Below are 57,671 nucleotides of genomic sequence, written 5' to 3' on the forward strand. Positions count from 1 at the left end.
TTATTTTTTCAATGGCGATATTAAACCAGTCTTTCCAACTTAATCTTTTTTCTTAGACGTTTGCTCTAAAAGGCCTTCGATATTTATGTTGCTGTATAATGAGACTTGATTGCGACCATGATTTTTAGAGTAATACAATGCTTTATCCGCAGCATCAATTAGATCGTTAGGGTTATTGCCATCCACTGGAAAGGCAGAAATTCCAATGGAAATTGTGATTGGCCCTATGATTTGAGCGCCATATTTAATTTGCAGTTGTGACACTTCTTTGCGAATTGCCTCGGCACGTACTCGAGTGCTTTCTAGGTCTATGTCATAAAATATAATCACAAACTCTTCACCGCCAAATCGTGCAGCAATATCCCCATCACGAACGGAATTTTCTATAATTTGCCCCACTTCTTTTAAAACGGCATCACCAGCATCATGCCCAAAGGTGTCATTAATTTTTTTGAAGTGATCTAAATCGAGCATCATGACTGATATTGGCGATTCTGTTCTTTGAGATTGATTAATAAGCTTACACAAAAAGTCATCTAAATAACGGCGATTATATAAGCCGGTTAAGGGATCACGAACCGATTGATGGCGTAGATTTTCTCTAAGTCTTACATTGGCTAATGCGAGGGCGATAAGTTCTGAAAAGGCGATAATTAAGAGCCTTTGATTTTCATCCTCAAATAAGGTGTCTTGTTCTGACTCAAGATAGAATAAACCGTAAATATCATTTTGTGCCATTAAGGGGATACAGAGCATAGAGTTATTTTTTTCTTTATCTTCGATGTGCTCGCAAACTAACGTGTGATGAGATTTATCAACTTGATGAATGCGACCTAATCGAATTCCCCAGCATTCTTGGGGTGTAAAGGTTATTTCTTGAGCGATAGGGGCCCCCCAGCTCAAGATTTTTTCTAAAAAATTCCTGGACGGATGCATGATATAAAGATATCCACTGGCAAATTGCATAAGTTTCTTTGAATAAGTTTCTACAACATGAGCTAATTCCTGTTGTGTGCCACAGGCTAACATGATGTCACTCATTTCAACTAATAAGGTTATTTGTTGATTTTTATTTTCTAATATCTTCATTCCGAGCGTAAGTTGTTTATAGGATGCTTGTAATTCCGCATGTTCTTGTAAGCGCTTGGTGATATCTCTTAGGGTGTGAATGGTGCTGCCATTTTCAGGATCATGGTCTTTTATATGAGCAGAGGATAGCTCATAAACGCGTTTCTCATCTTGAACCATACACTCGATAGTTTTTTCATTTATTTCATTTTGCAATGAATTCTCTAAATCCTTTGCAAATTCAAATTGATTTGCTGGAACATTGCTTAAAGCATCTTGCAAGGTCATGCCTACTTCAATTTTTTTGCCAAATAAGCGTTTAAACTCCATAAAATAATTGTCGTTAAACATGATGAATCGATCTTGTTTATCAAATGCGGCAATCATATCAGTCGAACTTTCAATAATTTTGCGTAGCTGCACTTCGGCTTGATGATGCTTTCGTTCCGTTTCTCGACGTCTAATTATTTCAAAATTTACCAATAAAAATGCAAATAGCAGAAAAGCGACACTTATCACAGAGCCTAGCAATAAAATATGACTCGTTTGTTCGGCATTTTGGGTTTTGGCTTCATTTCGTTCTTTTAACAATACATATTCAACGGATCTGATTTCCTGACCGAGCCCTTTTACGCGACTAGACATTTCTTGACTGCGATTTAATAAATTCGTTCCTTCTTCAGTAAAGAGTTTGTTGCCATGCTTTAGTAAAACGACTCGACTTAAAATATCAATTCGTTCTTCCACTAAAATAATAAACGCTTGTACTCGTTTATTTTGCTCTTTGTTCTCAGCAGTGAGTTGGTCTAGTTGGTTTAATTCTTGTTTGAGATCCTGGACATCTTCAGCGAAATCTTCTAAAAAATGTTCTTGACCTGAAATGAGGTAACCTCGTTGTTGGGATTCTAACTCAACTGTTCGATAAAGGGCAGAATTGATGTGATCAATTACTTTATACGTATGAACAACCGACTGACTCGCGTCAGCTAAGATTTGAATTTGTTTATAGGATACAAAACTAAAGAGAATCGCTGATAAAAGAGCAACAATGAATATAATATTAAGCGTTGTTTGACTAAGCTTCTTGTCCTTCATGAGTTTAATCAATGATGGGTGTTTTGAAGGTTCATTCATAGATTCGTCCTGACCCTGATACTCGATTAATCGTTAGCCACGTTCGTTAAAGGGTGTTATCTAGATAATCGTACAAAATTACCCATTTCTCAAATTGGCTAATTGAAAAATCATTTAATTTGGTCTTAGTTAAAGGTTGCCTGACTAGAATCCAATACACTTTTACAGTATATTTCATGCTAGTCTTAATCCCGACTTCCAACATACCATGGCATCGAACATCTCTGAACAAGATATTAAAGCGGGTCAAGCAGTCTACACCTCATTGATGTTAAAACTGTACAATCTTTGGGTTTTAGATATTTCCAATCGCTGGATTTGGTGCTGCTCTAAAAAAAAGCAATTAAAACAATTTAATCAGTGCGTGAGCTCTAATCATTTAGATATAGGCGTAGGTACTGGGTACTATCTGAAGCACTGCAACTGGCCTCCTAATAGTACGTTAAGCCTGATGGATTTAAATCCAACTTGCTTAGAAGTGGCTCGAAAAGCCATACAAGGAATTGAGACAAAAACGTATTTAGCGGATATCTATAAACCACAATCTGCCTTATCGAATACGTTTAACTCAATCTCCTTAAATTATCTTCTTCATTGCTTACCAGGAAATATGCATACAAAAAGCGATGCAATAAGTAACGCCGTAGATATGCTTAAACCAGGTGGTGTGCTCTTTGGTGCAACCATTTTGGCCGATGAAGCGCTCCATACCAAGGTAAGCCGTAAATTAGCGGATTTTTACAATCGAAAAAAGATATTTTCTTATCAAGAAGATACGCTCGATGCTTTACAAGCGATGCTTTCATCCTATTTAGACTCGGTTGAGATCACCGTTTGCGGTTGCGTAGCCCTATTTAAGGGAAAAAAGAAAAATGAATTAGATGTATGATGACGGAGCTTGTGATAGATTCAGGGCAAACGCATGGCTGCACAAAAATAACAATTTCATAGTATAAATATAATATCTATTATATCTTTCAACGTCCTGCGGCTTGACCGCAGGATCCATGCTAGGAGCCTCAAAACCAAAGCGTACGGCACATGAATACATTCGTCGGCTTAAGATGAATTGGTACTCACTCATGATTTTGCCCTGAAGATAGGTTAAACTCACATTAACAAATTAGGGAAGATAAATATGGTTAAAAATATTCTTGTGGTTTGTACGGGAAACATTTGTAGAAGCCCTATGGCAGAGGCCTTGTTAAAACATCACTTAAAAAAGCAAGGTGCTGATAGGGTAGTTTCCTCCGCAGGCATTCAAGCCCTAGAAGGTCGACCGGCTGATTCTATCGCACAAGAATTAATGACTCAAAAAGGAATTGAAATTTCCCATCATCGAGCTCGGCAGTTAAACGCAGAAATGGTGCATGCATCTGATCTGATTCTTGTCATGTCGAGAGATCAAAAAAAACAAGTCGAGCAGGGTTTTCCCAATAGCCAAGGTAAAGTATTTCGCCTCGGGGAGCAAGAAGGATTCGATGTAATTGACCCTTACAAACGAATGAGAGCAATCTTTGAGCAGTCTTTAGCGCAAATCGAGTATGGATTGGAGCATTGGTATCAAGTCCTTTCCCCAAAATCTGAGCGTGAGGCGTCTTAACACAAAGATATTTTTAAAACTAATTTGCAAAAATGATTTTTTTTATTTACAAAGCACGTGATTTAAGTAAGAATTTTTAAGGTTTTGCTGAGGTGACAGCCATTTCCTAGGTTCCTAAGCCTTGCGCCAGATTTCATCCCAGATCAACCGCAGGGACTAGAGATCTAAGTAATAGCTAGAATCTACTCAATAAGTTGAGCAAAGGTCATTACGAGAGAAATAACTCGCTTTGTCCGATATTAAATGACTAAAAAATTATTGCCGTGCTTAGAGATAAGTGATTATTCGTTTTTATCTGTATAGGATGTATAGAATTAGCATGAGGAAAGTGATCAGTATTGTTGGAACCAGTATTCTCTTTAGCGGCTGTAGCATTATGCCTGGCATGCAAAATCTGGATAACGTTCAAATGCGTAAAATGGTTATCCCAGAAAAAATCGAAGTCCACCCAACCTTAATTCCCATAACTCCCACTTTAATCGCGGATCAAAAAGTAAGTGTTTATCACTATCATGTGGCTCCCGCGGATGTCTTGAGTATTAACGTCTGGCAACATCCTGAATTCGATTTTCTTGAAAGACCAAGTGCTAATCTAGCCACCACAGCAGGTATTCAAGGGGCAGCTGGGCAACCTGGATATTTGGTTAATGCGGACGGTTTGATTTATTTTCCTCTTGTTGGTTATGTAAAAGTAGCCGGTAAAACGGTCGATGAAATCCGAGGTGTAATTACCGCTCGGTTAAAAAAATACGTGCCGAATCCTCAAGTCAATGTTCGAGTGGCAGACTATCGCGGTCAAAAAGTTTATGTTTTAGGTGAAGTGAATAAACCGGGGTTTTTACCTCTCAATGATCAGCCTTTAACCATTGCCGATGCGTTAACTCTTTCTGGATGGATTAATCCTGATGCTGCCGCACCAGGTTATACCTATGTAATTCGAGGCAATTATAAAGAGCCTTTAATTTTTTGGCTAGATGCTAAAACCCCCGATAAGATGTTACTCGCTGAACGATTCAGTTTAAGACCTGGTGATATTTTATACGTTTCTTCCGCGCCGGCCACCCGCTGGAACCGTGTGTTAAATCAATTATTACCAACCATCCAAACGGTTTGGTATACCCAGGCTATTGTTAATAACAGTTAATCGACTTAGGAAGTCTAATGAGTACGAATGCGAAAGGAACAGTCTACAACCACGATGAAGACGAAATAGATTTATCAGCTATCTTTTCTCAGTTATGGGCTAATAAATGGCTGATTGTGGCTGTTGTTTTATTGTGTTTGCTGATAGGAGGGCTATATTCTGCTAGACAAGTTCCTCAATATAAGAGCGATGTCTTAATCCAAGTTGATGAAAAAAATAACAGCTCGTTTATGGGTGGCGATGCGCTAAGTAGTTTTGGCTTTTCGAATCAAAACAATGCCTCGGCCATTATCTCTGCATTAATTAAATCACGTTTCATTTTAACTCCTGTGATTCAGTCTTTAGGCTTAAATATTTCAATTAGCCCAGAGCGTTCTTTCTGGCAAAAATTAGTTTCTAAAGGAGAAGCAAAAGCTGAAATCACTTTGTTTAATGTTCCTAAAGACCAACTTAGTGAGCCTTTTAAGCTAGTATATGAAGGCAACAATACAATTGCTCTTTTTAACGCGCAAAAAAAACCAATCTTGCAAGGTAAAATAGGTGAGGTAATCACAAGTAGAACTCAACCCATTCGATTAAAGGTTAAATCACTTGAAGCACCCCGAGGCACCTATTTTATCTTGAAAAAATTTTCTAGCTCAAAAATTGTTAGCCAATTAACGGAACAATTAAAAATCGAAGGGCTCGGAGAAAATAAAAAGGACACGGGACTTTTAGCAGTTTCTTTAAAGGGTTCTAATCCAGCTGTGCTTACCAAAATTTTGAATGAAATAGCACATACAGCGAAGCTAAAAAATGCCGAAAAAAAATCCCTTGAAGCCTCTCAAACACTTAACTTCTTACGCCATCAGCTGCCACTGGCTAAAGAATCTTTAGCCAGCGCTGAATTTGAATTGAATCAATATCGTGCTAAAAGCGGGAAAATCGATATTAAAATGCAAGCTTCTTTATTGCTTGATCAATTAGCTGAACTCGACAAGCAATTGGCAACGCTTAGAATCAACGAAATTGAGATGGGGCAAAAGTACACCGACGCACATCCTTCATTAGTCGGTTTAAAGCGACAAGTTAATGAAATAGAGCATGAAAAGCAGCAGTTAGAACAAAAAATTAAAAAGTTACCAGAATCGGATCAAATCGCACTTGGGTTAATGCGCGAAGTAGAAGTAAAAAGTGCTTTGTACACAAGCTTACTAAATCGCATTCAAGAGCTTGAAGTAGTTAAAGCGGGCATGGTTAGTGATGTGCAAATTTTATCTTTAGCCAAATTGCCAGATGAACCTTTACCTAGCAAAACCAAATTAATTTATTTGGCAAGCTTATTTCTTGGGTTGATGATAAGTGTTGCAATTATTTTAGGCCGTAAGATTATTTTCCCTAAAGTACAAGACCCTCATTGGACGGAGCGGCATTTTAATATTGCCAATTTAGCGATTATCCCTTTTTCTAAGGAGCAACAAGAATTAATAAAAAACCTTAAAACCATGCCTAAGGGTCAATCAAAGCTTCTTGCAGAAATCAATCCCAAAAATTTATCTATTGAGTCTTTACGCAGCTTACGCACTAGCTTACAAATTAGCCTGACATGCGCCAACAATAACATCATGACGATTCTAGGTATTTCGCCAGGGGTTGGAAAAACATTTGTCTCAACTAACCTTGCGCATCTCCTCGCAACGACTGGGAAACGCGTGTTATTCATTGATGCTGACTTACGGCGAGGAACTGCACATAAATATTTTAATTTAGACCTATCTCCTGGTTTTTCAGAACTGATTCAAAATAAAACCACGCGCGATGAAGCATTAAGAGCAACAGGGCATAAAAACTTAACCATTCTCTCATGCGGACAGTATCCAGATGATCCAGCTGAATTACTAACCAGCAATGAGTGTAAAACATTAATTGATACCTTTTCAAAGGAATATGACATTGTTTTGGTGGATACGCCTCCCGTTTTATTGGTTACTGATGCTGTTTTAATTAGTTCGAAAGCTTCTTTAAATTATTTAGTCATTGGAGCGAATATGCATCGGCAGGAAGATATTGAAATGACGATAAAACGTTTGCAAGCGGCAGGAGTTCCTATAACTGGCACAATTTTTAACTGTCAAAGTGCAGTAGCTCAAACTAACATTAACCAATATTATTCTTACAGCTATTATTATGATGATAACAGCACCCCTAACACAGGAGTTGTGTGTAAAATAAAGAAATTCGCAAAAAGTGCATAGATGCCACCTCTTACTTATGCGAGGTTTCCAGTAACCAGGCTCATTTAGTTATAAAACAAGGAACATTTATTTATATAAGAGCTAGAAATATTAATAAAAAACTTTATAATGCTTTTAAGTTATTCTTAAAAAAGAATAACATGAGGAGTACATAGGAGTTGTAGTTGTAATGATTCAGGATGTATTTAAGGAAAACAAATGGTACTTGGTGCAATGTAAGCCAAGGCAAACGTTTCGTGCAGAACTCCACTTAACCAATCAAGGGTATCATTGTTTTCATCCCACATACCCTGTTAAAAAGAAAGTTAGAACCAACGGCACTATCGCTATCCAAACCACAATAGAACCTCTTTTTCCACATTACCTTTTTGTATCCCTCTCCAATCTAGATAGCTGGTATACAATTCGCTCAACTCGGGGCGTTAAATCCATCGTGACCTTTAATGGCATACCTGGCTCGGTATCCCATTCTATCCTTGAAGGCATACGATACCATTGCAATGTATTGAATGGTTTAGAACCAGAGCCCATGTTTAAAGAAGGCCAACGGGTACGTATTACAGAAGGTTGTTTTAAAGAATTAGAAGCGATTGTTGCCGCAAATACTGGCGAAGAGCGAGTAATATTACTTCTTAATTTGTTTAACCGCGAGCAGCAGATTGAGCTACCCATTACCTCAATCGCAGCTTTCGGTTAAGAAAAACGTAACTACTCCTCCACCGACTCCCCGCGGCTTGACCGCGGGATCCAGGAACATGGACCAAGGGGTAGAAGCAAAAGAATTTTATTAGGTCGCAGACATAATCCTAATGTCTACATCCCACGGCTTGTCCGGGGAACTATATACCCGTGATGCTTTTTTGGAAAAGAGCTAAAATCCAAGGGCGGTAGCGTGTTAAATCTTACATGTGAGCAATAACGTAAGTTTATAAATAACCTTATCCAATGATTATAAAGATTTTATTAATAAAAGAACGTGGAAAATTACGTGTATAAAAAGTTTGCTGACATAGTTGTACAACGAGCAATAGAATTATCTCAGTTTGAGAGTTTAATACAAAACCTTCCCGAATGAATAGAGTCATGAGTTGGCGAAAGAGGAGTTAGAATTATCTATGTTTAACAACAAATCTATACTCATTACAGGTGGAAGTGGGTCGTTTGGCCAACAATATATAAAAACAATTTTAAACGATTATGAGCCTAAAAGACTGATTGTTTATTCGCGAGATGAGTTAAAGCAATATGAAATGGCACAAGTTTTCCCTACCAGTCAATATGATTGCATGCGTTATTTTATAGGTGACGTTCGTGATCAAGAGCGTCTAAAAATGGCTATGCGTGGTGTGGATTATGTTATTCATGCTGCAGCATTAAAACAAGTTCCAGCTGCAGAATATAACCCAATCGAGTGCATTAAAACTAATATTCACGGAGCAGAAAATGTGGTGCAAGCTGCGTTAGAAGCCGACGTGGACAAGGTTATTGCCTTATCTACGGATAAAGCTGCAAATCCTATAAATTTATATGGAGCAACTAAGCTTGCTTCGGATAAATTGTTTGTGGCTGCTAATAATATATCTGGCGGTCATCGAACACGTTTTTCAGTTGTGCGCTATGGTAATGTAGTTGGATCCAGGGGATCTGTAGTTCCATTTTTCAAAAAATTGATTGAAACAGGTTCAGATTCCCTTCCGATCACGGATGAAAGAATGACAAGATTTTGGATTACTTTACAACAGGGAGTTGATTTTGTTCTTAAAAATTTCCAGAGGATGAATGGTGGAGAGATATTTGTCCCTAAAATTCCTTCCGTTCGTATTATTGATTTAGCAACCGCAATGGCACCCCAGCTTGAGAAAAAAATTATAGGCATTCGGCCTGGGGAAAAAATTCATGAAGTCATGTGCCCAGCTGATGATTCCCATTTAACACTGGAATTTAAGGATCATTATGTAATACAGCCATCAATATCGTTTGTTGATAAATTTCATGATTTTTCAACAAACTACTTACATGAAATTAGTAATCCAGTTGAGCAGGGGTTTGAATATAATTCTGGTGCGAATGAACATTTTTTATCTATAGAAGAAATTTGCAAATTTAATCAATTGGCAGAAAGTGAATGATTCCTTATGGTAAGCAAGAAATCAATGCTGCTGATATTTCTGCAGTATTGGAAGTTCTTAAATCTGATTGGTTGACTCAAGGGCCAGTTATACCGAAATTCGAAGAAGCTATTGCTAATAAAGTAAACGCTAACTATGGGGTGGCAACTAATTCGGCTACTAGCGCGCTACATATTGCATGCCTATCTCTCGGTCTTGGGCAAGGAGATTTGGTTTGGACATCACCAATTTCTTTTGTTGCTTCAGCAAATTGTGCTTTATATTGTGGAGCAGATGTTGATTTCGTAGATATTGATTCAAACACATTAAACATGAGTATTGAGGCTTTATCGGTTAAGCTTAAGGAAGCGGATCGTTTAGGAAAACTACCTAAAATTGTTATTCCGGTACACTTTGCGGGCCAATCCTGCGATATGGAATCAATTTATCAACTTTCACAACAATATGGTTTTAGAATCATTGAGGATGCCTCTCATGCGATTGGGGGCGCTTATAAAAATACGAGCGTAGGAAGCTGTACTTATAGTGATATCTCTGTCTTTAGTTTTCATCCTGTTAAGATTATTACCTCAGGTGAAGGCGGTATTGCGCTGACAAATGATAAAAAACTAGCAGAGAAAATGAGGCGACTTAGAAGCCATGGGATTACAAAAAATCAAGATGATATGGTGGAGCTACCAGAAGGAGCATGGAAATATGAGCAGTTGGAATTGGGCTTTAACTACCGAATCACGGATATTCACGCTGCTCTTGGTTTAAGCCAATTAGCGAGATTGGATCAAATCATTGAAAGGCGAAATTTTTTAGCCTCTATTTATAATCATGCCTTTTCTTCTTCTGAGATATTATTTCAGATATTAATAAAAGATGTCGTTTCTGCCTGGCACCTTTATGTAATTCGCGTACCAGAAAGTAAAAGATCGGAGCTGTTTAATAAACTTCAAGATGAAGGCGTAGGAGTAAATGTTCATTACATTCCGATTCATACACAGCCGTATTATAAGAAGCTCGGTTTTGTGAAGGGACAGTACCCAATTGCTGAACAATATTATCGAGAAGCTATTACGTTACCCTTATTTCCACAACTTACAGAAGAACAACAAAACTTTATTATTAAAACTACAAAATCAGTTTTCAATTAATAAAATGCAGCTAGCGATATTATGAAATTAGCATTAGGAACCGCGCAGTTTGGGATGAATTATGGTATTACTAATTCGACAGGCAGGGTTAGTTTACCTGAAATAAAATCCATTTTAGACCTTAGTAGAAGCTATGGTATCAATACACTTGATACAGCTTATGTTTATGGAAATGCAGAGGAAAGTCTGGGATTTATTATTGAGAAAGATTTATTTCAAATTATTACAAAAACCAAACCTGTAACACAAAGTTCTATAACGAATTCAGTTATAAATCAAATAAAGAAAGGTATTCAATTATCTTTTAATCGCTTACAGCAGCAAAAAATTTATGGCCTGTTAGTTCATCATGGTGAGGAGCTTTTGTTAAAAAATGGCGAACGCTTATTTGATCTGCTAAAAACATACAAGGAGAAAGAGCAGATATCGAAAATTGGCGTATCGGTATATACGGTTGAAGCTGCGATGAAAATAGTAGAGAAATACCCAATTGATCTGATTCAAGTTCCTTTAAATATGCTTGATCAACGTATGTCTAATTCTGGGATGTTAAAAATATTAAAAGAAAAAGATATTGAAATTCATGTTCGATCGGCCTTTTTGCAAGGCGTGTTATTAGAAAACAAAAAGAATTTATCGAAAAATTTTGATCGAATTCATGAGCAATTAGCTAATCTTGAACAACTCTCATCCGAAACAGGGGTGTCAAAACTTGCTATTGCATTAAGTTATTTAAAGAGTATTTCCGAGATTGATAAAATAATCATTGGTGTATTAAATACTATTCAATTAGAAGAGTGTGTTTCAGCATTTAATACAGATATTCCTCAAAAGATTAATTATCAGATATTTGAATGTAAAGATAATATGATTATCAATCCAAGCAATTGGGAAAAATTAAATTGAATCGAAAAGTTAGTAAAACGATTCAATTAGGAATCATTGGTTTTAGTGAAGGAAATGGCCATCCATATTCTTGGGCCGCTATTTGCAACGGTTATGATTCATTGATGATGAGCCAATGCCCATTTCCAGTTATTCTAGAATATCTTGCAAAACAATCATTTCCTGAAGATGCAATATCATACGCCAAGGTTACTCATATTTGGACCCAGGATAAAAATTTATCAAGGCATATCGCTCAATCCTCAAATATTCCCCATATAGTTGAACACTATGAAGATATGATTGGAGTTGTTGATGCTGTTTTACTTGCAAGAGACGACCCAGAATCTCATCTGCCGATGAGCTTGCCTTTTATAAATGCAGGAGTCCCAATCTATATTGATAAACCCATTGCAACGGATATAAAAACGCTTGAATCTATACTTGAGCATGAAAAATACCCTGGCCAAATTTTTTCTTGCTCGGCTTTAAGATATGCAAAGGAATTTAATTTAACGGAAATTGAGCTGAATGAGCTAGGAACTATTGAATATATTGAAGCCAGTATAAATAAAAGCTGGGAAAAATATGGTGTTCATATTATTGAGCCTGTTTTAAATTTATTCGACTTATCAAGTGAAAAAGCTAAGATCGCAGCCATAAAACAAAATGATATCCAAAGTGTTTTTGCACATTGGCCAGACCTCCTTATTAAGTTTTCCACACTTGGTCGTTTGCCAACTCCAATTGTTATCCGATTGTATGGAACAAAAGGATTTAAGGAGATTCAGTTCGAAAACACTTTTGCTGCTTTTAAAATGGCAATAGAAATGTTTATAGAAGGTTTTATAAGCAAAAAATATATGATTACCCATAACCAAATGAAAAATATAGTCACACTTATAGAGAAAGGAAATAGTTGCATATGATGGAGCATCCAACGGTTTTTTTGACTGGCGCAACTGGAAAGCTTGGAAAGAATATTGCACTTGGATTTGCATCATTAGGTTGTCAACTAATTTTGCCTATTCGATCTGAGCAAACCGGCTATGAATTGGCAATGAAATGTAAACAGGCGGGATCTAAAGAAGTGCATTTGATACAAGTTGATCTGACTGAGGATAATTCTGCGGATAAGATTCAAACATGGCTTAATGACCATGAGATTTTTCCAAACATTTTAGTAAATAATGCTAGAAATTTAAATTATTTAAGAAATGACAAAGGGATAGTCAGTCGAGAAAATTGGAAGGGTGAGATGCTACTTGATGTAATAATACCCTATGAGCTAACAATGCTGCTAGCTCAATTACCCGGTTCAACATTAAAAAAAGTAATTAATATATCATCAATTTATGGTATCACCGTACCCAATCTTAAGCTATATGATAACCCCGACTCTGATTCCTCTATTAATTATGGGGTTGCTAAAGCAGCACTTATTCATTTAACAAAAGAGTTAGCCGTAAGACTTGCTTCCAAAGAAATAGAAGTGAATTCTATTTCTTTCGGGGGTGTTGAAGGTAGAGTAAAAGAGGATTTTTTAACAAAATATAAAAATCTTTGTCCAGCAGAAAAAATGTTATCCGAAGATCAAATTTTTGGAACGGTTAAATTTTTAGCTTTTAATGACTCTAATGGTATGACTGGTCATAATTTAGTAATGGATGGCGGTTGGACAGTATGGTGATGCGCAGATTAGCAGTTATTCCAGCTCGTGGTGGTTCAAAACGCTTAGAGAAAAAAAATATTCTCAATTTTCATGGCAAGCCTCTTATTTATTGGACAATTATATCTGCGTTAAATAGTAAATTATTTGATGATGTTATTGTAAGTACAGACGATGAGGAAATCGCCAAAATTTCAGTTGAATCCGGAGCATCAGTTCCATTTCTTCGCAAGGCCCATGCTGATGATTTTTCACCAGTAAGTCTGGTTACTATAAATGTTCTTGAACACTTCAAATCTATGAAGAATGTTACCTATGATCTTGTCGTTCAGCTAATGCCAAATTGCCCGTTACGTAATGACAAAAATATTAATGATGCTGTTAATTATTTTGAGAGTCGCAATATACCCTCCCAAATTAGTTGTTTTCGATATGGTTGGATGAATCCTTGGTGGGCTGTTGAACTAGATAAGAATAATAATCCGAGTCCTCTTTTTAAGGAAGCGCTCACAAAACGCTCTCAAGACTTACCTAATCTCTTTTGCCCGAGTGGAGCTATTTGGATTGCTAAACCTGAATTTTTAATAAAAGCAAAAACTTTTTATTGTCGTGGCCATATTTTTTGGGAAATGCCATGGAAAGCTGCCATAGATATTGATGATGAAGCGGATCTTTTTATGGCAAAATCTTTATTCATGGCTTAAGAAGCTCTATTAGCAATTAAAATAATAAATTATTTAAAAATTATGAGAAAAAAAGTACTAATTTGTGCAGCTCATCCTGATGATGAAGTTCTTGGTTGCGGGGGAACAATCGCTAAATTTTCAGATGAAGGAGCAGATGTACATATCTTATTTCTTGCAGATGGAGTTTCGTCTCGAGATCCGAAAGAATCGAACAAGCTTATTAATTCCTCTGAAGCCAGAAGGCAAAGTGCATATATAGCCGCTGATATTTTAGGAGTAAAGTCTCTGATGTTTGGAGACTTTCCCGATAATAGAATGGACTCTATTGGTTTGTTAGAAATAGTAAAATTTATAGAAAATAAAATAAATGAATTTCAGCCTCAAATTCTTTTGACACATTATAGTAGTGATTTAAATATAGATCACAGAATAGTCAATCAAGCTGTGATTACAGCATGTCGTCCACAGCCCGACTTTTTTGTTGAAACGCTCCTTTTTTTTGAAGTTTGCTCTAGTACAGAATGGCAAATTCCTACTACATTTTCTCCTAATTGGTTTGTAGATATTGCAAAATATCTCGAGCTTCGCTCAAAAGCATTGGAAGCATATTCAGCGGAGCTTCGAGCTTGGCCCCATAGCCGTTCTTTAAAAGCAATTAATCATTTAGCTAATTGGCGAGGTGCTAGTATTGGTGTTGAAGCTGCTGAAGCATTTATGCTTGGGCGAAGAGTTATCAAGGATTGATGATGCGCTTCTTATTTCGAACTGATAGTAGTTTGAATATTGGCAGCGGACATATAATGCGTTGTCTAACCTTAGCCAATGAATTAAAAAAATATGGCGCAGATATTTCATTTGTTTGTCGAAATCATAAAGGAAATTTAATAAACAAAGTTGAAACAGCAGGATATCGCGTTTATCGTTTGAAATCGTATACTAGTGAAAATTATAGTGGAAATGATTATTCTCTCTGGCTAGGGGTTACACAGGAAGAAGATGCTCATGAAATTTTATCAGTAATAGGTAAGAAATATTTTGATTGGGTTATTGTTGACCATTACGCTATAGATGAAATCTGGGAAAGAATGATTCGTCAAAGAGCAAGAAAAATAATGGTCATTGACGATTTAGCTAATCGTAAACATGATTGTGACTTTCTACTAGATCAAAATTATTTTGGGGCAAAAACCCCTAAACGATATAATCATCTAGTCTCACCAACTTGTCATAAATTACTTGGTCCAAGATATGCATTGCTTCAACCAGAATATAAATATTTTCGAAAACGGTTAAATCCACATAACGGCACTGTTAAAACCATACTGATTTTTTTTGGTGGAAGTGATAAAAAAAATCTCACGGAAATCGTGTTAAATGCTTTAAATTGTGATGAACTAAAAGAAATAAAAGTTAATGTTGTTATAGGAAGTAATTATTGTTACCCCGAAAAGATCAGGAGGCTAGTATCTACACGAGCAAATACTTTTTTGTTTCGCAATTTATCTACTCTTGCACATTTAATTAAGAGCTCTGATTTAATGATAGGTGCTGGAGGAGCAACCACTTGGGAACGAATGTGTTTAGGAATACCTACGGTAGCATCAATCATATCTGAAAATCAAAAAGAAATGACTTTAGCATTAAGTAATGAGACTTTACAAATATCTGTTAATGATCCATTTGATATGAGTGTGAATGATTGGAAAGAATTAATAGGGGGTATGATAAGACAACCCTTTTTGATTCAAACTTTTTCTAATCAATCAAAGAAATATGTAGATGGACATGGTGTTGAAAGGGTTATAAGTTTTATTTATAAAAATGCACCAAAGTCAATTAATATTAGAAAGGCAAATGAACAGGATGAGGGATTGTTGCTTTCCTGGGTTAATGATTCGACAGTTAGGCGGCATAGTTTTTCAAAAAAGAGTATTGCAAAAGAAGAACATTCAGCTTGGTTTCAATCTAAAATCAATGATCCGTATTGTTATGTTTTTATTGGCGAAGATGAGCAAGGACTTCCCATTGGGCAAGTCCGTTTTGAAGTTGATATAGATAAGCTCGAAGCATCAATAGATATTAGTATCGATCCTTGTTTTCGAGGGAGTGGTTTATCAAAACAACTATTAACATTAGCCTTGTCTAATTTTCGTTGTATTATGCCAAATTTAAAAATTATAGCCGAAGTCCTCTTAGAAAATAGCAAAAGCCACTGTCTTTTTTTAAGTCTAAACTTTCGTGAGATTTCCTCAAGACGTGCTAATTCAAAGACATATGAGTTAGTAATATAACTTTCAGTTTAAGAAAATATTTATGAGTCGCCCTTTTATTATTGCTTCACAAAAAATCTGGAACTTAGAGCTTGCCAAGCGATTGAATAAGCAATTAGGACGAAATTTTATTCTTATTCAATATCAAGAAGAGCTTACTCTTTCAAATATAAAGAAAATCAATCCTGAAATCATATTTTTTCCCCATTGGTCTAGCAAAATTCCTAAAGAGATTTGGGAAAATTATGAGTCTATAGTCTTTCATATGACTAATCTACCTTATGGTCGAGGGGGAAGCCCTCTACAAAATCTAATTGCTAATGGTCATCAAAATACGAAAATTTCTGCTTTACAATGTATAGATAAACTTGATGCAGGTCCAATATATCTTAAAAAAGATCTAAATTTGACAGGAACAGCACAACAAATTTATGAACGTGCAGATAAAATTATTGAGAAGATGATTATTGAAATAATTAATACACATCCCACGCCTCAACCTCAAGTTGGTGAGGCTGTCTATTTTAAACGACGCAAGCCGGAGGATAGTAATTTAAAAAACTCAAATTCTCTTGAAAATGTATTCGATATGATTCGAATGCTAGATGCAAAAGGATATCCTCAAGCATTTCTTAGTACAGAATATATAAAGTATGAATTTACAAAGGTAAAAAAGATATCGGGACAGCTGGAAGCAAAGGTTGTAATAAGTGAAATAAATACAAAGGATGAATCATGAGTTTTTCCATCGGAAATTTTCCTATAGGTACTAAAAACCCTCCTTTTATAATTGCTGAAATGTCTGGGAATCATAACCAATCGCTTGAAAGAGCATTGGAAATCGTTGATGCCATTGCTGACAGTGGCGCTCATGCAATAAAATTACAAACCTATAAACCTGAGACAATGACTCTGGATCTTAATGAAGGTGAATTTTTTATTAGTGACGCGTACAGTCCTTGGAAGGGAAATAGTCTCTATAATTTGTATAGAGTAGCCCATACTCCTTGGGAATGGCATGAAGCCATTTTTGAAAGAGCTAAAAAGCGCAATTTAATTGCTTTTAGCACACCTTTCGATTTAACAGCGGTAGATTTTCTCGAAAGCCTTGATGTCCCTGCTTATAAAATTGCATCATTTGAAAATACAGATCTTGGGTTAATTCAACGCGTTGCAAGTACAGGAAAGCCAATTATTATTTCAACAGGAATGGCAACCTTAGCTGAAATAGATGAGTCTGTCCGAGCTGCAAGAGAAGCAGGATGTAGGGAGCTAATCTTATTAAAATGTACTAGCAGTTATCCTGCGAATCCAGCTCATTCAAACTTAGCAACAATTCCTTATTTAAGAACATTGTTTAATTGTGAAGTAGGATTATCTGATCATACTTTAGGAATTGGAGCTGCTATTGCGAGTGTGGCTATGGGTGCTACGGTTATTGAAAAACATTTTACTTTATCTCGTGATGAAGGGGGGGTTGATGCAGCGTTTTCATTAGAGCCAGCTGAGTTTAAGTTATTGGTCTCTGAAGCTAGAACAGCATACCAGGCTATTGGACAAATTAGGATAGGTGAAATTACAGAAGAAGAAGAAAAATCAAAAATATTTAGAAGAACATTATATGTATGTGAGGATGTTGTAGAAGGGGAGGTTTTAAATAAAAATAACTTGCGCGCAATTAGGCCTGGCTATGGTCTTCCAGCAAAGTATCTAAAAAATCTTTTAGGAAAACGAGTTACAAAAGACTTAAAACGTGGCACACCCATGTCATGGGATTTTATTTGATGTGAAAAGATAAGATTTTAAGGAGATTTAATTGATATTGAAAAAGCTGGGAATGAATATAGGGGGCATAGCAATTGGAAGCCTGAGAGTGCTTAGTGAAAAACTAAATTAAGACATTGCCTTATCAATCGAATATCTACGAAAAGCTTATCGCATTAGAAAAAAGAAAAAATGTTAACTTAAACCCCTTGTCCGTTTTCAGATGAACACTATTCGATTGTGAAACGCAATTTTTTGATGGAAATGAAAGAAATTTAAGTTTAGAAATTTTAACGGCTTTGTTTTATCAATTAAAGAAAAGGAAGATGTTAAGTTTGATCTGAATCATTAGTAGATTAGTCGACCGTTTTAAAAAGGATCGGCGCAGACGACGTTGAATTGCACTTTACAGTTACCTCAGCCATTAACTTGTCTTAGGATAAAAGATTGCTAATAAATCAATATAACCCTAATACTTTAATTGTCTACAAATCAAGTGTTAGAACTATTAAGAATAATGTACAAACAATATGAAAAACCAGCCAACAATATGGATAAATTTGGGTGCGCTATGGCAACATATAAGCCGTAAAAGACGTTTTCAACTGGTTTGTTTGCTTGCGTTAATGATTACTTCTGCATTTGCTGAAATGTTAAGTATAGGTGCATTGTTCCCATTTTTGGGGATGCTAACGTCGCCTGAAAGTGTTTTTAATAATGACAAAATACAAAAAATCACTGAGCTTGTGGGCATTAGATCAGCTGAAGAATTACTAATGCCATTAACAGCTCTGTTTTCTTTAGCAATATTGCTCGCATGTGTATTAAGAGTTTTGTCTCTTTGGGTAAGTATACGATTAAGTTTTGCCACTGGTGCAGATTTAAGTATAAAAATTTATAACCATACACTTTTTCAACCTTATTCAATACATGTTAATAATAATAGCAGTAAAGTTATTAGTGGCATATCAAGCAAAACAACAGCGGTTATTTATGGAGTAATTTTGCCCTTACTTACTTTAGTTAGCTCAACGTTCATGCTGTTAGCTATATTACTTGCACTTTTGTCTGTTAATCCATTAATAGCTATTACGGCGCTTATTGGCTTTGGGGCTATTTATACAGCAATTGTTGTACGAACGAGACAGAAATTACTAAAAGCGAGTGAGTCAATAGCGTACGAGTCATCCGCTGTGATAAAGGCTATGCAGGAAGGTTTGGGGGGCATTAGAGATATCCTACTCGATGGTAGTCAAGCAACCTATAGCAACATTTACCGTAAAGCAGATTTAATTATGCGACATGAGCAAGGTAATAAACAATTTATAAGTGATAGCCCTAAATATGTCATGGAAGCTTTGGGAATGTTGCTTATTACAGGATTGGCTTATGTTCTTATAGTACGTGGAGATGGAAATATGAGTGCTATTCCAACTCTTGGAGCGATAGCCTTTGGTGCCCAGAGGCTACTCCCAGTTTTACAGCAAGCTTACTCATCATGGGCAAACATTTTAGGGTCTTCAGCATCAATGGAAGATGCGCTTGAACTTTTGAGTCAGCCTTTACCTGATTACCTCATGCATACATCAAATAAATCATTAGCCTTTTGCAAGGAAATAGATATTAGAAATGTATTTTTTAGATATGGGGAGTTTTCACCTTGGGTATTAAAAAATATTAACATAAAAATTAAAAAAGGCAGTCGAATCGGCATAATTGGAAAAACGGGTAGTGGAAAAAGTACACTATTAGATATTGTAATGGGATTGTTGATGCCATCTAGAGGGAATTTGTTTATAGATGGCATTCCTGTAAATGTTCAAAATCTAAGAGCTTGGCAAGGTCATATTGCTCACGTACCGCAAAATATTTTCCTTGCAGATGCGTCCATAGCAGAAAATATTGCATTTGGTATACCTCGTGAAAAAATTGATGAAGAAAAAGTTAGAATTGCTGCAGAAAAGGCGCAGCTTTCTTCAACAATAGAGACCTGGGAAGAAGGCTATGAAACTCTAGTTGGTGAACGTGGGGTTAAATTATCTGGTGGGCAGAGGCAACGAATTGGAATTGCGCGTGCATTATACAAAAAAGCAGATGTCATTATATTTGATGAGGCTACTAGCGCTTTAGATAATGAAACAGAAGAGGCTGTGATGCATGCTATAGAATGTCTCAGTAGCGAGGTAACCATATTTATAATTGCTCATCGAAAAAGCACATTAAAAAATTGTACAAAGGTAATTGAGATTGATGCAGGAGAATTAAGATGCTTTAGTTCCAATAGCGAGGCGTTACAACTTTAGTATTGTTTGCTATTTCACATTAATTAGCACAACAGAATTAAATTATATTGGGAGATTGAAATCTTATTTCTAGATTGCTTAGTGGAGATCAAATGCAGAAGAGTTCGCTGAATACTGTTCTTGTTTATTTAGGTTCAAATGCTAATGATCATATTGAACAGGCGTTACTTGATTTGGATTTAGATATCAAATTTATTGAGAGTACTATTTTCTCAGAACGAATAATTACTAAAAAAAAACCAAATTATAAAGACATAGATAATAAAGTAATTTATTTTGATAGTAATGCAAATATATTACTTGGAAAAATTAACTTTGAACCAATAAAAGGAAATGATCAGCTTCAAATTATAGAAAAGATAATTTCTGATAAGTATCTATCTCTATTATGGAGCCGATTTGGCTTAAAAACTAGAGTACGAAACTTGGATGAAGTACGGCGATATGAAGTGAATTACTCTTTAATTAAAGCAGCAATAAAAACTTGCTCTGAAGTAAAACCCAAATTAATTGTATTTAGTTATGAACCACACTCCCTTCCTATGTACATTTTTAAAAAAGTTTCGCAAGCGTTAAATATAATGACAGTAACAATGACTATATCTCCTTTTACATGGAGAATGTTTGCTGAAATTGAAAATAAAAAAGTTATAAAATTAAAAAAGTCGAGTACTTCAAAAAAACAGTTGGAATATTCAATAAATCAATTTATACAAGAAAAAAAAGGAAGCTACATAGCAGCGAAGCCCTTTTATGAAAAAAGAGAGACAAATTTTCTTATAAGAAATTTAAATAAATTCAGGGCTAATGCTTGGATGCCGCATAAATTTTTTATGAGTTATGCGACGTTATTTTATTATCAAAATATTGTAGTAAATAGAAAACTATTAGAAGAAAAAAAATATATTTGTGTTTTTCTTCAATTTCAACCTGAGCAGACTACTCTACCTGATGGGGGATTATTTACTCATCAGTTATTTGCTATTCAAATGCTTTATTTTGCGGCAGAAAAAATGGGAATATCAATTGTAATCAGAGAGCATCCTGCCACATTTCAGGTTTCATATAATCGCAAGTGGCGCTCTTTTGATTATTACTCCAAAGTAAAAAAGATAGGTCAAAATATATATTTCGATAGTATTTCATCAGACCCTTATTGGTTGATCAAGAACTCTTTAGCAGTTGCTTCTATAACGGGAACTGTGTTGTTAGAGAGTATGCTTCAAGGTATACCCGCTATAGCTTTTGGTAATCATCCACTGAAAGGGTTTAAATCGAAGGCTTTCGTAGAAGGCTTTTGTGATCATATTCAATTAAAAAATAAATTAGCGGAAGCGATGTCTCAACCTCTTGAGGTGATAACTTCTGATATAGAAAACTATCTAGAAGAAATTTACCCAGCAACATTTGGGCCTAATGAATATGTTGGTAATTTAAATATGACGCTAGATACGTTGAGAGAAACTAGAGTAAATGCATTGATTCAAGTTTTAAATTTGATAGGAAAAAATGAGCAGTACGAATTTGTTAATTAATATTTAACAAGGATAAATGTAGGATGAATAAACAGTCCGCTAAATTAGATGCATATGATGGATTTTTGGGAATAAACTTAGCTTGTGGCGGTAAATTATGTAATGCAAGGGGTTGGATTAATGCTGATCATAATCCTTCTAATAAAAGTGTTCAGAGAATAGATTTAAGAAAACGCATTCCATATCAAGATAACACCTTTGATGTGGTGTATCACTCCCAGTTTATTGAGCATCTTCCCTACGAGAAAGGACTAGAGTTTTTAAAGGAATGCTTTCGAATATTAAAGCCTAACGGCGTTATCAGAGTTGTAACCCCAGATCTTCAAAATCAAACAAAAGAATATTTGGAGAATTTGCAGGCACTATTAGCTAACCCGAGGGATGAAGTGATTAGCGAAAAGTATTACTGGATTCGACTGGAAATGCTTGATCAGCTAACAAGACATACACCTGGCGGTGAAATGATTAAATTTCTTAATAGCCCCTCCGTTAAATTACATGATTATTTGCGAGAAAGGTTAGGAAGAAGTGCAGAAATGATGCTAGGTGCTCAACCTATTAATGAAGTAAATAAATTAAAGAGGAATCTAAAGCTGTATAAAGGAAAAACAAGAAGAACTATTTCCAGACTCATCCCAAGAGCATTTAGCGTTGGTAAATTTAGGTTAAGTGGAGAGACACATTTATGCATTTATGATAGATTTTTATTATCTAAAGCACTCTGCTATTCCGGCTTTAGCGATATTACCCATGTATCTGCTAATGAAAGTCGAATTCCAAATTGGGAGAAAACCTTGTTAGATTCGGATATAAATGGCTCTCCAGACTGTCAAAAATCTTTATTCATGGAAGCAACAAAACAATAAAAGTGCATTTGAGCTTGGTAAAGAAAGATGTACAACATTTTTCCTTGAGCATTCAAAAAAGGTAAATCGGTACAATCAACACATAATCATTTATAGAAATAATAATGACTTTTATACATTTTACAACGGAACTTAGTGGTGGTGCGGGTGAGTTTGTCAGAAATATACATTTAGCAATGCAAGCCCAGTCTATACCCTCACTTGTTATTACTCGGGACCGGAGTAACTTGAATAATATAATTACAATAAAAAGGCCATCAAGGTTGGCTCGATTATTCAGAAATAAGCTTCTTCACTTACTGAATAAATTAAATATGCTTGATAGCAGCTATGCTATGTTTGGATTAGAAAGAGCTCCGGTTAAAGCCAGAGCAATTAATAGCGCTCTCAAACACTACTCTCCTAAAGCTTTCATTTTTTATTGGATTTCATATTTTATAAACTACAAGTCCATTTCTGAGCTCAAACAATTATACCCAGATACTCTTATTGTGTTCATATGTCTTGATGAAGCATTCATAGCAGGTGGATGCCACTATACTTCTGGTTGTCTTGGATATCAAAACAGCTGTCAATACTGCCCGTCAACCCAGCTCCCCCTAATAAGAAAAATGGTTTCACGTGCTTTTTTGCAACGTCAACATTTTATAACACTAATAAACCCGATTGTATTTTATCCATCAAAAAGACTGCTGGAGATGGGGGGAAAATCTAATATCTTGAAGGGATTAACATCAAAAGCTATTCCACTAGGGGCTATTTCTTTGGAAAATAAAAAGAAAATTGGTAATAAACGTTTGAATTATTTAATGAATAAAAGTCAAAAAACCTCGTTGACATTGCTAATTAGATCAAGCAGAGAGCATCGTAAGGGGTGTGATCTGTTTTTAAATGCGCTCAAAATATTACATGATAAATTTCCTAAATTAAGACAGCACTTGCGAGTCATTTCAATCGGAGACAATTTTATAAATCTCGCAAATATTGATAGATTTGTTAACCATCAATACAAAGGATATGTGGATAGAAAAACATTAATGTGTATTTATTCTGAAGTTGATGCGCTCCTTGTTACATCAAGGGAAGATGCTGGTCCAATCATGATAAATGAGAGTATAGCATTGGGTGTTTTTGTTATATCCACGCCTGTTGGGGTTTCTGAAGACTTAATAGTAACTAACCACAATGGAATAGTTACTGAAGATATAAGTGCTGAAGCAATAAGTGAGGCTTTATTTTTATTATTGCAAATGTATGCTGAAGAAACTTGGAAACAACATGCTGTACAGTTGGTAAAGAAAGATAAAATGCAGCTGACGTTTGAAGGATATATTGAGAGCTTGGTGACTTTGATTTGAATAATCTTCAAATTATGGTCTTATTTTGCATGGTAAGTATGGCTAATAAACCTAATTAAATGAAAAAGGGTTGTAAATTGATTGTACAAGTTAGGAAAAAAAAAGCATTTCTCATCAGCCAATTTTTGGGCGTGTTATTGATATTATCGATCATTTTTATTCAAGAGGGATTTTCATATTATTTTTCTTTTCAGACTCTAGCTCTGATCCTCTTGTTAGGTATTAGTATTTATTATTTACAGTCTATAAAAATTAAACGTTATTTTTTTATAGTGTTTCCAACTTTTATTTTTTTTATAGTGATATCTGCTAATTTATCATCAGAAGTTATATCTCGTGGGTCTTCGAATATATTCTTAACCTCGATGGGAATTTTGTTTTATGCTGCAATTATGATGATACTTCCTCAATTAAAACTACGAAAAGAACCGGCTGTATTGTATATGATAAAGTCCGTATCATCTAAAACAATTTGGTTGATATTTGGTTCTTTGGTTGTATCGGAAACAGGTTTATTTGCCGCATTTAATCGAGAGGCATTTTTTGAAAAAAATTATAGATTGATTACCAACTATACTAATGCTGAAGCAATTGCAACTCATGAAAGGCTTAATTTTTTACTTGGAGAATCCCCAAGAGTTTGTTTGTTCTATGGAGAACCTAGTTTTTTAGCCATTGTAATATTTGCATGTGTGGGTAGCTATCTAGTTGCATCTAAAACTCAGTATCTACTAAGAGATTTAGGAACATACAAAAAATTGGAATCCATTTTAAATGTTCAAAAAATAATTTTAATAATAAGTATATTCTGTTTGTTATATATAAAATCGTTAAGTTCAATTCTTTACGCCTTTGTAATTATTTATTATTGCTTTTTTAAAGGGATACTCGCCAATATTAAATTATGGAAATCAATTTTATTTTTATCCTTTATTGTTGTTATCTTTATTATGTTTAGTTATGAGTATCTTTTCCACCGCCTCACTTTAGAGGAGGATCTGAGTTTAATCCAACGGTTTGGCTTTCTTTATGATGTAAGTTTTAGTGATTTGATGTTTGGTATAAAAAATGTAAGTAAAATTCCAGTTGTAGGTATACAAAATGGATTATTTTATATTGTAGCAATATCTGGATTTGGGGGGATACTTTTTCTTATTTCATTTTTTAGTCCAGCTTTAAAACTAGCCTCTAAAATACAGCTATCTGGGTTTATTACTTTATTAATGTTGGCAATTATTATGCAAAATGGTGGGGTTTTTTCTCCTAACAAGTTAGTCCTATTTATGTTAGTTCTACTACCACTAGCCTGCACGCGAGCTATAGCCTCTAACAATCATAACGTTGCGGATATGGGGCGTTACTAATGCCAGATAACAATAAATTTCTTTGGTTAGAAGGTATCTTTAATGAGGCCACAGTTAGACGCTTTAAATCGATTAGTCCAGCTTCTAATTTTTGGCAAACAGGGTTTGTTCAGGCCCTTTGTAAGCTCGACAATCAAGTAAATATTTTAGGATTTCCTTATGAGCGCGTATGGCCTTTTGGGAAGTTTCTGGTGCGTAATAGACAAGCCGAGTTGCAAAATAATTTTGTTGGTGAAGTGGTTGGTTATATTAATTTACCCTTTATAAAAGTCGAGCTTCAATACCAAAATTTGAAAAAAAGAGCTAAAAAGATTTTAACAATAGACAAGGAATGGCCGGACTATTTAATAGTTTTTTCATGCTTAGAGAAAAGCACAGATGAAACTCCAGCGATAAGACTGGCAAAAAAAATTCGAGAAAGTCTTGGGATACCTTGGATATGTATTATTGCAGATGGAGCGGTTCCTCCAGGTGCTGATGGATATGTTATCCTTCCATGGTCGGTGTATAACAATTCAAATTTTTCTGTTCCGACATTGCATTTGGATGGAGGGATTTCTGATGAGCTATATACTACATATAATCAGGCATTATCTAATAAAGCTCCAACACAGAATAAGGTACTAATGTATATGGGGTCGTTAATGGAGCATAGTGGGGCCTTACAATTAGCTCAAGCATTTCAAAAAATAAATGACAGCGAAGCTAAATTATGTATCTGTGGAAGAGGTAATAATAAAGAGCTCACCCAAATAGCTCAACAGGATAAACGAATATTGTTAAAAGGGTTTGTTGAGGAAAACCAACTAAATAAATTGGCGCATGAAGCATATGCTTTTATAAATCCTCGCCCATTATCATTTCAGCCGAATCAGTTTAATTATCCCTCGAAATTATTGCATTATCTTTCTTATGGTAAGCCGGTGATTTCTACCTTAACAGCGGGAGTTAGTCCTGAGTATTCAAATATTATAATTAATGTGCCTGATGAGTCAGGTGAGAGTTTGAGGAGGGGAATAGAAAGATTACTGACCATGGAAAGTATTGAATACAGTCAGATGGTTGAAAAGATTAACATATTTAATCAGACACACACATGGTCGTATCAAATAAATCGATTTATTTCTTGGCTAAATACTAATTTTCACTAATTATTTACCATGTCAGTATTAAGCTTTGATGTTAAGGGCAGTTGGTTAGAATTTACTTCCACTTATTGTATTTTTCGAATACAAGTTTGAATGTGATTTTTTTTACGGTATCTAATTGTAAATTTTTTTTTGATATGGATGCAAATATGTTGAAGCTTAATAGAATTCGGTGGGCATTAAGGAAGTTTAACTTACCTATAGATAAAAATAGTTTAGTCCTTGATGTGGGATCAGGTGCTACTCCTTATCCTCGTGCAGATGTTTTGCTTGATAGATTAACTGGTGCAGAACACCGGTGTGGGGAGCCAATGATGATTGATAGGCCAGCAGTATTTGGGAATGCATCAAAGATGCCGTTTAGAGATAAGGCTTTCGATTTTGTTATTGCTTCACACGTGCTTGAGCATATGTCAAAACCAGAGGAATTTATCAAAGAGTTACAAAGAGTTGCTAAAGCAGGATATATTGAAACCCCAAATGCTATATTTGAACGATTTTATCCGTATGATATTCATTGCTTAGAGATCCTTGATAAAGATGGGGTGCTTTATATACACAAAAAGAAAGGGCCTGTAGAAGATAGTTTTCTAGGAACCAAGAAGATGCTTGAAGGGAAAACAAAATGGGCCAAATATATGTATGATTCTCCGCATATGTTTCATACTCGCTACTATTGGAATGATGAAATCAAGTATAAGATTTCTAATCCTGAAGTATCTTCTGATTGGATTGAGCAAATAAATATTCAAAGTAAGGAAGGTGATATAAAAAAAAGTCACATTTCAACCATTCTAAGTTGGCGAACGTTAGGGTTAGAAATATTAAAAAAATATTATAATATTTCTCGCTCAAAGAGATTAAAAGAGTTTAATCTCTTATCTATATTAGTTTGCCCAGAATGCCATGGTAACTTAACCGATGAAAATCAACGTTTAGACTGTAAGCAATGTGATATTAGCTTTTCTCACATTAATGGCATACCAAATTTTTCTTGAACGATGAAAATACCTTTTAATAAACCCTATCTAACTGGTAGAGAAATTCATTACATTGCAGATGCGCATAGCCGGGGTCAGTTAGCTGGCGATGGGCACTATACTAAAATGTGTAATCACTGGCTTGAAAAAAATACCAACTGTAAAAAGGCGCTGTTAACACATTCCTGTACAGCTGCTTTAGAGATGTGCGCCATATTGGTTGATTTAAAGCCAGGAGATGAGGTTATTATGCCATCTTATACATTTGTCTCCACCGCTAATGCATTTGTCATGAGAGGCGCTGTACCGGTCTTTGTTGATATCCGACCAGATACATTAAATATTAATGAAAAATTAATTGAAAATGCTATCACCCATAAAACGAAAGCTATAGTACCTGTCCACTATGCAGGTGTTGCTTGTGAAATGGATACAATAATGGCTATAGCTGATAAGTATAACTTGTTGGTAATTGAGGATGCAGCGCAGGGTGTGATGTCCAGTTATAAAGGGCGTCCCTTGGGAAGTATCGGGCATCTTGGTTGCTATTCATTTCATGAAACCAAAAATATTATTTCTGGTGAGGGAGGTGCATTAATAATTAATGATCTTTCTTTATCGGAACGAGCCGAGGTGATACGAGAAAAAGGAACTAACCGTAGCAAATTTTTTCGTGGACAAGTCGATAAATATACTTGGGTTGATATTGGCTCATCCTACTTGCCAGGCGAGATAATTGCAGCATTTCTTTGGGCTCAAATTCAGGAAGCAGAAGACATAACTGAAACTAGAGCTAATTTGTGGTTGAGGTATCATGAAGCCTTTGAAAAGAGTGAGCAGGATAGGCTCGTCATTAGGCCGACAATTCCAGATGCTTGTCAACATAATGCTCACATGTATTATCTATTATTAAGATCATTAGAAGAACGTTCTGAATTTATCCGTTGGATGAAAGAAAAGGATATCCAATGCGTCTTTCACTACGTGCCTTTACACAAAACAAAACAAGGTTATAAGTGTGGTCGCTTTGTTGGAGACCTGCCAGTAACTAAGGATTTTTCAAACCGACTGGTTCGATTGCCATTATGGGTAGGTCTAGAAGAGTCTCTAGATATTGTGATTGGAGAAGTATTAAATTTTTTTCAATGAGCTTGTATTAATTTATTGAGAGCCTTGGCAAATAACAATAGGTAAGCGTGTCTTAAATTCTATAATTAGATAGTTGAAGCAATTAAGTAAGTTTTTTTAATAACTAGATAATTGTAAATTTCATAAGTTAAATGAATTTTATTATGACAGAATCAGAAAATAAAAACGGAGGCAAAAAACAATTTTTTTCTTTATTTATTGACTTAGAACCAACCCCGTATAAAACAGACGCATGGAACACGTTTGCTGCGTCAAGCGAGTTGGATTTATTTGTCATTTATACAGAAAGAAAAAACTGGTCTCCAGATGGAGGGCACAATTATTTAAAATGGCCTACAAAAAAATTCAAGAACCTTATACTGAACGGTAGAGGTTTTTGGGGTCAAATTCAGGCAATTATTGTTGTCGTGAGGCATATTTTTAGTAAGAAACCCGATATGGTCTATATCGCTGGATATAATAAACCAGTAACCAGTATAGCAATCATTTATTCTATTTTTAGAAGACAAAAGTTTGTGATTTGTACTGATGTGTTTAATGTTGATTTGCCTCGAGGAAAGTTTTCCTATTTAAAGTTGGCATTTCGTTCTTTATTAAGAAAGCTAGTGTTTACCTACAGCGTTGGAGTTCTTGTTTGTGGTGCACGTGGGATAGAGTCCGCTGTGTTAGCAGGATGTCCGAAGGAAAAAATTATAGATTTTCCATATTCTGTTGATGTTGAGCGGCTGAAAAGTGATGAGCCAGAATCCATTCCAGTTGAATGCTTCAATGACAAAAAACAAAATAAAAAAATTATATTCTTCAGTGGGAGGATGATTCAAAGAAAAGGTCTATCAACGCTTTTAGATGCACTTGCACAGCTAAAACAAAATAATACTTGGGTGCTTTGGATCGAAGGTGATGGTCCTTTAATTAATGACTATAAGTTGCAAGCCAGTGAGCTTGATATATCTGAGAAAATTAGATTTTTGGGTTTTTGTCAATATGATTTGCATAGTTGGTTAATTCGGGAGGCTGATATTGTGGTAGTACCCTCATTAGAAGATCCTTGGGGTATTGTTGTTGATGAGGGCATTCAGCTTGAAAAAGTAGTGGTAGTAAGTGATGCAGTTGGATCAGGGCGTGATCGAATTATAGACGGGCAAAATGGTTATCTCTTTCCGGCAGGTAATTCTTCTGTTTTATATGACTTGCTTAATAAATTAACAAAAGGAGCCGATCCTAAAGATTTTGGTAATCAAGCTACAAAAGTTAAATTAAAAACGGTTACTCCCAAAGATAATTTGAGTAAATTTTTACAGTTATTAAAAACAGATGCTATGAAAGTATAGTTCTATATGGGCATATAAAACTGTATAACGCATTTTCAATACGTGTGGGCTAACTATGGATTTAATTGATAATATTAATTACTCTGCATCTAACGATATCATTTGTCTAGATTCGAGACTAGTACCTTGGGATACGTTGGTATTTGGCTTCCCTGTTGCTGAAATAGCTTCTTTAACAATAAAAAATCCGATGTTGGCCCAAGAGCAATTTAATTTATTCAAGCAATGGGTAAATGATAATGGGTTCAAGCTGATATCGTCGAGGCTACCAGATGGCCAGATGGTTGAGTCGATGTTTTTACAAAGAAACAATTTTCGTTTTGTGGAGATGGTTTGCCAACCTTATCTTCGCGACTTGCAAAGCTACGAAATACTCGCGTCGGAAATGGCGGTTGATGTTGTGGAAGAGACTGAATTAAGCTTAATTATTAATATGGCGGAGAAAGCGTTTGAATATGAGCGTTATCATGTTGATCCACGATGTGAGTCTTATCTTGCAGATTTAAGATATGCTAACTGGGTTAAAAGTAGTTTTAATAGTTCGAACCAAACGTTGTTAAAGGTGTTTCTAAAAAGTGAAATTATAGGTTTCTTTATCATTGAATATAAAGATAAAAGTTCTGTTTATTGGCATTTAACCGCTGTCAACCCATTATTTCGCAAGAAAAGAATTGGTTATGAGGTCTGGATGACAATGTTAAACTATCATAAATGTCACAGTATAAAGACAGTTCTTACTACTATCTCCATGAGAAACTTGCCCGTTTTGAATCTGTACACAAAATTAGGATTTAGATTCACGAACTCATCAATCACTCATCATTGGCATAAGTTAGATGATTAATTATAGTGGTTTTCTATAGAGCATAATAACAATGTTATTGATTTTCTTAATATAGGTAAATAATGCCTAACTTAATGTTTAAAATTAAGCGATCAATCTTTAGTAAAGGAACGAACTAATGATATTAGTGACCGGGGGCGCAGGTTTTATTGGTAGTAATTTTATATATGAATGGTTATCTAATTATGCATCCCCAATTGTGAATGTTGATAAATTGACCTACGCAAGCAATCTTCAAAACCTTGAGGTATGGGAAAATCACAAAGCATACAATTTTATTCATGGAGATATTGGTGATTCGGATTTGATTAAATCTACCCTTGACACATTTAAACCACTACATGTAGTAAATTTTGCAGCTGAAACCCATGTTGATCGTTCTATTTCATCTCCAGAAGAGTTTATTCAGACAAATATAGTAGGTACATCACGCTTACTAGAATCGGTTAGAAGATACTGGGATAATTTAGAAAAACAAAAAAAGGAGCAGTTTCGTTTTCTGCATGTTTCAACCGATGAAGTTTATGGGGCATTAGAGAAACACTCCCCTCCATTCGCTGAAACAAATAGGTATCAGCCTAATAGTCCATACTCAGCATCAAAGGCTGCTTCAGATCATCTTGTACGTGCTTATTACCAGACTTATGGATTGCCCGCTCTTACAACGAATTGCTCAAATAATTATGGCCCATTTCAATATCCTGAAAAACTAATTCCTCTTGTCATAGTCAATGCACTTTTAGGTAAATCATTGGCAATATATGGTGATGGGCAGCAAATACGAGATTGGTTGTATGTTAAAGATCATTGCCGTGCACTTTGTCGTGTCTTGGAGTCAGGGGTTGTTGGTGAAGTATATAATATCGGTGGGCTTAATGAGAAAACAAACCTTGATGTTGTTCAAACGATTTGCTGTATCCTAGATGAATTGCGACCGCGAGATGATGGTAAATCTTATAAAGAACAAATTACTTTTGTAAAAGATAGATTGGGGCATGATCGTCGTTATGCTATTAATGCAGATAAAATTGAACAAGTATTAGGTTGGAAACCTCAAGAATCTTTTGATACAGGCATTTGTAAAACAGTACAGTGGTATTTAAATAATGAGCTGTGGTTGAAGGAAACGATCAATAAGAATTCGCTAGTAACTTGAGCGAGAATTCAATTATGGATAGAAAAATTCTATTAACTGGAAAAAATGGACAAGTTGGGTTTGAACTTCAACGTGCTTTAAAGCCTTTAGGAGAAGTGATCGCTGTGGGCTCTAAAGATTGCGATTTTGCAAATTCAAATGCTGTCAAAAATTTAATACGCCAATTAAAGCCAGATATAATTATTAATCCAGCCGCATATACAGCAGTTGATGATGCAGAAATCAATAAACAATTAGCATTTTCAATAAATGCTGATGCACTTCGTGTTTTAGGATTAGAATCTGAAAAAATAGGCGCGTGCGTTATTCATTTTTCTACTGATTATGTTTTTGATGGAACTAAACAAGATCCTTATGTTGAGCAAGATAAACCCAATCCACTCAATATATATGGCCTTTCTAAATTGGAAGGCGAAGAAGCTTTGCTTTCTAGTTGTTCGACTAGTTTGATTCTTCGAACTAGCTGGGTATTTGGGGTTCATGGTTCAAATTTTGCGAAAAAAATTTTGAGTTTGGCTCAGCAAAGAGAAAAACTTTATCTTGTAGCCAATCAAGTGGGATCTCCAACATCTGCTTGCTTACTTGCTGACGTAACCGCGCATCTATTGAAAAGCTATCTAGATTTTGGAAAAGAAAATTTTCCGTTCGGCTTGTATCATGTTGTTTCTGAGGGATACACTAGCTGGTATGAGTATGGAAAATTTGTTGTTGAAGAAGGCCTAAAATCAGGTAAAAAATTAACTCTTCAGCCAAGTTGTATATTACCGATTAGCTCTCATGAATACCCTACAAAAGCAACTAGGCCTGCTAATTCCAGGCTTAATACACAACATTTTAAGAATACTTTCAAATTCGATTTGCCTTGCTGGCAGGATAGTCTTAGTCATGTTTTAAAGCAAATATTATGAGGGTTAAGATGACGCAGCTGAAACGTAAGGGAATAATTTTGGCGGGTGGCACGGGATCTAGACTATATCCTGTTACGGCTGTTGTTTCAAAGCAATTAATGCCCGTTTATGATAAACCTATGATTTATTATTCGTTAAGTACACTCATGTTGGCAGGTATCAGAGATATTCTTTTAATATCAACACCGAACGATACACCAAAATTTTCGGATCTTCTCGGTAATGGTGAGCAGTGGGGCATAAATATACAGTATGCTGTACAGCCTTACCCAGAAGGTTTGGCTCAATCTTTTATAATAGGAAAGGATTTTATTATTGACCACTCTAGTGCATTAATCCTTGGTGACAATCTTTTTTATGGCCATAATTTAAGCGAAAAGCTTATGCAAGCGTCGAGTCAATCGAATGGAGCGACTGTATTTGCTTATCATGTCAATGATCCAGAACGATATGGTGTGGTGGAATTTGACGATAAAAACCGTGCAGTTTCTATTGAAGAAAAGCCCCAATTTCCCAAAAGCAGTTATGCTGTGACTGGTCTTTATTTTTATGATGAAAATGTTTCCCATATTGCTGCAGATGTAAAGTTTTCTGCTCGTGGTGAGTTGGAGATAACAGATGTAAACAAAGCATATCTTGATATGGGGTTATTAAGTGTTGAATTATTAGGTAGAGGGTATGCCTGGTTGGATACTGGCACTTATGATAGTTTGTTAGAAGCTGCTAGTTTCATATCAACCATTCAAAAGCGCCAAGGTTTAATAGTTGCATGCCCGGAGGAAATTGCTTATTCAAGTGGGTGGATTGATTCAGAGGAACTTCAAAAAGTAGCGGAGTCCTTTAAGCAAAATAGCTATGGGCAATATCTTCTTAATTTATTGGAATGAGTATTAGTAAATGGCATATAAAGTTTTTTCAACTGATTTACCAGAAGTGCTTGTACTAGAGCCTAATGTTATTGAAGATGAAAGAGGATTTTTTCTTGAGAGTTTTAACAGTATAGCATTTAGCCAAGCAACAGGCATAGAAATTCAATTTTTACAAGATAATCATAGTCGGTCTAGCCAGAATGTTTTACGTGGATTGCATTATCAAATTCAACATAGCCAAGGAAAACTGGTCCGTGTTGTACAAGGCGCTGTTTTTGATGTGGCAGTCGACTTGCGAAAAGATTCAGAATATTTTGGTAAGTGGTCTGGGGTTGTTTTGTCAGAAGCAAATAAACGACAACTATGGATCCCCCCAGGTTTTGCGCATGGATTTGTTGTGATATCAGAAAGAGCAGATTTGTTGTATAAGACCACCGACTATTGGTACCCAAAGCATGAGCGCTGTCTGATTTGGAATGATCCATCTGTTAATATTGATTGGCCTTTGAAAGGGACACCTAAGCTTGCAGAAAAAGATGCAGCAGGTAAATTGCTTACGGAGGCGGATCTTTTTTAGATACTGATTGAATTTTTTATGCCTAGACTTCGTATATTAATTTTAATTAGTTATTATTTGCCTGGTTATAAGGCGGGTGGGCCTTTGCGCACAATATCTAATTTAGTTGAAAAATTAGGCGATGATTTTAATTTTTATATTATTACTCAAGACAGAGATATATCTGATGGTAAGCCATATGAAAATATTATAGCTAATGATTGGCAAAAAGTGGGTAAAGCTAAGGTTTTGTATTTAAGTAAAGAATCAATTTCATTCAGGAATTTATGCAAGACAATTAATAATACTTCTTATGATATTCTTTATTTAAATAGTTATTTCGACTTAAATTTTTCATTTAAAATAATGTTAGCTAGATTTTTTAAGTTGATACCGCCTTCCCCCCTTATTATTGCTCCTAGAGGTGAGCTTGCCAAAGACGCTTTACAATTGAAATGGCTAAAGAAAAAAATATTTTCTATTTTAACTTATTATATGGGGATATATAAAAATGTTATTTGGCATGCTTCATCGGAATATGAAAGCAAAGATATTATGAATAATAAATTTATCACTGCTAAAAGAATCCATATTGCAAGTGATATATCTGATAATAAATTTTTTGATGAAAATATACATAAAAATAGCTGGGCGTGTAGCTCTACGCTACGTATCGTTTTTCTCTCAAGAGTTTGTCCTATAAAAAATCTGACTTATGCATTAAATACTCTCAAGAGAGTAAGTGTCAAAGTTACCTTTGATATTTATGGACCAATTGAAGACTATGCCTATTGGAAGGACTGTTTGGCACTCATCAATTTAATGCCTAAACATATCTGTGTTACTTACTATGGTAGTATCCCTTATGAAAATGTTCTTTCTACATTGGCAGAATATGATTTATTTTTTTTGCCTACAAAAGGTGAGAATTATGGTCATGTCATAGCTGAATCTTTAATAGCGGGCACTCCTGTTTTGATAAGTAATAGAACACCATGGAAAGATTTATATTTCGAGGAGTATGGTTGGGATTATCCGCTTGATAATATTGAAAATTTTATTGATTGTATTGAGAATTACTCAGTAGAAACACTAGAAAATAAGCAACATAAAAGAAGAGTTATTCAAAAGAATATAGAAAAAAAGCTGCGAAGTGGCGAAATTACTGTTGCAAATAAGAAGTTATTTTGGGACTCATTGAATTACTGAAGTAGCACTTCTTTTGACAGGCTAGTCAAACCCTAGTAGTTTTACCTAAATCTACTGAAAAAATAACGCTTACATTTTTTTAATTATATCCAGTCTATCGGGCTTGTATCAGTATTTTGAAATGCTGCAAATGGAAGTTAAGACCAATAGCAATTTAGTGGAAGAATATATGAATGGATCTCATTTTATATTGAAACCATCACGATTTCTAAGCCCAAAAAAGGATATGGTTTTTAGGCGAATTTTTGGAGCTAATCCTGAGCTTATTTTAAGTATTATCAATAATATATTGCCATTTAAAATCCCTATCTTTAGCATAGACTATATCTCAGAAAATCAAATTCCACATTTTAATATTCAAAATCATTCCTCTGTTCATATTAGATGTGTTGATATGATGGAAAAAGTGCTGTTTGTTTCTTTATATTTTATTAGGAGGTCTGTTCCTAGCGATTGCATTGCTTCTAATAAGCCACTTGCTGCTTATCTTAAAAAGTATTTAAAAAATATCAATGAGACTCCTCTATACCCCCATTATACGCTATTCATATGGGATGCTATCTTATTTGATAATATAACTGACTGGTTTCACTATGGGGGTCTTGTAGAAAGCATCAAACCTGAAATAGAGCCGTCTCAACATGAGCTTTATGTTATAGAATTAGAAAAATTCAACCTTAATCATCAAGTGGATAAGGTTCATGTAAGTATGGGGGAGCTGTGGTTGCGTTTTTTTAATGAGATCCATGAGGACACATACGAGTTCCCACCACTTTATATGAATGAACCCGTTTTCTTACAGGCTATGAGTTTAGCTCAAGAGCTAAATTTTTATGATGATTTAGCAGAAGCGACAAATTATCAATCAAATGCAAATAGTATCCAAATCAATTCTATTCAAAAACACCTGGATGAAGCTAAAATAAAAGGCCAGCTAGAAGGTGAAAAAAAAGCTCGGATGGTGATAGCAAAAAAAATGGTAGCAGAAAGTATCGATCCTAATATGATCTCTCAGTTAACAGGATTAAGTCATTTAGAAATAGATTCACTCACCCATAAACTAGCTTACTGCGCTGACTCGTTGATATGAAAGCTGCAAATATAATTGAAGACGGTCGTGGGCATTTTACTCAAAATAGTTCGTCAAACGTTTTCAAATCCTGTTGTGATTGGCAGTAAAGAATATAAGCTTTATCCAAGGATTAGAGTTTTTTATACAGATGGCAGATGAGTTGAGGGAACGCATTGGTTATCTCAAATTTGTCATAGAGAGAATGATTGAAAATCAACGCTCATATTACCAAAAATTATTACCCATGATCGCAGGAAAAATCAATAATAGCCTGAAGAGATTTAAATTGTTATAACCCTTTGATTAATAAAATAGAGAGACTGCCTTATGAGTACAGTGATTTTAGGGATTAATGCCTATCATGGCGACGCCAGTGCTTGTGTTGTAATTGACGGAGAATTGAAGGCTGCTGTTGAAGAAGAACGGTTTAGGCGAATAAAACATTGGGCGGGATTTCCCAAGTATGCAATTGAATATTGTTTAAGTGATGTTAACTGTAACTTAGAAGATGTTGATTACATCGCGATTAATCGAAAGCCTAATGCAAACCTTCATAAAAAAGCATTGTTTGCATTTTCAAAAAAACCCAGTCTAAATTTGATTAAAGAACGCTTGGCAAATGTTTCAAAAGTTAAGGATGTGCTCCAGGAGTTAAGTGAGGCTTTTGCAATACCCGCAGAAAAAATGAAAGCAAAAATGTGTAATATAGAACATCACCGAGCGCATTTAGGCAGTAGTTTTTATGTGTCGCCTTATGATAAAGCGGCTTTAGTATCTGTTGATGGGTTTGGGGATTTCGTGAGTACTATGTGGGGATATGGTGAAGGTCAAACTATATTTGTTCGTGATCAAATTTATTTCCCCCATTCATTGGGCATGTTTTATTTAGCGTTAACGCAGTATTTAGGATTTGATAAATACGGTGATGAGTACAAAGTCATGGGGCTTTCACCATATGGCAAGCCTTCTGAAATGGATAAAATGCGGGAAATAGTGCAGTTAGAAGCGAACGGTAAATTTCAATTAAACTTGGACTATTTTAATCATCATTCTGTTGGCGTGGTCAATATATGGGATAATTCAGAGCCTAAAATTGGTCAAGTCTTTTCCTCTAATTTGGAGGAGTTGTTGGGGCCGAAACGAAGTTCATCAGAGCCATTAACCGACTATCATAAAAATATAGCCGCGTCAGTTCAAACGATGTATGAAGAAGCTTTTTTCTCAATTTTAAATCATGTGCAAAAAGAGACAGAGGCATCTAAGCTTTGTTTAGCTGGCGGGTGCGCAATGAATTCTGTTGCTAATGGTAAAATTCTTGAACGTACAAACTACGACGGCTTTTATATCCAACCTGCCGCAGGAGATGCAGGGGGGGCTATAGGTGCCGCTTATTCTGTTTGGCATGAGCAATTAAAAAAGCCTAGACAGTTTATTATGAATCATGCTTATTGGGGGCCGGAATATTCTGAAGATGTTTATCATCAACTGATTGTCGATCAGAAAACATCCCTGGAGTCTGAAGATTGTCAAGTTACGTTATATGACAAAGAAGAGGAGCTTTGCGCGGCGGTTGCTAAATTTATATCAGAAGGGGAAGTGATTGGCTGGTTTCAAGGGAGAATGGAGTGGGGCGCTCGTGCACTTGGAAATCGAAGCATTTTAGCTGATCCGAGAAGAGCTGATATGAAAGATATCTTGAATCTCAAAATTAAAAGAAGAGAGTCATTTAGACCGTTTGCTCCTTCAATCTTAAGAGAAGAAACCAATAAGTGGTTTGAGACGGATTATGATGTACCATTCATGTTAAAAGTATTTCAAATCAAAGAAGATAAACGTTGCGAAATTCCAGCAGTTACACACGTTAATGGGTCTGGTCGCTTGCAAACGGTAACAAAGGAATCAAATGCACGCTATTATCAGTTAATTAAATCATTTTATGATTTATCAGATGTACCTATGTTGTTAAATACATCCTTTAATGAAAATGAACCTGTTGTTTGCAAGCCAAAGGAAGCAATGGATTGTTTTTTGAGAACTAAAATGGATGTGTTGGTATTAGGAAATTATGTCATTAGAAGACAAAATAATACCTGATTAGACCTAAGTCCTAATGCTCAATTTTTTTAAGGTATACTCAGAAGTGAATTTAAAGTTTTCAATTATAGTCGCCACTTACAATAGCCAAAGCAATATTAAAACTTGCCTACAATCTATTTTGAAACAAACACACCAACAGATTGAGTTAGTTATTATTGATGGAGGTTCTACTGATGGGACTCTTCAAGAGATACAATGCTCTGGTATTAAGCCCGATATATTAGTATCCGAGCCGGATAATGGCATTTATGATGCTTTGAATAAAGGACTTTCTAAAGCAACTGGGGATGTTATAGGCTTTGTCCACTCAGATGATTTTTTGACATCTACTGATGTATTAGCATCAATTAGTGAGTGTTTTCTAGAACAAAAGGTGGATGGTGTATATGGTGATTTACAATACGTGCATCGGGATAATACCAACTTAATTGTTCGCCACTGGAAAAGTAGGCCATTCAATACCTCTTTATTAAAAAGAGGCTGGATGCCTGCTCATCCTACACTATATTTGCGTCGTGGTGTTTACGAAAAACATGGTCGATTTGATATGTCACTGCGAATTGCTGCTGATTATGACTTTATTGTTAGAGTCATGTCTGATAACGAGCTTGCTTTTGCTTATCTATCCAAAGTCCTCGTGAAGATGCGTTTAGGTGGTGCTAGTAACCGAAATTTTAAGAATTTAGTTCAAAAAAGCAAAGAAGATTATTATGTTTTGCGCAAAAATAAAGTAGGTGGACTCTATACGTTGCTTTGTAAAAATTTATTAAAATTACCCCAATTTATATTGAGGTAAATTAAATCATAAGGGATAGACTATCAATGAAAACGGCGCTGATTACTGGAATTACCGGTCAAGATGGTTCATATCTTGCTGAATTATTATTAGAAAAAGGTTATCAAGTTCATGGTATAAAAAGGCGCTCTTCCTTATTTAATACAGATCGGGTGGATCATATTTATGAAGACCCGCACGTGAATAATCAGCAATTCATCCTTCATTATGGCGACTTAACAGATTCGACCAATATCATACGAATTTTAAAAGAGGTACAGCCAGATGAGGTGTATAATTTAGGCGCACAATCTCATGTGGCAGTTAGTTTTGAGTCACCTGAATACACCGCAGATGTAGATGCCTTAGGCTCACTTCGTATTTTAGAAGCGATTCGCCTCCTAGGGTTGGAGAAAAAAACACGGTTTTATCAGGCCTCAACATCTGAATTGTATGGATTGGTTCAAGAAACGCCGCAATCGGAAACAACCCCATTTTATCCACGCTCTCCTTATGCAGTTGCCAAACTATACGCTTATTGGATAACGGTGAATTATCGTGAAGCCTATGGTATGTATGCTTGTAACGGCATTTTATTTAACCATGAGTCACCTCGGCGAGGTGAGACATTCGTAACTCGTAAAATTACAAGAGGTATGTCCAATATTGCCCAAGGCTTAGAAAAATGCCTCTACCTGGGCAACCTAGATGCTTTGAGAGACTGGGGTCATGCTAAAGATTATGTTCGGATGCAGTGGCTTATGTTACAACAAGAAAAGGCAGAAGATTTCGTGATAGCTACCGGTCAACAATATTCCGTTCGGCAATTTGTTGTTTGGTCTGCTGCTTGCCTTGGTATTACACTTGAATTTCATGGCAACGGGGTTAGGGAATATGGCATCGTAGCCTATGTTGAAGGTAAGCTCGCTCCAGGAGTTAAGAAAGGTGACGTGATTGTTAAAGTAGATCCTCGATATTTTCGCCCCGCAGAAGTGGAATCTTTGCTAGGAGATCCGACAAAAGCGGAGAAAACTCTTGGCTGGAAGCCTGAAATATCTACCCAAGAGATGTGTGCAGAAATGGTAGCAGAGGATTTAAAAGTAGCACAACGACACGCTTTTTTGAAAGAACACGGCCACTTAGTTCCGCTTACGGTTGAATATTAAATATGGATATGAGAACAATTTTTGTTGCAGGCCATCAAGGTATGGTAGGCCAAGCTATTTTAAGACAGCTTGAAAAAGAACAAGGCATAAAAGTACTGACAGCAACTCGCCAAGAGCTGGACTTGACAAGACAGTCCGAAGTTCTTGACTATTTTACTCATCATCGCATTGATCAGGTTTATTTAGCAGCCGCTAAAGTGGGAGGGATTCACGCGAATAATGTATATCCAGCTCAATTTATATATGACAATTTGATGATACAAGCGAATATCATTCATGCCTCGTATTTGACAAAGGTACAAGAATTATTATTTTTAGGGTCTTCTTGCATCTATCCAAAGCATGCAGCGCAACCAATTACTGAATCTTCTTTATTAACTGGTCACTTGGAACCGACGAATGAGCCTTATGCTATTGCTAAAATAGCAGGAATTAAAATGTGCGAAAGCTATAATCGTCAATATGGGTGTGATTATCGCAGTGTGATGCCAACGAATCTTTATGGCCCAAATGATAATTTTCATCCAGAAAATAGCCATGTAATTCCTGCTTTATTACGCAGACTTCATGAAGCAGCTCAGCAAATGGCTGAACAAGTTAAGATATGGGGGAGTGGTGCACCTAGAAGGGAATTTTTACATGTAGATGATTTAGCACAAGCATGTGTTTATATCATGAAGTTAGATAAGCATGTTTATGCAGCTAGTACCCAACCTATGCAATCACATATTAATATTGGTTCAGGTCAAGACTGTACAATCAAAGAGCTTGCAGAAAAGATTGCATCGGTTGTTGGCTTTAAAGGTCAGTTAGTTTTTGATACAACCCAACCTGACGGGACCCCACGTAAGTTGTTGGATGTATCTTGTCTCCGTGGATTAGGCTGGGAAGCAAATATTAATTTAGATGATGGACTTCGCTCTACCTATGATTGGTTTTTAACACATAATGAAAAGAGAGTTTAGAGGTAACTCCTATAGGAATAATACCAGCATACCTAACAGAAGCTAGAGGACATTTTGAGCGTCAATTTCCAACCTTTATAAAAAATAAACTCGCAGCAGAGTTCAGGTAGCAAAAAAAACAGATCATAACAGGGAGGTATAAATGCAATACTATGCAGTTTATGTAGTAGAGATAGCTAAAATCATGCTTATAACTGGGTGTGGTATTTTTATTCTTACCCCATTAGCCAGGGTATTAAATTTAATGGATTATCCTGGTGGTCGAAAAGCACATCTGAAAGCAACGCCTCTAATTGGAGGGATTGCGATTTTTTTTGGGTTGGTGTTAAGTGTTTATTATCTTCCTATCTCAAAAGAACTTTATCATCACGTCTTATTGGGTTCTTTCATCCTACTTTTAATTGGTGCTGTGGATGATCGTTTCGATATCAGACCTAGATTAAGGTTGGTGATTCAAATAAGTGCTATTTTTTACATGATTTTAGCAGGTAAATTCTGCCTGAATTATGTGGGAGAAATTTTCTATTTTACAGATATCTATTTACATAAAATCTCAATACCACTGACACTCATTCTAACGCTTGGATTTATCAATGCAATTAATATGCTCGATGGTCAAGATGGCTTAGCTGGAGGAGTCGTTTTAACAGAATCACTTTTGCTCTTTGCCGTGAGTTATTATTTGGGTCAAACGCAATTGGCATTATTATTGTTAACCTTTATTGGACTATTAGCGGTATTTCTTCTTTTTAATATGCCATTACCTTGGCGCCATCGAGCTAGTGTTTTCTTAGGCGATTCGGGCAGTAACTTCATGGCATTTTTTATTGCTTGGTGCGTTATTTATTTATCCCAAATTGAATCTCAAATTATAAAACCGATAACCTTGATTTGGATTGTCGCTTTTCCTTTTTTTGATATGACCAGTGCTTGTTTAATTAGAACAAAGCAAAAGCGCTCCTGGGCAGATCCTGGCCATGATCATATTCATCATTTATTGCGGAAGTTTAATATACCCGTATTCTGGTCAACTTTCTTATTAAGTGGATTATCCTTAGGGTATGGCCTTCTAGGAGTTCTATTTGCATGGGGTCAGGTCTCAGAAGGATTACAGTCTTATCTCTATCTTGTTTGTTTTGCCAGCTATCTTTTATTTACAAACTGGTTAAGTCGTGAGCATAGAAATATTCAATCCTCGTTTAACTCAAGCATCGATTTTATTTCGAAGTAATTTTTTAGTGTGCTGATATGAAAATTTTAATTTTAACTTTTTATTATCCCTCTTGATTTAAGAGCTGGTTCTTTTTTGGAGTGCCAATATTATGAAATCCTTGGCCCAAGATATAGTTAATCTTGCTCAATAAAAATGAATGAGCAATCGAGTACAAGAGGTAATATGAAGTTAAGGATGTGTGTTGTTTGGATATGTGGATTAACTCTACTTTTCTCTTCACTCGCTTTTTCAGGTCCATTTTTATATGTAAACCCTTATGACGCAACCGATAGCATGGCTATTAAAAATGATATTGATTTGCTTGCAGATTATGGATTAATTTCAGCTCCCGTCTTAACTTGGCCGCTTCCTTGGAAAAGTATTGGTTCTTCTTTATTAAGTACGGAGTCTGAATTAACGGTTAAAGAAGCTCCGAGTTTTGTTCAATTGGCTTATTTTCGTGTATTAGCTCGATACAAAAAGGCATTGTCCAGGGCTTGGTCTCCTGGGGTATTTATTAGCGGTGGGTCGAAACTTAATCCCTTTCGTACGTTTCAATGGCAGCCTCGTAGTGATTTTGAAGTTGGGGGCTCACTGGAAAAACAAAATCAACGAATCGCTGCTAACTTAGCCGTTAATTACGGAAAATACGCCGATGTTACAGGGGATGTTCATTTAGATAGCTCATATTTTTACCTATTTCTTGGCAATTGGGGGATTGGTGTCGATAAAATGAGTCGTTGGTGGGGGCCGGGATTTACAGATAGTATGATTTTATCAGCCAATGCGCCGCCTTTGCCGACCCTTACTTTACAAAGAATGGGGGCTGACGCATTTGAAACCAAATGGTTAAGTTGGTTGGGGCCATGGTTATTCACCACTTCTTTATCGGTGGGAGGAGATGATGTTCCTATTGCTCACCCTTTAATTTGGCTAACGAATGTTTCTTTGCGTCCTTTGCAAAGTTTACAACTCAGTTTCTCGAGGGTTTCTTTTTTTGCTGGTGAGACTAGGCCGCTTAATCAACGCATGCTCTGGAATTTGATAAAGGTTGATAATAATTGTAATAGTCTTACCCAAGGCCAAGAATATTGTAATAAGTACAGTCCTGGCACAGAACACTGGGAATTTACAATGGACTGGAATTTAAATAAAACGTTTAATTTCCCAGCTAATCTATATCTTCAGACAATTTTTAATGATCGTGTTCCCTATTCTTATGCACCTTGGTTATATCGCAGTGGCTTTAATCCTCCCATACCAGGTCGGACTGCATTTTTAGCAGGGAGCAATATCTGGTTTCCGCTGAAAAAAGCGCTAGTACGGCTGTATGGTGAGTTTGAATACACATTTCAGCATGTCTATTATTTTTGGGGACCTATGGTGCCGCAAATTTATGGCTATAGTAAGTATCCTTATGTTTATTATGGTAAAAATATCGGAAGTTCCTTAGGTGATGAAGCCATGGGATATTCGCTCGGTGGGATTATTAATGAAAGCAATGGTACTAGTGATACCTTTTTAATTCGATATATTAAATTGTATTATTTTTATTACCAAAACCCAGTTGAAGAATATTTGCGCGATAAGGTATTATGGGTTTCTTTGGGGAAAACCTTTCCTTTGCCTAATCAATTTGGCCAGGTTTCTACGCAGTTAGGTTATCTTAGTAATCTTAAGGGGGTGCGTTATAAATCCTCGACCTCAGGGTTTTTAGTATGGAGTAAGAAATTTTAGACGGAAATTTTTGCACCATCCATCAAGTGAGCCGAAGGATGGTGCAAGTAGTTGGATTGATTAATCAAACAAGCCTCTGCTGAGTGATAATATAGAAGCGTGATGTTCGTCAGGTTGGTGCGCTTCATTAAATGCTCTAAACATACCCGCCGCTTCTCGCGCAGAAATATTATGTGTGTATACTGGTTTAGGCCAGGCTTCAATACGTTTTACAGCTAAACTGTGCGCGGTTGGGTTATGAATGGCATCACCCCAATCACCTCTGCGGGCCCAGTATTGCATAGTGCTTGGAAGTTTATGGTAATCTTTCAGTTTTGTTTGTTGTGCCATGCATTCAATAACTTCTGGGGATTGTGAATCACTGTGCTCCCGTGTGAATTTACCTCGAAAGTAATCCACTTCGACCAGATTGATTCTTTCTATCAGTACTTTCATGATTTCATCAAAAGCAGTTTTATCTTCTTCGGTAGGCGTGATTGTTTCAATCTGTGCAAAAAATTGATTGATACAATGAACAAAAAATTCCATGGATTCATCGGTTGCGCATCCGTTGTTCGCGCGAAGTTGAGTGAGGTCCATTTCTAGTAGTTGGTTTAAAGGTTCAAATGAAAGCATGATAATTCCAAAAATAAGTAATGTAGATAAACTAGGCTCAATAATTATTGAGCCTTATGACATACTTTTGCTACATGCGGCTAAAAGGAGAAGGATTATCTTGTCTTCTTTGTTGGTCAGAAGAAGAGGCGAGCCCAGCATCTTCAGCCGTTCGCTTTCTTTGGCTAAATAAACCTGCAGAAGAAGCCCTCGATGAGCTTGCATTCAAACCTTCAATAGGTGATGGGGAATCTAAAGAATCCTCTTCGGGTAACTCATGCATGGCACCACTAACCTCTTGAAGTGCCTGCATTGTAAGCTGAACTAAGCCTATGACCTCAGGGATTCTAGATAATTGATCATGTGCTCTCGTGTTGAAACGTCGTGCTTCGCTATATTCCGTCCTTAGTTCAGTGTTATCTCTTTCTAATTTGGATGTCTCTTCTAAAGATGTATGGAGCTCAGATTCTAATGTTTCAGCTTTTTTATTTGCTTTGTCTAGCGTTCTATTTAAATCTCTCAATCTTGTTTGAAGCTCTTGAATTTTTTGTTGTTGTTGGCGTTTCTCTTCTTCGCTTTGGGATAGATTAGATTTAATCGTATCTAACTCACAGGAAGCTTGATTGAATTGCTGTTGAAGAGAATCATAATTTTTTCTTACCTCATCTCTTTCTTTTTTAGCAGTTTGAAGAGCATTTTTAACCGTATCAAGCTGTCGAGTTACAGCTTCCACCTCGCTCATAGCATGTGAGCGCAAACGGCGGGCAGAATCAAGCTCAGCTTCTAAGTTTTTTGCTCTTTGGCTTAATTTAATCACTTCTTCTGCTGATGGGATTTGCAATCCTTTGGCTTGGCAAAGTAGCCTTCTAGTATCGTAATCAGATGAGCTTAAATGAGTCGCTACGGTTTTTGGATCTGAAAAGAAGGAAAATATACCAACCTCTTTTGCAGCTGTTACCATCTGAGCTATATTACTTACGTTATGATTTAACACGATGCGAACTGTTAATCGCTCAGAGTCTTGCGGAATTAGTTTGTCTTTTAAAGCGATAAATAATTTATTTAGGTTCGACCAAAAAAGTTCATTTTGAAGAGGAACTGTTCGGTCGGTGCTGAGAATGCGGTGCAGTATTGTGCGCTTGCCTTCAGTGCGGTGAGCGGCGAGCTCTTTAATCTCTTCCTCGGTAAGTTGTGAAAATAAGCTGATTTCGTCCTCACTGAACCCTAGAATATTTTTGTCATTTAAAGATTGCAATAATCTCTGTGTTCTCATACCGACCTCTGTTGTTTAATTTTGCCCAAAGACATTTATATGGAGCAAGCTGTTTAAAGTGTCGGTATTATGTCAAAAAATAATACAAAAGGCAAGTGGGAGATCTCCCGCACATTATGCGCGGGAAAAGCCTCAACCTTAATGCTTTATTTTATTCCATGGATTTAATTGAGCGGATCCGTTGTGCTTCATCAACAAGGAGTACGAAATAGTCATAGGACATGTAAAAATCACCATGAAAACCATAATCGCTACCCCAAGAGTTACGAATAGTTAATAATCCGTGGTGTTGACGTCCCTCGGGATCTCTTGCAACAGCAGAATCATCATAACCGGTGATGATCATTTCATGCCCACCAAAATCTGGATTAAAAACAACATCTCTTGCAATTTCTGGGGTTAATACCCAAGTATCGTTTGCAACGTGATGTTTACCAACGGCTCCTGCTACGCCTAAATCAAAATCGAGTAATAGCACGCCAAAGGTCACACGATCGCCTTCTTTAAGCGCTTTTTTTACGCGTTCTAATATTTTTGTAGTATCGGTTCTTTCAACGGTAGATTGATACCAGGGTAATAAGGGATACCAAATTTCTTCATGAAAAGGTAACTTCTCACTGACTAAACGATATTCTTCAAGAGGCATTTCGCTTTGTGGATCTGGTTTGTCAAGGGGATAGTCGGTAAGCCCACCACAGCCATATTTTTTTTGATTTTCTTTGCTAACAATACCAAATTGAGTCATTTGATGTAAAACATAGGGGCCATAGGATCCTTTCCATCCGCTATATAAAAAGCCGTTGTTTTCTAAATAACGGCCCAATTGCAATTGGCATAGTTGGCTGATGTAATCGCCCTGGCCAAGCGCGGCATCGATGGCTGCGGTATTGGCAAAGGTTACACAAGATCCATGGTGGCCTTGATCCATAACAGGAACGCCATTCATTCCTAGTTGCACACGCTCAGGTAACTTGCTGGAAGGAATTTTTAAAGAGGATTCTGAAAGCTGTCCAGCACGGGCTTTTAAGTGTTTCATTGCTTGTTCTGATAATTTAACTTTAAGTAGTGTAATTTCTTTGGTTGCAGTTTTATCTGCATTTTGAATCGTGTGATTGATGGTGCCAGTGATTTCAAACGGTGTTGCATAAAGAGGGGTAGATACTAAAAGAGGTAAAATAAAACGTCGATAAATCTTCATGATAAAAAGCTCCTAGACAATGCATAAAAAACACTTATTTCGAAAAATAAGTAAAGTGAGCATAACATCGGAGAACGGGATTAAAAAGTAAAAAAATGTTGGTTCCCCCGCATAAAGCGTGGGAAGTGGGTTTTGAGGTGAAGTGAAGTTTGGTTCCCTCGCATAAAGCTTTAACTTCTACACATCTCTGAAAATCTAATCCAGCTCTAGTCTTCTAGGTTAAATGGCTTGACAGAGAATCCATAAGCACTGTGCTAAAACACTGGGCCACCCGGTCAAGCCGTGTGGCGTAGGCTTAAGATGTGATCAAGAGACAGCGCATAAAGCGTGGGAAGTGGGGGTTGAGGTGAGGTGAAGTTTGGTTCCCGCGCATAAAGCTTTAACTTCTACACATCTCTTAAAATCTAATCCAGCGCTAGTCTTCTAGGTTATATGGCTTGACAGAGAATCCATAAGCACTGTGCTAAAACACTGGGCCACCCGGTCAAGCCGTGTGGCGTAGGCTTAAGATGTGATCAAGAGACAGCGCATAAAGCGTGGGAAGTGGGGGTTGAGGTGAAGTGGGAGGATTGGTTTTGAGGTGAAGGAAGTGGACGTTGAGTGGCGCTGGTGTGTTTTATTTGTTTTCGCTAATATGAATGACGAAATAATTATTTAACCTAAGGATAGGAAATGAAAGACAGTGAAGTTCTTTTAACTGATAATGAAGTTAATCCTCGTCGTGGTGGATTATGGTTTCTTTATTTGGCTTTTTTCTTATCTGGTTTTTCAGGACTTATCTATGAGTCGCAGTGGAGTCATTATTTAAAAATTTTTCTAGGCCACTCAGCTTATGCCCAAGTCATGGTATTGGGCTTTTTTATGGGCGGTATGTTTATTGGCGCTTGGCTTATGGCGCGATTGATTCATCGTATTGCTGAGCCATTAAAACTATATGTTTACATTGAACTTGCAATTGGTGCTTTTGGATTTTTTTTCCATCCGATTTTCAAATTTGTAATTCATCTCAGTTATACAGACATTCTTCCAGCGCTTGACGTTCCTTGGCAGATTCACGCCTACAAGTGGCTTGTTGGGATCTTATTAATCGCACCACAAACCATTTTATTAGGAATGACTTTTCCTCTTATGGTCAATGGTATTCTTCGTCGATATCCAAAACTCCCAGGCAATGCTATTTCATCATTATATTTTGTGAACAGCTTTGGAGCAGCGATTGGCGTTTTGGTGGCAGCATTTTATCTAATGCTTCATTTTGGTTTACCAGGAACCATGCTTACAGCTGCTATTATTAACTGTGTTGTGGTGTTCATTGTTCTTTTTTGCCATCCTTATTTATCCCCCATATCTCTTCAACAAGAAAAAATCAGGCAAGCTCTAAAGCCTTCGTATGATGCATTGGCTTATCTCTTATTGCTTTGTGCTTTAGCAACGGGCATGGCTTCATTTATTTATGAAATCAGCTGGATCAGGATGCTAAGCATGGTACTTGGCGCATCCACTCACGCGTTTGAGTTGATGCTAAGCGCATTTATTTTAGGTCTTGCGTTAGGAGCGTTATTTATCCGTTACTTTATTGAGCGGATAAAACATAAAGTTTACATCCTAGCTTTAGTGCAAATCATCATGGGAACCTTGGCCCTGACTACCATCATGTTGTACAGCCATACGTTTTATCTGATGCAATGGTTTATGGGGAGTCTGTCTCGAACCGAATCAGCTTATGGGGTTTTTAATTTAATAAGTCATGGTGTGGCATTATTTATTATGCTGCCAACTACATTTTGTGCGGGGATGACGTTACCTTTAATGACGGCGGTGCTCGTGAATCGCAATTACGGCGAAAAGTCAGTGGGAGATGTTTATGCCTGGAATATGATTGGTTCTATTTTAGGGATTTCTATTGCCATAGGGTTTGGATTAACTTGGCTTGGGCTTAAAGATTTAATTAATTTTGCAGCGTTTATTGATGTATTGATCGGTGTTCTTTTACTCTTGGCTAGTCGTGCTTTTTTTAAAAAGGGGAGCATTATCTTTTTAATATTGGCGCTAGCAAGCTTTATCTATACCGTGTTTTTTATTCAATTTGATCCACGTCTTATGGCTTCTGGGGTATACCGAACAGGGGTTATTCCAATCAATAAAGAAATTATTTTTCATAAAGATGGGCGAACCGCGACGGTTGCGGTTGAACAAATAGGAGCTCGCTATACGATTAGTACCAATGGGAAGCCAGATGCCACGGTAACCGATAGAAAAACAGGCAGCCCTACTATGGATGAGCCTACTCAAATTTTGTTGGGGGCATTCCCTCTGGCCATTATGCCTAATGCTGAGGAGGTAGCCGTAATTGGATTTGGCTCTGGGTCAACCAGTAATACGCTACTTGAAGACAAAACGTTAAAACGTGTGGATACGATTGAGATTGAACCTGCCATGGTGGAAGGGGCAAAACAATTCAAACATTTAGTGCCTAATGTATTTGAAGACCCGCGAAGCCACATCATTATTGAAGATGCTAAAACCTTTTTTTCTACTCAAAATCGTCGCTATGACTTAATTATTGCTGAACCATCCAATCCATGGGTGAGTGGGGTGGCTAGTTTATTTACCTATGAATTTTATAAAGAAGTGAAAAAGTATTTAAAATCGCCAGGCTATTTCGTGCAATGGATGCATCTTTATGAAATAAATGATGAGCTAATTGCAGCTGTTTTGAATTCAATTGGAACGGTTTTTGAAAATTATGAAGTATATGAAACAATCGATGGAGATGTGGTTATCATTGCAAGTGATGAACCCATTCCTACTCTATCAAACCATATTTTTAAGAATCCTCGGCTTAGAAAAAAATTAGAATACATCAAGGTCTATTCTTTAGATGATTTAAAAATTCGCTATACCGGCAGCAAAGAAACGCTTGTGCCCTTTGCATTAGTGAATTTAAATCAAGACTACGTCATCAATTCTGACTATAAACCGATGCTCGAGTTCTTATCTCCCAAAGCTCGATTTATGAATCAATGGTCAACCTTGGATAAGATTAATCAACGAAATTTGCTTAGTCAGTTAGAAGATCGTGATTTGGAAAAAAATGTTCACAAAGGAATTTATTCAAAGTCAATTGTACAAGTTAATACCCAAGACACTTATCGGGCTATTGTTGAAAACAAAGGGAAGATTGAAATTCCATTAGCCATTTTTTTGCTGGACTCACAACAATACTGCTTATCCGAAAACGGCTATCAGACTTGGTTTAGTGCTGTATTTCAATTTAGTGAAAATGCATTAGCCTATTTGAGTCAAAATCAGCAAAGCAAATTGTGGCCAATTATATTGCCTAAAGCTTGCTTGGCCGTTTTGCCACCATTTGATCAAAAGCTGGTGGAAGTAATATTGGCTATGAGTCAGAAAAATTATAGCAAAGTGGCTCCGCTTGCCTATGAGTTGATCGATGATTCAGCCTTTAAAGTAAGACCTCTCGAACAACGAATGTTTATTATACGAACAGCCATGCTGGCGGATATTAAAAACAAGCAATATCGTTCTTTAACATCGACCTTTCTTAAGAAATTAAAACCCATGCTAATCGTAGAGAATTTACCCAAACATCATATTGCTGAATTTGATTTTCTCTATGCGTACGCGGTAATCAAGGCAAACGAATCTAATTGATATAAGGGGCTTAGAGCGTTATCATCGCTTAGAAAATTAAGATGACTGAGAGACTATATGAATAATCAAAAAAATACTTTTTGCTGGATTGATATTCCCGTGAATGACTTAGACCGCGCTATTTCTTTTTATTCAGCGGTGTTGGATGAGCCTGTACAAAAGATCAATGAGCATGGTTTTGAATTTGGCTTATTACCTCATACTGAAAACAATGTTTCTGGATGTTTGGTGGTTATGGAAAATCGGCTTCCTTCTAACCAAGGTCCTTTAGTTTACTTAAATGTTGAAGGCCGCTTAAAGGAAGCGGTGGTTGTGGTTGAAGAAATGGGTGGTACGGTTTTAAAACCTGTTGAATCCATTGGCCCTTATGGCAATCGAGCGGTCATTTTGGATTCTGAAGGCAATGGGGTTGCCTTGTACTCTAAAGAAGTTTAGGAAGTCAACTATGCAGACTCTTTTCCACTTGGCATTTCCGGTTCATGATTTTGAAAAAGCGAAGGCTTTTTATCATGAAAAATTAGGGTGCGATATTGGGAGAGAGTCAAAGAACGCTTTAATTTTTAAGTTTGGCACACATCAGATTGTTGCACATAAAATCGATTTGCCTCTTCCAGAACAATCATCCATCTATCCCAGACACTTTGGTCTAATCTTCACAGAAGAAGCTCAGTTTAAGAATTTTATTCATCAGTTAACTGCACGACAAGTTGAGTTTGAAAGTCCTTTGAAAACTCGTTTTAAGAATACGCGGATAGAACACCAAAGTTTTTTTCTAAAAGATCCAAGCAATAATTTGCTCGAGTTTAAATTCTATACTCACCCGTCTGCTATTTTCGCTGAAACGGAGTTCACATGCGTTGGAGAAAGCAATGATTAAACGGACTTTAATGCTTTATTTTTCCTTCATTATTCCATGTTCATTAAATGCAGCTTTACCACTCGATAAGGATGGAATTGTTAAGCAGGATAAGTTGTCCATCAATGCAGGCATTGGGTATTTAGGAGGCGAATCCAAAGAGTATGTTTATGAAGATGGCCGAACTCTAAGCCAGTTGAATTGGAAAATAGAACAAGCAGCGATTCTCTTAGGTGAGATCAATTACGATTTATTTCAAAATATAGCACTGAATGCAGCGGGTTGGGTAACCGCAGGGATGGGAAATGCTAAGATGGATGATTACGACTGGTTGAATCCCAATCAGTCTACTTGGACAGAGTGGTCTCATCACGAAGACACAGAATTACGATATGCGAATCAAATTGATCTAAATCTCAGAGGATGGCTCATGGAAAATGAGCACGTCAAACTTGGATTAATGGCTGGATATCAACGAAATTCGTTTAGTTTCTTAGCAAGAGGTGGGTGCTTTCAGTATTCCAGTGGGCAATTAATTGGTTGTTTTCCAGCAAATGAGATTGGAATAGGGTATCAGCAAACGTTTAATACTGGATATCTTGGTGCACTAGGTCACTACGAAATCAATGCATTAGATGTCAATGCGGCTATAAAATATGGCCCTTATGTAAAATCGAATGATGTCGATCAGCATTATGCTCGTAGTCTAACCTTTAAAGAATCCGGGAATGAGGCTTCTTTTTATTCCTTAGCGCTTGATACGGGTTATAGAATGAATCCTCAAGCTAAAGTTTATATTAAAGGCGCAATAAATTATTTTAGTCATACGAATGCAAATACTGAAATGATCAATCGCATTAGTGGCGAACGGGATTTTTTAACAAACGCGGCAGGGTTAAAAAATACAAATTATATGCTAGCCTTAGGTATTCAGTATAAGCCCTTTGCAACCTGATTAGGATTAGAAACGCTCTCGAATAGTCTTGGCTCGGACAAGGAGGGTATCATAAAACGAACGTTAAAGTACTCTACAACGTTCCAGTGGGATTGAATATGGATCATTTTACTGAATTTACGCCTTATCGCGGATTAATCGGTGGCGCATTAATTGGGGTGAGTGCTGTACTTTTCTTATGGATTAATGGCCGTATTGCTGGCATTAGCGGCTTGGTTCATGGATTATTGCCCCCTAAAGAAAAAATTGAGTTTTGGCGCGTAACGTTTTTAATTGGTTTAGTCGTTGGTGGGTTTAGCTATTTCCTTTTTCCTGTTATTCAGTTTCCACTGCGTCAGCATTTTTATATTTCTTTTTTACTGCTCGGCGGGTTTTTGGTAGGTTTTGGATCACGGATCGGACAGGGGTGCACGTCAGGTCATGGCGTATGCGGCATTGCCAGAATCTCTAAACGATCCTTTGTGGCAACATTTACATTTCTTATATCTGCTATGGTCACCGTTTTTTTACTAAGACATGTTTTGGGGGTCTCATAATGTATACCTTCATGGCTTTTCTTTGTGGTTTGATCTTTGGTTTAGGATTAACTGTTTCAAATATGACCAATCCCAATAAAGTGTTAAATTTTTTGGATGTATTTGGTCCATGGGATCCAACGCTTCTTGTGGTTTTAGTAGCTGCCGTTATCGTGGCATTTTTAGGTTATTTTTTCATACAAGGATTAAAAAAGCCTATTTTAGATCAAATGTTTCATTTGCCCGAAGAAACTAAAATCACTAAGCGTTTAGTGCTTGGTAGTGCATGCTTTGGAGTGGGCTGGGGCATAGCAGGGTATTGTCCTGGACCAGGGATTACTGCGTTATCAACGTTCAATGCTGATCCACTTTATTTTGTTGTAGGGCTAATTATAGGCTCTTGCTTTTATTCAATTCTTTATTCGGGGCGAACTTAATCAACAATTTCTGCTTCCGAAGAAGCGCTTTGTAATAGTGCGGAAAGCTCATGCAATGAACGAACCTCATAATTGGGTTTAATGTGGGAAGGTAACGTTTTAGTTCCATTATTTAACCAACAGGTGTCAATACCTGCGTTTATTCCCCCTAAAATATCCGATTCGGGGGTGTCTCCTACCATAAGCACGTTGCAGCGATCAGGATCTCCTGCAGATGATAAGGCGTAATCGAAAATATGGGGGTTCGGCTTAGCTACACCAACTGCCTCGGATACAACGAGCAAATCAAAATGTTTTTTAAGGCCAGTACGCTCTAGTCGAGTTTCCTGCAAATCGTTAAAGCCGTTGGTAATAATCCCTAAACGTGCTCTCGTGTAGAGCGAGTGAATTAAGTTCACCGCTCCGTCAAGTGGTTTACAAAGCTCAGCCATGGAATCCATGTAAGCTCGATTTAATTCTTCAGGAGGGACATTAAGTTTCTTAGCCCAGGGTATAAAACGGTGCTTTTTAATTTCGTCAGCCGTAATCATGCCATTTTGGTATTGAATCCAAAGAGGTTTGTTAAGACTTTGATAGGTTTCAAAATCGTCTTGGGTGAACTGTAGGCCATATCTTAAAAACATATGCTGAAGACCGCTGAAACCGTCAAAATGAAATAAGGTTTCATCGGCATCAAATAAAATCCACTCGTATGATTTCAAAGATTCATCCGTAGGTTTAAAAACTACCACTTTAATTGTTTATTGTTCAGATATCAAGGTTTCTATAAATTTGCGCATGGCATGACTGCTTATAAACCTAACCACCGAATAAACTCATCGGTCGTTTTAAGTTTTAAAGAGGGGTTATTATCAAAATGCACGATGAACTGTGAAGGTGAATTTCCACTAGGCTCGTCTTCGTTGAGTGATACATTTTTTATTTTACCTAACTTTACAAACTTCATTTCTGTACCTAAATACGCCCCATTTCTTCGTTTAACGTGAGGAATGACGAAGAATACATCTTGTAATCGATTCGCTTGAATCGTTTGGGATTCACTGGATTGATTAAGTAGGGATTGAAATTCATTGCTGTTTAAAGCAATGTATTCCATTTTATTAATCTGACGTCTTAACATTCTTTTGAGCGGTGCATTGGTATTGAAGGTGCGGATGTAATCATCCGCACTCATCACAACGATTGGTTCATTCTCTTCGTGCCGATCATTGTTGTTTTTTTCAACAAATAATATAGCATCACGGGCTTCTTCTGGCTCTTCCAAGTTTGTCGCAAGTTTAGCGTTTGGATGCATGCAGGTGTTATCACATTGGAAATATTTGGATTGTAGGAACCAGCGTTCACTAGGGTAATAGGCTACCAGCAATCCTTCATCTTTAATGGTTTGAATAATGGATTTAGTTAACGTTTTAGGAATGGCAGGACAACCCCAACTACGACCAGGGCGCCCATATTTTTTAACAAATTCTTCTTCCATATACCAACCGCCATGCATCACAATGGCGCGACGAGATGCTTGATCATTAAATCCTGCTTCTAAGCCGGTTAATCTGAGCGCTAAGCCATGGCGGCCATAATAAGACTCGTTGGTCTTAAATACACCAATGCTACTTGCTTTACTGTTATTCGTATTGGAAAAATAATGCGAATTTAAAATACCTGATTTTATTCCGTGTGAAACATAGGTATTAAATAATAATTGTTTCTTTTCTAAATCAAAAACCCAAAGTCGTTTCTGATTAGAAGGCAAAGAATAATCAATGACGGTTAGTACCGGTGTATGATTTACGTCATACTGATGGGTGCATTTTAATGTTTTCATGATTTTATGAATCACACTTTCGCTCATGGTCGGTGCTTGGTTTTTTAACATGGTTTTGACTGCGTTAAGCCAAACGGCTTCTTTAGCCGATTCACTGGGTTGTAAAATTTTTAAAGACATTTCCCCAGAAATGGGTAAATAAGCTCCCCAACTTGGCGAAAAGGCGTTTTTATGGGGTTTTAAAAGCAATTCATTAACGTCCATTGTCATCGCTGCTAAAAAAATTAGCAGTAGAAAGTTCATTTTCTATCCTTACAATGTTTTAAATCAATCTTTATTTAGTTATATATTAGGACAGAATATTAGAAATTTGTACAGTAAATGTTAAAATTGGCCACAAAAAATAAATGGGAAACAGGATGCAACCATCATTTTTTTAAGGAAGATTGATAGGCGGTGACTAGAGCTTTTATGCCGTCTTTGTATGTGGGATATTTAGGTTTAAAGTTTAAGAGTGTTTTTATTTTAGTGTTAGAAACGCGTTTATTACTGCGATAAAACTCCAACCCGGCTGGTGATAGATTAATTTTGTCAATATGGACTAGGGGCAGAGGCGGTAAATTCATTTCGTTTAGAGTAAAAGCTTCCACTTCATGTGAGGGGGCTGGTAAATCATCACTTACATTAAATAGTTCTCCTGGGGTTGGTTGATGTAATGATAAATCTAAAACTTGAATAATATCTTCAATATGAATTCTTGAAAAAACTTGATGGGGCTTGTAAATCGAAAACGTTCGATTTGATAAAACGCGCTCAATACTACTTCGTCCAGGACCATAGATCCCTGCTAGTCGAAAAATATGCACAGGAAGCTTATGATGTTGGTACAAATAAAGCCATTCTTTTTCTGCCATTAAACGAAGAATGCCCGTTGTGCCAGGATTGAGGCTTTCAGACTCTTCAGTTACCCACTCTCCTTGATGATCACCATAAACGCTCGTTGCAGATAAATAGGCTATCCATTGAATTCGGTGTGCTGAGTCAATCAATAAGGGCTTAAATCGGCTTAAAACGGGATCGATTTCTTGTTCATTGGGAGGGATGGATTGTACAATGAACGGGCAAGATGCGATGATTTGCTCAGCACTTTCTTTAGTAAAATCCAAAACCTTAATGTTCTCGTTGGTCAATGCTTCACGAACCTGCCTGGAGCGGCTTGTAGCATAAATGGTAAATCCTCGATTAACCATCGCTTTTGCAAAGGCTTGAGCGGTGTAGCCAAATCCGAATAGACCAATTTGATTCTTCATTCAGATTATCATTCCGTTAAAATGGCAAGGCCTACCGCGCTATAACCAGCATGTAGTCCTATAGCAGTCGAGACGTGTTCGATGAAAATGGGAGGTTTACCAAACGTTTCTGTTGTTTGGTGTGCAAAGGTCTTAGCCTTTTCAGAAACACCAGCGTGGGAAATGCAATAATCTCGCAGTTTAAGTGCTTTTTTTTCTATAAATTCTTGAGCACAGGTAATCAGTTTGGTTAATGCTTTTTGAGAATTTAATGCTTTACTATAAACCACCCCTTTACCTTCATCATCAATGGAGATAATGGGTTTTATTCCAGTTAATTGTGCCAATCGACCTTTCAAATAACTAATACGACCCGAGCGAATCAAGGAATCAAACTGCTCGATTGCAACAAAAATTTTAGCTTTTTCGATTGCTTTATCTAATGCGCTTAGAATCATCGGAAGATCATAACCTTGTTCAATCAGTTCTGCTGCGTAATGGACTAATAAGCCTTGTCCACCTGTGCTGTTTTTAGAATTTACAATATGAACATTGGGATGATTTTGTGCACAGGCGCGCAACACATTGCACGTCCCGCTCAGAGCCTCGGAAACTGAAATCACCAACACTTCTTCATAATGTTTTGAGAGCTGGGCGAATTTGGCTTCAATCATGGCTTTATTAGGGAGCGAAGTCTGCGGATACTGCTTTAATGTGGCAAGCGTTGGATAAAACTCATCTGGATTAAAACTGTATCCATCAAGGAGATCATGATTATCCAAGTGTAA

At 36.5% G+C, this 57,671-nt stretch carries 52 protein-coding genes (2 of these 52 cut by a window edge); 44 read left to right on the top strand and 8 right to left on the bottom strand.

All coding sequences use genetic code 11. The annotated features are described in order from the left end of the window. Positions 1 to 43: the 3' portion of a hypothetical protein gene (locus E1O41_RS04995; protein ID WP_131776213.1), read on the top strand. Its footprint begins 485 nt before the window's first position; the window shows 43 of its 528 coding nt (coding positions 486–528); its start codon lies beyond the left edge, outside the window; its stop codon occupies positions 41 to 43. Here E1O41_RS04995 and E1O41_RS05000 read toward each other — a convergent pair. Next, the gene (locus tag E1O41_RS05000; RefSeq protein ID WP_131776214.1) at positions 40 to 2,202 is read right to left on the bottom strand and encodes a diguanylate cyclase; all 2,163 of its coding nucleotides are present in this window, start codon (positions 2,200 to 2,202) and stop codon (positions 40 to 42) included. The genes E1O41_RS04995 and E1O41_RS05000 overlap by 4 nt on opposite strands. 208 nt (positions 2,203 to 2,410) lie before the next feature. On the opposite strand from E1O41_RS05000, the gene E1O41_RS05005 reads away from it, so the two are divergent. From E1O41_RS05005 to E1O41_RS05185, 37 genes are all read left to right on the top strand, one after another. Beyond that, positions 2,411 to 3,091 (top strand): class I SAM-dependent methyltransferase, encoded by a 681-nt coding sequence (locus E1O41_RS05005; protein ID WP_131776215.1) that lies wholly within the window; start codon positions 2,411 to 2,413, stop codon positions 3,089 to 3,091. Between the two features lie 249 nt (positions 3,092 to 3,340). Next, positions 3,341 to 3,805, top strand: coding sequence for a low molecular weight protein-tyrosine-phosphatase (locus E1O41_RS05010; RefSeq protein WP_131776216.1), 465 nt, complete (start codon positions 3,341 to 3,343; stop codon positions 3,803 to 3,805). A gap of 319 nt (positions 3,806 to 4,124) precedes the next feature. Continuing rightward, entirely contained in the window at positions 4,125 to 4,949 is an 825-nt protein-coding gene (locus E1O41_RS05015; RefSeq protein WP_165481109.1) for a polysaccharide biosynthesis/export family protein, read from the top strand. Positions 4,950 to 4,966: 17 nt separating this feature from the next. After that, complete coding sequence (locus E1O41_RS05020; RefSeq protein ID WP_131776218.1) at positions 4,967 to 7,183, top strand: polysaccharide biosynthesis tyrosine autokinase; 2,217 nt, start codon at positions 4,967 to 4,969, stop codon at positions 7,181 to 7,183. Between the two features lie 169 nt (positions 7,184 to 7,352). Beyond that, entirely contained in the window at positions 7,353 to 7,880 is a 528-nt protein-coding gene (rfaH, locus tag E1O41_RS05025) for a transcription/translation regulatory transformer protein RfaH (RefSeq protein WP_131776219.1), read from the top strand. 418 nt (positions 7,881 to 8,298) lie between these two features. Continuing rightward, positions 8,299 to 9,312, top strand: a complete 1,014-nt coding sequence (gene pseB / locus E1O41_RS05030; RefSeq protein ID WP_131776220.1) for a UDP-N-acetylglucosamine 4,6-dehydratase (inverting) — start codon at positions 8,299 to 8,301, stop codon at positions 9,310 to 9,312. Continuing rightward, positions 9,309 to 10,454 (top strand): UDP-4-amino-4,6-dideoxy-N-acetyl-beta-L-altrosamine transaminase, encoded by a 1,146-nt coding sequence (gene pseC, locus E1O41_RS05035; protein WP_131776221.1) that lies wholly within the window; start codon positions 9,309 to 9,311, stop codon positions 10,452 to 10,454. The genes pseB and pseC overlap by 4 nt, the downstream gene beginning before the upstream one ends. 21 nt (positions 10,455 to 10,475) lie before the next feature. Continuing rightward, positions 10,476 to 11,360, top strand: a complete 885-nt coding sequence (locus E1O41_RS05040) for an aldo/keto reductase (protein ID WP_131776222.1) — start codon at positions 10,476 to 10,478, stop codon at positions 11,358 to 11,360. Further along, positions 11,357 to 12,268, top strand: coding sequence for a Gfo/Idh/MocA family oxidoreductase (locus E1O41_RS05045; RefSeq protein ID WP_131776223.1), 912 nt, complete (start codon positions 11,357 to 11,359; stop codon positions 12,266 to 12,268). The genes E1O41_RS05040 and E1O41_RS05045 overlap by 4 nt, the downstream gene beginning before the upstream one ends. Continuing rightward, positions 12,265 to 13,029: an SDR family oxidoreductase gene (locus tag E1O41_RS05050; RefSeq protein WP_131776224.1), complete on the top strand. Its 765-nt coding sequence runs from the start codon at positions 12,265 to 12,267 to the stop codon at positions 13,027 to 13,029. Before E1O41_RS05045 ends, E1O41_RS05050 begins: the two co-directional genes overlap by 4 nt. After that, positions 13,029 to 13,712, top strand: a complete 684-nt coding sequence (locus tag E1O41_RS05055) for an acylneuraminate cytidylyltransferase family protein (RefSeq protein WP_207384506.1) — start codon at positions 13,029 to 13,031, stop codon at positions 13,710 to 13,712. The genes E1O41_RS05050 and E1O41_RS05055 overlap by 1 nt, the downstream gene beginning before the upstream one ends. A gap of 42 nt (positions 13,713 to 13,754) precedes the next feature. After that, entirely contained in the window at positions 13,755 to 14,438 is a 684-nt protein-coding gene (locus E1O41_RS05060) for a PIG-L deacetylase family protein (protein ID WP_131776225.1), read from the top strand. 2 nt (positions 14,439 to 14,440) lie between these two features. Next, entirely contained in the window at positions 14,441 to 15,985 is a 1,545-nt protein-coding gene (pseG, locus tag E1O41_RS05065; RefSeq protein ID WP_188668187.1) for a UDP-2,4-diacetamido-2,4,6-trideoxy-beta-L-altropyranose hydrolase, read from the top strand. A gap of 22 nt (positions 15,986 to 16,007) precedes the next feature. After that, on the top strand, positions 16,008 to 16,703 hold the full coding sequence (locus E1O41_RS05070; RefSeq protein WP_131776227.1) for a formyl transferase: 696 nt from the start codon (positions 16,008 to 16,010) through the stop codon (positions 16,701 to 16,703). After that, complete coding sequence (pseI, locus tag E1O41_RS05075) at positions 16,700 to 17,749, top strand: pseudaminic acid synthase (protein ID WP_131776228.1); 1,050 nt, start codon at positions 16,700 to 16,702, stop codon at positions 17,747 to 17,749. The genes E1O41_RS05070 and pseI overlap by 4 nt, the downstream gene beginning before the upstream one ends. Positions 17,750 to 18,258: 509 nt before the next feature. Continuing rightward, the gene (locus E1O41_RS05080; protein ID WP_131776229.1) at positions 18,259 to 20,031 is read left to right on the top strand and encodes an ABC transporter ATP-binding protein; all 1,773 of its coding nucleotides are present in this window, start codon (positions 18,259 to 18,261) and stop codon (positions 20,029 to 20,031) included. 92 nt (positions 20,032 to 20,123) lie between these two features. Then, positions 20,124 to 21,566, top strand: a complete 1,443-nt coding sequence (locus E1O41_RS05085; RefSeq protein ID WP_131776230.1) for a hypothetical protein — start codon at positions 20,124 to 20,126, stop codon at positions 21,564 to 21,566. Positions 21,567 to 21,589: 23 nt separating this feature from the next. Continuing rightward, positions 21,590 to 22,432, top strand: a complete 843-nt coding sequence (locus tag E1O41_RS05090) for a class I SAM-dependent methyltransferase (RefSeq protein ID WP_131776231.1) — start codon at positions 21,590 to 21,592, stop codon at positions 22,430 to 22,432. 104 nt (positions 22,433 to 22,536) lie between these two features. After that, positions 22,537 to 23,790 (top strand): glycosyltransferase, encoded by a 1,254-nt coding sequence (locus E1O41_RS05095; RefSeq protein WP_131776232.1) that lies wholly within the window; start codon positions 22,537 to 22,539, stop codon positions 23,788 to 23,790. Positions 23,791 to 23,867: 77 nt separating this feature from the next. Next, a complete protein-coding gene (locus E1O41_RS05100) occupies positions 23,868 to 25,154 on the top strand; it encodes a hypothetical protein (protein ID WP_131776233.1) in 1,287 nt (428 codons plus the stop codon). Continuing rightward, a complete protein-coding gene (locus E1O41_RS05105) occupies positions 25,154 to 26,305 on the top strand; it encodes a glycosyltransferase family 4 protein (protein ID WP_131776234.1) in 1,152 nt (383 codons plus the stop codon). The genes E1O41_RS05100 and E1O41_RS05105 overlap by 1 nt, the downstream gene beginning before the upstream one ends. A 146-nt stretch (positions 26,306 to 26,451) precedes the next feature. Continuing rightward, positions 26,452 to 27,300, top strand: coding sequence for a methyltransferase domain-containing protein (locus E1O41_RS05110; RefSeq protein ID WP_165481110.1), 849 nt, complete (start codon positions 26,452 to 26,454; stop codon positions 27,298 to 27,300). 3 nt (positions 27,301 to 27,303) lie between these two features. Then, positions 27,304 to 28,431, top strand: a complete 1,128-nt coding sequence (gene rffA / locus E1O41_RS05115; RefSeq protein ID WP_131776236.1) for a dTDP-4-amino-4,6-dideoxygalactose transaminase — start codon at positions 27,304 to 27,306, stop codon at positions 28,429 to 28,431. A gap of 143 nt (positions 28,432 to 28,574) precedes the next feature. Next, a complete protein-coding gene (locus E1O41_RS05120) occupies positions 28,575 to 29,762 on the top strand; it encodes a glycosyltransferase family 4 protein (protein ID WP_165481111.1) in 1,188 nt (395 codons plus the stop codon). Between the two features lie 55 nt (positions 29,763 to 29,817). Further along, positions 29,818 to 30,606: a GNAT family N-acetyltransferase gene (locus E1O41_RS05125; protein WP_131776238.1), complete on the top strand. Its 789-nt coding sequence runs from the start codon at positions 29,818 to 29,820 to the stop codon at positions 30,604 to 30,606. Between the two features lie 118 nt (positions 30,607 to 30,724). After that, positions 30,725 to 31,762 carry a dTDP-glucose 4,6-dehydratase gene (gene rfbB / locus E1O41_RS05130; protein WP_131776239.1) on the top strand — a complete coding sequence of 346 codons (1,038 nt, stop codon included), beginning with the start codon at positions 30,725 to 30,727 and terminating at the stop codon, positions 31,760 to 31,762. Between the two features lie 14 nt (positions 31,763 to 31,776). Continuing rightward, a complete protein-coding gene (gene rfbD, locus E1O41_RS05135; RefSeq protein WP_131776240.1) occupies positions 31,777 to 32,670 on the top strand; it encodes a dTDP-4-dehydrorhamnose reductase in 894 nt (297 codons plus the stop codon). 8 nt (positions 32,671 to 32,678) lie between these two features. Continuing rightward, entirely contained in the window at positions 32,679 to 33,557 is an 879-nt protein-coding gene (gene rfbA, locus E1O41_RS05140) for a glucose-1-phosphate thymidylyltransferase RfbA (protein WP_207384507.1), read from the top strand. Between the two features lie 10 nt (positions 33,558 to 33,567). Continuing rightward, positions 33,568 to 34,116, top strand: coding sequence for a dTDP-4-dehydrorhamnose 3,5-epimerase (rfbC, locus tag E1O41_RS05145; RefSeq protein ID WP_131776241.1), 549 nt, complete (start codon positions 33,568 to 33,570; stop codon positions 34,114 to 34,116). Between the two features lie 18 nt (positions 34,117 to 34,134). Continuing rightward, on the top strand, positions 34,135 to 35,304 hold the full coding sequence (locus tag E1O41_RS05150; protein ID WP_131776242.1) for a glycosyltransferase: 1,170 nt from the start codon (positions 34,135 to 34,137) through the stop codon (positions 35,302 to 35,304). A gap of 121 nt (positions 35,305 to 35,425) precedes the next feature. Then, a complete protein-coding gene (locus tag E1O41_RS05155) occupies positions 35,426 to 36,394 on the top strand; it encodes a hypothetical protein (protein ID WP_131776243.1) in 969 nt (322 codons plus the stop codon). Positions 36,395 to 36,703: 309 nt separating this feature from the next. After that, a complete protein-coding gene (locus E1O41_RS05160) occupies positions 36,704 to 38,470 on the top strand; it encodes a carbamoyltransferase family protein (RefSeq protein ID WP_131776244.1) in 1,767 nt (588 codons plus the stop codon). A 46-nt stretch (positions 38,471 to 38,516) separates the two neighbouring features. After that, positions 38,517 to 39,269, top strand: a complete 753-nt coding sequence (locus tag E1O41_RS05165; RefSeq protein WP_207384508.1) for a glycosyltransferase family 2 protein — start codon at positions 38,517 to 38,519, stop codon at positions 39,267 to 39,269. Positions 39,270 to 39,295: 26 nt separating this feature from the next. Further along, complete coding sequence (gene gmd / locus E1O41_RS05170; RefSeq protein WP_131776246.1) at positions 39,296 to 40,414, top strand: GDP-mannose 4,6-dehydratase; 1,119 nt, start codon at positions 39,296 to 39,298, stop codon at positions 40,412 to 40,414. Between the two features lie 8 nt (positions 40,415 to 40,422). Next, positions 40,423 to 41,379 (top strand): GDP-L-fucose synthase, encoded by a 957-nt coding sequence (gene fcl, locus E1O41_RS05175; RefSeq protein ID WP_278040764.1) that lies wholly within the window; start codon positions 40,423 to 40,425, stop codon positions 41,377 to 41,379. Between the two features lie 142 nt (positions 41,380 to 41,521). Beyond that, a complete protein-coding gene (locus tag E1O41_RS05180) occupies positions 41,522 to 42,610 on the top strand; it encodes an MraY family glycosyltransferase (RefSeq protein WP_131776248.1) in 1,089 nt (362 codons plus the stop codon). Between the two features lie 165 nt (positions 42,611 to 42,775). After that, positions 42,776 to 44,329, top strand: a complete 1,554-nt coding sequence (locus tag E1O41_RS05185; protein WP_165481112.1) for a capsule assembly Wzi family protein — start codon at positions 42,776 to 42,778, stop codon at positions 44,327 to 44,329. A 60-nt stretch (positions 44,330 to 44,389) separates the two neighbouring features. Here the strand turns inward: E1O41_RS05185 and E1O41_RS05190 are convergent, their stop codons facing one another. From E1O41_RS05190 to E1O41_RS05200, 3 genes are all read right to left on the bottom strand, one after another. Beyond that, positions 44,390 to 44,944 (bottom strand): hypothetical protein, encoded by a 555-nt coding sequence (locus E1O41_RS05190; protein ID WP_131776250.1) that lies wholly within the window; start codon positions 44,942 to 44,944, stop codon positions 44,390 to 44,392. A gap of 70 nt (positions 44,945 to 45,014) precedes the next feature. Then, positions 45,015 to 46,196: a hypothetical protein gene (locus E1O41_RS05195; RefSeq protein ID WP_131776251.1), complete on the bottom strand. Its 1,182-nt coding sequence runs from the start codon at positions 46,194 to 46,196 to the stop codon at positions 45,015 to 45,017. A gap of 151 nt (positions 46,197 to 46,347) precedes the next feature. Continuing rightward, complete coding sequence (locus E1O41_RS05200; protein WP_131776252.1) at positions 46,348 to 47,394, bottom strand: C1 family peptidase; 1,047 nt, start codon at positions 47,392 to 47,394, stop codon at positions 46,348 to 46,350. A 672-nt stretch (positions 47,395 to 48,066) separates the two neighbouring features. On the opposite strand from E1O41_RS05200, the gene E1O41_RS05205 reads away from it, so the two are divergent. From E1O41_RS05205 to E1O41_RS05230, 6 genes are all read left to right on the top strand, one after another. Further along, complete coding sequence (locus E1O41_RS05205; RefSeq protein ID WP_131776253.1) at positions 48,067 to 51,069, top strand: spermine/spermidine synthase domain-containing protein; 3,003 nt, start codon at positions 48,067 to 48,069, stop codon at positions 51,067 to 51,069. A 57-nt stretch (positions 51,070 to 51,126) separates the two neighbouring features. Beyond that, the gene (locus E1O41_RS05210; protein ID WP_131776254.1) at positions 51,127 to 51,504 is read left to right on the top strand and encodes a VOC family protein; all 378 of its coding nucleotides are present in this window, start codon (positions 51,127 to 51,129) and stop codon (positions 51,502 to 51,504) included. 10 nt (positions 51,505 to 51,514) lie between these two features. After that, entirely contained in the window at positions 51,515 to 51,946 is a 432-nt protein-coding gene (locus tag E1O41_RS05215; protein ID WP_131776255.1) for a VOC family protein, read from the top strand. After that, entirely contained in the window at positions 51,939 to 52,880 is a 942-nt protein-coding gene (locus E1O41_RS05220) for an omptin family outer membrane protease (protein ID WP_131776256.1), read from the top strand. Before E1O41_RS05215 ends, E1O41_RS05220 begins: the two co-directional genes overlap by 8 nt. A 98-nt stretch (positions 52,881 to 52,978) precedes the next feature. Then, positions 52,979 to 53,416: a YeeE/YedE family protein gene (locus E1O41_RS05225; RefSeq protein ID WP_131776257.1), complete on the top strand. Its 438-nt coding sequence runs from the start codon at positions 52,979 to 52,981 to the stop codon at positions 53,414 to 53,416. Then, a complete protein-coding gene (locus tag E1O41_RS05230) occupies positions 53,416 to 53,832 on the top strand; it encodes a DUF6691 family protein (RefSeq protein ID WP_131776258.1) in 417 nt (138 codons plus the stop codon). The genes E1O41_RS05225 and E1O41_RS05230 overlap by 1 nt, the downstream gene beginning before the upstream one ends. Here E1O41_RS05230 and yjjG read toward each other — a convergent pair. From yjjG to E1O41_RS05250, 4 genes are all read right to left on the bottom strand, one after another. Continuing rightward, positions 53,829 to 54,533, bottom strand: a complete 705-nt coding sequence (gene yjjG / locus E1O41_RS05235) for a pyrimidine 5'-nucleotidase (RefSeq protein WP_131776259.1) — start codon at positions 54,531 to 54,533, stop codon at positions 53,829 to 53,831. The genes E1O41_RS05230 and yjjG overlap by 4 nt on opposite strands. 89 nt (positions 54,534 to 54,622) lie before the next feature. Next, on the bottom strand, positions 54,623 to 55,897 hold the full coding sequence (locus tag E1O41_RS05240) for a murein L,D-transpeptidase catalytic domain family protein (protein WP_131776260.1): 1,275 nt from the start codon (positions 55,895 to 55,897) through the stop codon (positions 54,623 to 54,625). A gap of 125 nt (positions 55,898 to 56,022) precedes the next feature. Beyond that, positions 56,023 to 56,904: an SDR family oxidoreductase gene (locus tag E1O41_RS05245; protein ID WP_131776261.1), complete on the bottom strand. Its 882-nt coding sequence runs from the start codon at positions 56,902 to 56,904 to the stop codon at positions 56,023 to 56,025. 8 nt (positions 56,905 to 56,912) lie between these two features. Then, positions 56,913 to 57,671 carry the 3' portion of a DegV family protein gene (locus E1O41_RS05250; RefSeq protein WP_131776262.1) on the bottom strand. Its footprint extends 1,020 nt past the window's final position, so only the last 759 of its 1,779 coding nucleotides appear in the window; its start codon lies off the right edge, out of view; its stop codon occupies positions 56,913 to 56,915.

The sequence above is a fragment of the Legionella impletisoli genome (assembly GCF_900639875.1).
In the GTDB taxonomy this organism is placed as follows: Bacteria; Pseudomonadota; Gammaproteobacteria; order Legionellales; family Legionellaceae; genus Legionella_A; species Legionella_A impletisoli.

Coding starts and splice junctions, on each gene's coding strand:
- E1O41_RS05000 (WP_131776214.1), bottom strand. CDS start 2,202: ATGAATGAACCTTCAAAACACCCATCATTGATTAAACTCATGAAGGAC.
- E1O41_RS05005 (WP_131776215.1), top strand. CDS start 2,411: ATGGCATCGAACATCTCTGAACAAGATATTAAAGCGGGTCAAGCAGTC.
- E1O41_RS05010 (WP_131776216.1), top strand. CDS start 3,341: ATGGTTAAAAATATTCTTGTGGTTTGTACGGGAAACATTTGTAGAAGC.
- E1O41_RS05015 (WP_165481109.1), top strand. CDS start 4,125: ATGAGGAAAGTGATCAGTATTGTTGGAACCAGTATTCTCTTTAGCGGC.
- E1O41_RS05020 (WP_131776218.1), top strand. CDS start 4,967: ATGAGTACGAATGCGAAAGGAACAGTCTACAACCACGATGAAGACGAA.
- rfaH (WP_131776219.1), top strand. CDS start 7,353: ATGATTCAGGATGTATTTAAGGAAAACAAATGGTACTTGGTGCAATGT.
- pseB (WP_131776220.1), top strand. CDS start 8,299: ATGTTTAACAACAAATCTATACTCATTACAGGTGGAAGTGGGTCGTTT.
- pseC (WP_131776221.1), top strand. CDS start 9,309: ATGATTCCTTATGGTAAGCAAGAAATCAATGCTGCTGATATTTCTGCA.
- E1O41_RS05040 (WP_131776222.1), top strand. CDS start 10,476: ATGAAATTAGCATTAGGAACCGCGCAGTTTGGGATGAATTATGGTATT.
- E1O41_RS05050 (WP_131776224.1), top strand. CDS start 12,265: ATGATGGAGCATCCAACGGTTTTTTTGACTGGCGCAACTGGAAAGCTT.
- E1O41_RS05055 (WP_207384506.1), top strand. CDS start 13,029: ATGCGCAGATTAGCAGTTATTCCAGCTCGTGGTGGTTCAAAACGCTTA.
- E1O41_RS05060 (WP_131776225.1), top strand. CDS start 13,755: ATGAGAAAAAAAGTACTAATTTGTGCAGCTCATCCTGATGATGAAGTT.
- pseG (WP_188668187.1), top strand. CDS start 14,441: ATGCGCTTCTTATTTCGAACTGATAGTAGTTTGAATATTGGCAGCGGA.
- E1O41_RS05070 (WP_131776227.1), top strand. CDS start 16,008: ATGAGTCGCCCTTTTATTATTGCTTCACAAAAAATCTGGAACTTAGAG.
- pseI (WP_131776228.1), top strand. CDS start 16,700: ATGAGTTTTTCCATCGGAAATTTTCCTATAGGTACTAAAAACCCTCCT.
- E1O41_RS05080 (WP_131776229.1), top strand. CDS start 18,259: ATGAAAAACCAGCCAACAATATGGATAAATTTGGGTGCGCTATGGCAA.
- E1O41_RS05085 (WP_131776230.1), top strand. CDS start 20,124: ATGCAGAAGAGTTCGCTGAATACTGTTCTTGTTTATTTAGGTTCAAAT.
- E1O41_RS05090 (WP_131776231.1), top strand. CDS start 21,590: ATGAATAAACAGTCCGCTAAATTAGATGCATATGATGGATTTTTGGGA.
- E1O41_RS05095 (WP_131776232.1), top strand. CDS start 22,537: ATGACTTTTATACATTTTACAACGGAACTTAGTGGTGGTGCGGGTGAG.
- E1O41_RS05105 (WP_131776234.1), top strand. CDS start 25,154: ATGCCAGATAACAATAAATTTCTTTGGTTAGAAGGTATCTTTAATGAG.
- E1O41_RS05110 (WP_165481110.1), top strand. CDS start 26,452: ATGTTGAAGCTTAATAGAATTCGGTGGGCATTAAGGAAGTTTAACTTA.
- rffA (WP_131776236.1), top strand. CDS start 27,304: ATGAAAATACCTTTTAATAAACCCTATCTAACTGGTAGAGAAATTCAT.
- E1O41_RS05120 (WP_165481111.1), top strand. CDS start 28,575: ATGACAGAATCAGAAAATAAAAACGGAGGCAAAAAACAATTTTTTTCT.
- E1O41_RS05125 (WP_131776238.1), top strand. CDS start 29,818: ATGGATTTAATTGATAATATTAATTACTCTGCATCTAACGATATCATT.
- rfbB (WP_131776239.1), top strand. CDS start 30,725: ATGATATTAGTGACCGGGGGCGCAGGTTTTATTGGTAGTAATTTTATA.
- rfbD (WP_131776240.1), top strand. CDS start 31,777: ATGGATAGAAAAATTCTATTAACTGGAAAAAATGGACAAGTTGGGTTT.
- rfbA (WP_207384507.1), top strand. CDS start 32,679: ATGACGCAGCTGAAACGTAAGGGAATAATTTTGGCGGGTGGCACGGGA.
- rfbC (WP_131776241.1), top strand. CDS start 33,568: ATGGCATATAAAGTTTTTTCAACTGATTTACCAGAAGTGCTTGTACTA.
- E1O41_RS05150 (WP_131776242.1), top strand. CDS start 34,135: ATGCCTAGACTTCGTATATTAATTTTAATTAGTTATTATTTGCCTGGT.
- E1O41_RS05155 (WP_131776243.1), top strand. CDS start 35,426: ATGCTGCAAATGGAAGTTAAGACCAATAGCAATTTAGTGGAAGAATAT.
- E1O41_RS05160 (WP_131776244.1), top strand. CDS start 36,704: ATGAGTACAGTGATTTTAGGGATTAATGCCTATCATGGCGACGCCAGT.
- gmd (WP_131776246.1), top strand. CDS start 39,296: ATGAAAACGGCGCTGATTACTGGAATTACCGGTCAAGATGGTTCATAT.
- fcl (WP_278040764.1), top strand. CDS start 40,423: ATGAGAACAATTTTTGTTGCAGGCCATCAAGGTATGGTAGGCCAAGCT.
- E1O41_RS05180 (WP_131776248.1), top strand. CDS start 41,522: ATGCAATACTATGCAGTTTATGTAGTAGAGATAGCTAAAATCATGCTT.
- E1O41_RS05185 (WP_165481112.1), top strand. CDS start 42,776: ATGAAGTTAAGGATGTGTGTTGTTTGGATATGTGGATTAACTCTACTT.
- E1O41_RS05190 (WP_131776250.1), bottom strand. CDS start 44,944: ATGCTTTCATTTGAACCTTTAAACCAACTACTAGAAATGGACCTCACT.
- E1O41_RS05195 (WP_131776251.1), bottom strand. CDS start 46,196: ATGAGAACACAGAGATTATTGCAATCTTTAAATGACAAAAATATTCTA.
- E1O41_RS05200 (WP_131776252.1), bottom strand. CDS start 47,394: ATGAAGATTTATCGACGTTTTATTTTACCTCTTTTAGTATCTACCCCT.
- E1O41_RS05205 (WP_131776253.1), top strand. CDS start 48,067: ATGAAAGACAGTGAAGTTCTTTTAACTGATAATGAAGTTAATCCTCGT.
- E1O41_RS05210 (WP_131776254.1), top strand. CDS start 51,127: ATGAATAATCAAAAAAATACTTTTTGCTGGATTGATATTCCCGTGAAT.
- E1O41_RS05215 (WP_131776255.1), top strand. CDS start 51,515: ATGCAGACTCTTTTCCACTTGGCATTTCCGGTTCATGATTTTGAAAAA.
- E1O41_RS05220 (WP_131776256.1), top strand. CDS start 51,939: ATGATTAAACGGACTTTAATGCTTTATTTTTCCTTCATTATTCCATGT.
- E1O41_RS05225 (WP_131776257.1), top strand. CDS start 52,979: ATGGATCATTTTACTGAATTTACGCCTTATCGCGGATTAATCGGTGGC.
- E1O41_RS05230 (WP_131776258.1), top strand. CDS start 53,416: ATGTATACCTTCATGGCTTTTCTTTGTGGTTTGATCTTTGGTTTAGGA.
- E1O41_RS05240 (WP_131776260.1), bottom strand. CDS start 55,897: ATGAACTTTCTACTGCTAATTTTTTTAGCAGCGATGACAATGGACGTT.
- E1O41_RS05245 (WP_131776261.1), bottom strand. CDS start 56,904: ATGAAGAATCAAATTGGTCTATTCGGATTTGGCTACACCGCTCAAGCC.